Annotated in this window: 37 protein-coding genes (1 of these 37 cut by a window edge); 7 read left to right on the top strand and 30 right to left on the bottom strand. The window is 46.2% G+C overall.

All coding sequences use genetic code 11. From position 1 onward, the window contains the following. The 21 genes from OXH39_03540 to OXH39_03440 form a co-directional block, all read right to left on the bottom strand. Window positions 1-2757: sigma-70 family RNA polymerase sigma factor (locus OXH39_03540; protein ID MCY3549510.1), on the bottom strand; the 2757-nt coding region annotated here is incomplete at its 3' end. 466 nt (window positions 2758-3223) lie between these two features. After that, entirely contained in the window at window positions 3224-6178 is a 2955-nt protein-coding gene (locus OXH39_03535; protein ID MCY3549509.1) for a sigma-70 family RNA polymerase sigma factor, read from the bottom strand. 332 nt (window positions 6179-6510) lie between these two features. Further along, a complete protein-coding gene (locus tag OXH39_03530; GenBank protein MCY3549508.1) occupies window positions 6511-9513 on the bottom strand; it encodes a sigma-70 family RNA polymerase sigma factor in 3003 nt (1000 codons plus the stop codon). A 770-nt stretch (window positions 9514-10283) separates the two neighbouring features. Then, a complete protein-coding gene (locus tag OXH39_03525; protein MCY3549507.1) occupies window positions 10284-11636 on the bottom strand; it encodes a hypothetical protein in 1353 nt (450 codons plus the stop codon). A gap of 64 nt (window positions 11637-11700) precedes the next feature. After that, on the bottom strand, window positions 11701-14751 hold the full coding sequence (locus tag OXH39_03520; GenBank protein MCY3549506.1) for a sigma-70 family RNA polymerase sigma factor: 3051 nt from the start codon (window positions 14749-14751) through the stop codon (window positions 11701-11703). A 495-nt stretch (window positions 14752-15246) separates the two neighbouring features. Beyond that, window positions 15247-16518 carry a hypothetical protein gene (locus OXH39_03515; protein MCY3549505.1) on the bottom strand — a complete coding sequence of 424 codons (1272 nt, stop codon included), beginning with the start codon at window positions 16516-16518 and terminating at the stop codon, window positions 15247-15249. Between the two features lie 466 nt (window positions 16519-16984). After that, window positions 16985-20347 (bottom strand): RNA polymerase sigma factor, encoded by a 3363-nt coding sequence (locus OXH39_03510; protein ID MCY3549504.1) that lies wholly within the window; start codon window positions 20345-20347, stop codon window positions 16985-16987. Window positions 20348-20785: 438 nt separating this feature from the next. Continuing rightward, window positions 20786-22639 carry a hypothetical protein gene (locus OXH39_03505; GenBank protein MCY3549503.1) on the bottom strand — a complete coding sequence of 618 codons (1854 nt, stop codon included), beginning with the start codon at window positions 22637-22639 and terminating at the stop codon, window positions 20786-20788. 159 nt (window positions 22640-22798) lie between these two features. Then, a complete protein-coding gene (locus tag OXH39_03500) occupies window positions 22799-25825 on the bottom strand; it encodes a sigma-70 family RNA polymerase sigma factor (GenBank protein ID MCY3549502.1) in 3027 nt (1008 codons plus the stop codon). Between the two features lie 616 nt (window positions 25826-26441). Continuing rightward, window positions 26442-27770, bottom strand: a complete 1329-nt coding sequence (locus OXH39_03495) for an RNA polymerase sigma factor (protein MCY3549501.1) — start codon at window positions 27768-27770, stop codon at window positions 26442-26444. Beyond that, a complete protein-coding gene (locus OXH39_03490; protein ID MCY3549500.1) occupies window positions 27751-27957 on the bottom strand; it encodes a hypothetical protein in 207 nt (68 codons plus the stop codon). Before OXH39_03490 ends, OXH39_03495 begins: the two co-directional genes overlap by 20 nt. 68 nt (window positions 27958-28025) lie before the next feature. After that, on the bottom strand, window positions 28026-28538 hold the full coding sequence (locus OXH39_03485) for a hypothetical protein (GenBank protein MCY3549499.1): 513 nt from the start codon (window positions 28536-28538) through the stop codon (window positions 28026-28028). A gap of 372 nt (window positions 28539-28910) precedes the next feature. Next, on the bottom strand, window positions 28911-30053 hold the full coding sequence (locus OXH39_03480) for a hypothetical protein (protein MCY3549498.1): 1143 nt from the start codon (window positions 30051-30053) through the stop codon (window positions 28911-28913). Window positions 30054-30068: 15 nt separating this feature from the next. Further along, window positions 30069-30908 carry a hypothetical protein gene (locus tag OXH39_03475; protein MCY3549497.1) on the bottom strand — a complete coding sequence of 280 codons (840 nt, stop codon included), beginning with the start codon at window positions 30906-30908 and terminating at the stop codon, window positions 30069-30071. Between the two features lie 22 nt (window positions 30909-30930). Continuing rightward, complete coding sequence (locus OXH39_03470) at window positions 30931-31977, bottom strand: hypothetical protein (GenBank protein ID MCY3549496.1); 1047 nt, start codon at window positions 31975-31977, stop codon at window positions 30931-30933. A gap of 234 nt (window positions 31978-32211) precedes the next feature. Further along, on the bottom strand, window positions 32212-33003 hold the full coding sequence (locus OXH39_03465) for a hypothetical protein (GenBank protein ID MCY3549495.1): 792 nt from the start codon (window positions 33001-33003) through the stop codon (window positions 32212-32214). A gap of 57 nt (window positions 33004-33060) precedes the next feature. Then, window positions 33061-33906, bottom strand: coding sequence for a hypothetical protein (locus OXH39_03460; GenBank protein ID MCY3549494.1), 846 nt, complete (start codon window positions 33904-33906; stop codon window positions 33061-33063). 302 nt (window positions 33907-34208) lie between these two features. Next, window positions 34209-34925, bottom strand: a complete 717-nt coding sequence (locus OXH39_03455) for a hypothetical protein (GenBank protein ID MCY3549493.1) — start codon at window positions 34923-34925, stop codon at window positions 34209-34211. 21 nt (window positions 34926-34946) lie between these two features. After that, window positions 34947-35750, bottom strand: coding sequence for a hypothetical protein (locus OXH39_03450; protein MCY3549492.1), 804 nt, complete (start codon window positions 35748-35750; stop codon window positions 34947-34949). Between the two features lie 21 nt (window positions 35751-35771). Then, window positions 35772-36599 (bottom strand): hypothetical protein, encoded by an 828-nt coding sequence (locus OXH39_03445; GenBank protein ID MCY3549491.1) that lies wholly within the window; start codon window positions 36597-36599, stop codon window positions 35772-35774. 15 nt (window positions 36600-36614) lie between these two features. Further along, window positions 36615-37394: a hypothetical protein gene (locus tag OXH39_03440; protein ID MCY3549490.1), complete on the bottom strand. Its 780-nt coding sequence runs from the start codon at window positions 37392-37394 to the stop codon at window positions 36615-36617. A gap of 427 nt (window positions 37395-37821) precedes the next feature. Between OXH39_03440 and OXH39_03435 the strand changes: the two genes are divergently transcribed. Beyond that, window positions 37822-39168 (top strand): glycoside hydrolase family 32 protein, encoded by a 1347-nt coding sequence (locus tag OXH39_03435; GenBank protein MCY3549489.1) that lies wholly within the window; start codon window positions 37822-37824, stop codon window positions 39166-39168. A 136-nt stretch (window positions 39169-39304) separates the two neighbouring features. Here OXH39_03435 and OXH39_03430 read toward each other — a convergent pair whose 3' ends face one another. Both OXH39_03430 and OXH39_03425 read right to left on the bottom strand, forming a co-directional pair. Then, complete coding sequence (locus tag OXH39_03430) at window positions 39305-39634, bottom strand: iron-sulfur cluster assembly accessory protein (protein MCY3549488.1); 330 nt, start codon at window positions 39632-39634, stop codon at window positions 39305-39307. Next, window positions 39631-40011 (bottom strand): iron-sulfur cluster assembly scaffold protein, encoded by a 381-nt coding sequence (locus tag OXH39_03425; GenBank protein MCY3549487.1) that lies wholly within the window; start codon window positions 40009-40011, stop codon window positions 39631-39633. Before OXH39_03425 ends, OXH39_03430 begins: the two co-directional genes overlap by 4 nt. A 311-nt stretch (window positions 40012-40322) precedes the next feature. Here OXH39_03425 and OXH39_03420 point away from each other — a divergent pair, with 311 nt between their 5' ends. Beyond that, on the top strand, window positions 40323-41021 hold the full coding sequence (locus tag OXH39_03420; GenBank protein ID MCY3549486.1) for a hypothetical protein: 699 nt from the start codon (window positions 40323-40325) through the stop codon (window positions 41019-41021). 42 nt (window positions 41022-41063) lie between these two features. After that, window positions 41064-41756, top strand: a complete 693-nt coding sequence (locus OXH39_03415; GenBank protein MCY3549485.1) for a hypothetical protein — start codon at window positions 41064-41066, stop codon at window positions 41754-41756. On the opposite strand, the gene OXH39_03410 is transcribed toward OXH39_03415, so the two are convergent. Genes OXH39_03410 through mqnE form a run of 3 tightly spaced genes read right to left on the bottom strand, consistent with a single transcriptional unit; the run spans window position 41746 to window position 44213 of the window. Continuing rightward, entirely contained in the window at window positions 41746-42246 is a 501-nt protein-coding gene (locus OXH39_03410) for a Fur family transcriptional regulator (protein MCY3549484.1), read from the bottom strand. The two genes, OXH39_03415 and OXH39_03410, sit on opposite strands and share 11 nt — an antisense overlap. A gap of 12 nt (window positions 42247-42258) precedes the next feature. Beyond that, a complete protein-coding gene (locus OXH39_03405) occupies window positions 42259-43098 on the bottom strand; it encodes a menaquinone biosynthesis protein (protein MCY3549483.1) in 840 nt (279 codons plus the stop codon). Then, window positions 43077-44213 carry an aminofutalosine synthase MqnE gene (mqnE, locus tag OXH39_03400; GenBank protein ID MCY3549482.1) on the bottom strand — a complete coding sequence of 379 codons (1137 nt, stop codon included), beginning with the start codon at window positions 44211-44213 and terminating at the stop codon, window positions 43077-43079. The genes OXH39_03405 and mqnE overlap by 22 nt, the downstream gene beginning before the upstream one ends. 249 nt (window positions 44214-44462) lie before the next feature. On the opposite strand from mqnE, the gene OXH39_03395 reads away from it, so the two are divergent. The 4 genes from OXH39_03395 (at window position 44463) to OXH39_03380 (ending at window position 48487) form a co-directional block, all read left to right on the top strand. Then, window positions 44463-45263: a sugar phosphate isomerase/epimerase gene (locus tag OXH39_03395; GenBank protein ID MCY3549481.1), complete on the top strand. Its 801-nt coding sequence runs from the start codon at window positions 44463-44465 to the stop codon at window positions 45261-45263. Between the two features lie 4 nt (window positions 45264-45267). Beyond that, on the top strand, window positions 45268-46098 hold the full coding sequence (locus OXH39_03390) for an SAM-dependent chlorinase/fluorinase (GenBank protein MCY3549480.1): 831 nt from the start codon (window positions 45268-45270) through the stop codon (window positions 46096-46098). A gap of 58 nt (window positions 46099-46156) precedes the next feature. Further along, complete coding sequence (gene trpS / locus OXH39_03385; GenBank protein MCY3549479.1) at window positions 46157-47152, top strand: tryptophan--tRNA ligase; 996 nt, start codon at window positions 46157-46159, stop codon at window positions 47150-47152. A gap of 558 nt (window positions 47153-47710) precedes the next feature. Then, window positions 47711-48487, top strand: coding sequence for a LamG domain-containing protein (locus tag OXH39_03380; protein ID MCY3549478.1), 777 nt, complete (start codon window positions 47711-47713; stop codon window positions 48485-48487). A gap of 253 nt (window positions 48488-48740) precedes the next feature. On the opposite strand, the gene OXH39_03375 is transcribed toward OXH39_03380, so the two are convergent. From OXH39_03375 to OXH39_03360, 4 genes are all read right to left on the bottom strand, one after another. Continuing rightward, window positions 48741-49031, bottom strand: a complete 291-nt coding sequence (locus OXH39_03375) for an RNA-binding protein (GenBank protein MCY3549477.1) — start codon at window positions 49029-49031, stop codon at window positions 48741-48743. Window positions 49032-49448: 417 nt separating this feature from the next. Continuing rightward, window positions 49449-52334, bottom strand: a complete 2886-nt coding sequence (polA, locus tag OXH39_03370) for a DNA polymerase I (GenBank protein ID MCY3549476.1) — start codon at window positions 52332-52334, stop codon at window positions 49449-49451. Between the two features lie 18 nt (window positions 52335-52352). Then, window positions 52353-53423, bottom strand: a complete 1071-nt coding sequence (locus OXH39_03365; GenBank protein MCY3549475.1) for an NAD(P)/FAD-dependent oxidoreductase — start codon at window positions 53421-53423, stop codon at window positions 52353-52355. Window positions 53424-53490: 67 nt separating this feature from the next. After that, a protein-coding gene (locus OXH39_03360) for a menaquinone biosynthesis decarboxylase (protein ID MCY3549474.1) crosses the window boundary here: on the bottom strand, window positions 53491-54323 show its 3' portion. The gene runs 613 nt beyond the window's last position; the window shows 833 of its 1446 coding nt (coding positions 614-1446); its start codon lies off the right edge, out of view; it ends in the stop codon at window positions 53491-53493.

The raw sequence follows: 54323 nt of genomic DNA, 5'->3' as shown, positions 1-54323 counted from the left end.
AGGAGAAAACACCAACGGTGTAGGGTAATTACGAAATGTCACTCTACCTCGTTTATACACAGCACTAACCGAGAAAAGTTTATGACCAGTATTCACATCCCATAAATGGATTTGACTATGTGTCCCGACAGCAAGTAAGGTGCCATCGGGAGAAAATGCCAACGCAACAATCTGCCCCAGATTTTTTTGCGCCGTCGGTTCTTCAAAAGCAGCTAAGGCTCCGCCAGTCACAACGTCCCACATCTGGATTTTCCCCTGGTGCGTTCCACTGACGAGCCTCGCGCCATTCGGAGAAAATGCCAACGCACCAACCCTCGGTATATTACTGAAAACATCAGTTTTCGCATCAGCGAGAGGGATCTCTTGTTCGACACCGGTTTCCGTATTCCACAAGCGAATTTCACCATAACCACTAAACGCCACCGTTTTGCCATCAGGAGAAAAGGTGAGTTTATCGGTGCCTTTACTGTGCGGCAGCGTTGCTAATTCACGTCCGGTACCGACATCAGTCAAACGAATTAGATGATCTGGCTGCCCGCTGCTGGAAAGAGAGATACCGTGACCTCCGTGAAAAATTATAGTGCTGTCTGTACCAACGTTGGCGAGTTTCGTACCATTAGGTGAAAACGCCAAGGTTGAGAACCAATCCCGATACCCTGCATCTTCAATAGCGGACTTCTGCGATGTTTCTACATCCCAAAAGGTAATTACACCATTAAACGCCGCACTCACAAGTGTAGAACCCCCTTGAAAGAAAGTCGCCGCCTTCATAGACTGTGTGTGTCCGGTGATAAGGTTATCTAACGGAGCTCCAGTCTCCGTCTGCCAGAACCGGACCGTGCCGTCCGTGCTGCTACTGACAAGCGTTTTACCATCGGGTGAAAACGCTAATGCAGTAATACCGTTGATATGTCCAGTGAGCATCGCGAGCAGTTCACCGGTGGTAGTATCCCACAATTGGACTGTTTTATCGGTACTCCCGCTGGCAAGCACCTCTCCGTTTGGAGAAAACGCTAATACGTTTGTCCAACCTGTATGTCCCCGAAGTGTGATCCATTCGTCCTTGCTGGTGAGATCCCATAATCGCACTGTCTTATCTATGCTTCCACTGGCAAGGCGCGTGCCATCAGGCGAAAACGCCACTGCTGAAACCTTCGGTAGAAACCATGATCTGCGCCGCCGGGCTTTATCAAAGGCTTTAAGTGACAAATCAAGCGGTTTAAGTGATAAATTTGCATGTCCTCTGAGAGTGGATAATTTCTTGCGGGTGGCTACGTCCCACAATTGAATCTTCCCGTCCGCCTTTCCAATCGCAATTTTATCCTGTGTGATCGCGTAAACCCCATTAAAATCCTCTGAACTAAACAGACCGATGCCGAACAGTCCAGTTTTGAGATGCTTTGTTTTCCCTCTGCCAGTCTCAACATTCAATCTGGTGATTGAATTTCCTGAACTACCTAAACTGATAAGCGTTTTTCCATCTGAAGAGAACTGTAACGCCGAGGCAGAATCATACCGATCAATGAGCGACATTTCACGTCCAGTCGCTACCTCCCACACTTGAATTTCCGTCCTTCCAGAAGATCCACCGCTACTGGCAAAAAACCGCCCATCAGGCGAAAAAGTAAGGCATAGAGATTTATTAGCAAACAGAGTCCTTTCTTTACCTGTCTCTACATCGTAGAGCCACACACCGATATTACTACCGACTGCGAGTTGCGCGCCATCGGGTGAAAACTGAATTACGTTAGTGCCGCCTTTTCCCAAACGCGCTTTCGCCTTTTCAGGCAGCTCCCACTGCGTCCAATCTTTGACGGTTTCATCCGATTCCGCAGCGGCAAATCGCACGGGTACTTCACCAGTTCCCTTTTCGGAGACACTATTCTTATTCGATGTAGGGACGGAACTTCCAAGTTGCGTCCGAACATCCGGTTTAGATTCAAGATTCAGCACAACGGGTGCCTCAATCAGTTCCACTGTCATTTCCGAGGCAGCATCGAAACTGTAAGGCTTTTGGAACCGCGATAAGTATCGGTTGCCTACACCTAACATCAAAAATACCACTGCCAACGTAGACGCAGCGATCGCCCACGGCATGAGCGGTTTACTGCCAGATGGCGCAACCGGTTTCAGACGTGAGATTTCTTGCATAATATTTTCCGTGAGATTCGGTGTAATTTGGAAGTTGCCTAAAGCTTCTCGAATCATGGGTTCCTCCTTCTTTAAACGGCGACGCGCTCGGTAAAGACGATTCCGAATCGTCGCTTCCGATACGCCTAAAAAGTTGCTAATCTCCTCGTAAGTCATTCCCCCGAGGTAATAGAGCGTGATGACTGTTCGATCACTCTCTTGTAATTTCGCAAGCAATTTTTTGACGACTTCGCGTTGTGTTTCCTCTGTCACTCGCTCGTTCTCCTCAATGATATACCCAGAATAGGTCGCTTTCTCTACCTGGGCACTGCTTGTGTTTTCCAACGATTGCACCCACGACTGTTTCTTACGGAGCCATGCTTTGCACTGATTTGCGGTTATGACATATAGCCAACTCGCGAAAGACTGTGGCTCCTTTAGCGTAGACAGCTTCTGATACGCCTTCAGGAACGTATCTTGTGTAATATCCTCGGCGATGTGGAAATCTCCAATCTTCCGCCACGCAAGCGCATGAACGGATCTCTGATATTTTTTCACGAGTGTGGAGAATGCAGTATCATCACCCTCAAGGACGCGTTGGATAAGCTGAACATCGTCATTTTTCATCGGACACCTCTAAAAAGGGAATGTTCATTGTTTCATATCAACATATAGTGACGCGATAAGAGGAAAAATAATCTCACAATTCTGCAAACTTTTATTTCCCAAGTTCCGCAGGAGAATTACAGGTTCATGAAAAGAGGTTTGAGATTCCATTCTGGTGATAACGAGAGGTAAAGAAAACTTTTAGGCATTCGATTTGCTTCTGCTGCTATCTGTTAGTGGCATTATAGCATAAATCTGGCTAAAAGAATATAGATTGGGAAAAGCAGATTTTCAGGAGAGATGCGGTTGGAGGTAAGTTCAGTAGACTTCGTTAGTATGGAAACTTGAATACCGTCTGGAGATGACAGTAGCGTGGAGATTTAACGTGAGGTATGTGAGGTTAATTGGGGGTTTGAATGGGACAAGGATAAGGCGGCAATCACGTGCAATCCGCAGGTGGTTACCGCCTCTGCAATCTGTTTCATTATTATTCACTTTTGGGTGAATCCGCGAGGACTTCATCCCAATCCCACAAGAGGATTGTACCATCCATGGCTGTGCTAACGAGTGTTCTCCCATCAGGAGAAAATTTCAACGTCTCCACTCCTTGCGTATGCCCATCAAGTGCAGCGATTTGATTGCCAGTCGTAACGTCCCACAATTGAATTGCGCCGTTGTCAAGTCCGTTAACGAGAATCGTTCCATCTGGCGAAAAAACCAACGGTTCAGGATTGCCATAGAATCTTGCATTACCTCGCTTATGTTCGGTGCTAACCGAGAAAAGTTTATTAGGGGGATCCACCTCCCATAAATGGATGTGATTATGTGTGCCAACGGCAAGCAAGGTTCTGTCTGGCGAAAATGCCAACGCAGAAATACCCCCGGGATCCTCTCGCGTCGTCGGATCTGCAAAGGCGACCAAGGCTTCACTGGTCGTAACGTCCCACATCTGGGTTTTTCCGCCTTGAGTTCCACTGACGAGCCATCTACCATCTGGCGAAAACGCCAATGCTGAAACTGTTGGTATATTGTGAGGAACACCAGCTTTCAGATCAGCCAGAGGAATCGCCTGTTCATCACCGGTTTCCGTGTTCCACAAGCGAATTTCACCAAAACCGCTAAACGCCACCGTTTTGCCATCAGGTGAAAAGGTCAGTTCGTTGGTGCTACCGTGCGGTAGTGTTGCTAATTCACGCCCTGTCTTTACATCTGTCAGACGAATCAGATGATCCAGCCGCCAAGAGGCTGTAGTCCCTTCTGCCCCTACACTAACGAGTTTCGTGCCATCCGGTGAAAATGCTAAAGTTGGAAACAAATCCCGATGTCCTGTAGCTTGGATTGTGGACTTTTGCAATGTTTTCACATCCCAAAAGGTGATTACACCATTAAACGCCACACTCACCAGTAGGGGGTTTTTGCTTGGGTGTTTCTTCAAGGTGACCTCGCCCCTACGATCCTCAAAGAAAGTCGCCGCTTTCACCAACTGCGTGTGTTCAGTGATACGATCCGGTAATGGAGCACCAGTTCCTGTATTCCAGAACCGGATGGTGCCATCTGCACTCCCACTCGCAAGCGTACTGCCATCGGGCGAAAACGCTAACGTAGTAATACCGTTGATATGCCCAGTGAGCGTCGCGAGCGGTTCTCCAGTGGCGGTATCCCACAATTGCACCGTTTTATCGGTACTCCCACTGGCAAGCACCTCTCCGTCTGGGGAGAACGCTAACGCGTTTATCCAACCCGTATGTTTTTGGAGTGTAATCCACTCATCCTCGCGGGTAAGATCCCATAATCGCACCGTTTTGTCCTTACTTCCGCTGGCGAGACGCGTGCCATCAGGCGAAAAGGCCAACGCTAAAACCTGATTTTTTCGGTTCGGTATAAACGATCGTCTACGGGGAGAGGACTTACCCAGCGGTTGAAGCGACAAATCTGTATGTCCTCTAAGGGTGGATAACGCTTTGTGGGTTGTTGTGTCCCATAACTGAATCTTCCCATCCATCTGTCCAATAGCCACCTTACCACGTGTGATTGCGTACACTTCATTTCCCCCTTTAAACTCGCCAAAGGGGTTACTCTTGAAAGGTCTTGCAAACGCCCTTCCACTTTCAACATCCAAACTGATAATTGAATCCCCCGAACCACTCACACTGACAACCATCTTCCCATCTGAAGAGAACCGTAATACTGAAGCAGAATCATACGCATCAGCGAGCAACACTTCACGTCCGGTAGCTATCTCCCACAATTCGACTTTCGGCACATCAGAATATCCACCGCCATTGGCAAGGAAACGACCATCCGGCGAAAATGCGAGGGATCGACACCCGCCCATAAACAGGGACTTCTCTTCACCTGTCTCCGCATCGTACAACCACACACCGATGTTCGTTCCCACAGCGAGTTGCGTGCCATCCGGTGAAAACGCAATCATATTAATGCCGCCTTTTCCTAAACGCGCTTTCGCTTCTTTGGGCAGCTCCCATTGCGTATAATTTTCAGAGGTTTCATCCGATTCAGCAGCGGCAAATACAACTGGTCCCTTATCAGGTTGCTGCGCAAACACAACGCTTTTACCCGAAGTAGTGGGACTTCCAAGTTGAGTCCGATCATCTGGTTCGGATTCAAGATTCAGCACAATGGGTGCTTCAATGAGTTCGACTGTCATTTCTGAAGTCGCCTCAAAACTATATGGCTTTTGGAAACGCGACAAGTATTGATTGCCGACACCTAACATCAAAAACGCGACGACTAACACCGAACCACCTATTGCCCATGGAATTAACGGCTTACTGCCTGACGGGGTAACGGGTTTCAGACGCGAAATTTCTTGCATAATGTTTTCAGTGAGATGTGGTATGATTTGGAAATTGCCTAAAGCCTCTCTTACCATGGGTTCCTCCTCCTTTAAGCGGCGACGTGCTCGGTAAAGCCGGTTCTTAATCGCAGCTACCGAGACCCCTAAAAACTCGCTTATCTCTTCGTAAGTCATTCCCCCGAGGTAGTAGAGCGTGATGACAGTCCGATCGCTTTCCTTTAGCTTCGCAAGCAACTTCTTGACGACTTCGCGCTGCGCTTCTGCCGTTGTCCGCTCGTTCTCCTCAATGACATGCCCAGAGTACGTCGCTTTTTCAAACTGCGCGCTGTTTGTGTCTTCCAACGACTGTGTCCACAGACGTTTCTTACGCAGCCATGTGCTGCAATGGTTCGCTGCTATCACATAGAGCCAACTTGCGAAACGCTGCGGTTTCTTCAGCGTAGAGAGTCTCTGATACGCTTTCAGGAACGTATCCTGCGTGATGTCCTCAGCGATATGGAAATCTCCGATCTTCCGCCACGCAAGCGCGTGAACAGATCTCTGATATTTTTTCACAAGTGTAGAGAACGCGGTATCGTCGCCATCAAGGACGCGTTGGATGAGTTGAGTATCGTCATTTTTCATCGGACACCTCTGAAAAGGGAATGTTCATCATTTCACATCAACACTTAGTGACGCTACTTGAGATAAAAAAGTCTCATAATTCTGAAAAAATCGGAATAGGTTCATGAAAAGAAGGTTAAGATTCTATTTTCTTGGTAACGAGGGCAAGAAGTGATTGTAGTTGCCAGACCTGTTTCCACTTTTTTTGCAAGTAGAATTATACCACGAATCTATCGACAGGTGTGTATGATCTGGAAAGAAGGGAGTTGGATAAGAAATTGGAGGGTTGGATAGATGGAAATAGGGAGGCATCACATTGGTAGGGTCAGCTGATTACCTCCCTGAAATCTGTCTTACTTTTCGCTGAGGTTGAAGTACAACAGTCCGCGACTTTCTGTGCCGACGTACAACACATCTCCATCAACAGCGAGTGAAGTCACATCATCTTGTATTTCTGGTGCGACTTGATCCCACGAGTCACTATCACTTGCCAACCGATAGACCCCTGCTTTAGAAACGCCATAAACGTCTGTACCATCGACTGCTAATTGCTCCATGATCAGAGGTGTTCCGGCTGTATCAGTTAAAACGCGCCAGTTGTTTCCCTTACTTGACGTAATAACACTCTTGTCTGTTGCCACGTACACCGTGGAACCAACAAACATTATTTTTTTGAAAACTTTGACAGAAAACGGTAAGATTGGTGTTAGCTCAATCCAATCATTACCTCTATCAAACGACACGACGAGATCTCCATCCCGTTTGCCGACATAGACGGTATCCCCTGAAACAGCGAGTTTGAATCCGTCCATTAACGTCCTTTCGGAGAGCTCCGCAGTTTCTTCAATACCGGTGTCAAACCATTCCGACTCACCGTGCCTCCATCGGAAGAGTTTAAAGTTGTATTCCATATAGAACGTATCATCGCTGACAGCAAACGCGCCACGCAAACCTCCCTCAATGAATATGCCTGGCCACAAGCGGCGGTCCTGTACCACTTGTTTGAAAAACTGTGTCGCGCCCGAAGAATCTTTTTGCAACTGTTCAATGAACGACTTAGCATGCAAGCCAAGCTCCTCATCTGGCATATCCTGCCACTTAAAAGAGAGTGTACTTAATGCTCGTGAGTTAAAGATCGGCATCCCTTGAATCGGCATCAGTGTATCGTCATCCACAGATATACGATACAGACATGTTTCTTCGGCTGGAGCCCTACCTTTAGCATAAATTACACCATCAGATGAAACTATCTTGGAAATCCGAGGCGGTTCATCTCTATAAGCCGCTGTCATTGGTACTTCCATTTGAACCCCTTTCCAAGAGTACCCGCCATCAATGGTTTTCGCGATCTCCCCTCCGATTCTCGTATAGAGAATGGCAGGGGTATTTCGTCCTTTATTAATCTCTCTAAAGGTGACCAAGTTATCCACTCGGCTATCACGACCTATACTTACCAGATTCCATGACCTACCACCATCAGTACTACGATAGGCACCGCTATTTCCACCGACATAGATGGTACCCCCATTTGCCACGACAGCGGGGGAGATGTTAACCAATGAAGGTGAAGTTCCAGGTTCTTGCGGATCCATCCACGTATTTCCACCATCAAGTGAACGTACCATTCCGTTCTCCATTGCCAAAAGTGTCTCACCGTCAGCAATAAGTTTGATATGCGGTGGAAAACCTTTTACGGGCCAAGCGTTTGTCGGCGTTATATCTTCCCACGAATCTCCTAAGTTCATTGAGCGAAACATCCACCACGTCCGCTGCTGTCCGCGGGAAACTTGCCGAGGATCTTGCATGTTCCTATCTAATTCGACAACGACATATAGGCGATCCTTAGTGCCAGCGATCGAAATAATCTCCTTTATATCGGGAACTGGGAATTTTAAGCGTTCCCAGTCGTTGGCATCAAAACGGTAAAGGCCTGTGTCTGTTCCAGCAAAAAGTGTGTTTTGGATCATCACCAGAGAACTGATATACCCCATCGCTTCATCGGCTATTATCTTCCATGTCTTACCAGCATCCTCAGAACGAAAGATACCGTTATCAAACGCAAGATAAAAAGCCTGATCCGTCAGCACCAATCCAATGGGGTACCCATACTCTATGGGCCATGAGTAGACTAAATCCCAAGTCTCACCATCATTCGTTGAAACGAAAAATTCATTGGATGGCACAAGATAAAGCGTATCGTTCCACTTCGCGATAGGTGACTGACCTCCGAAAGCGGTATTCAGTGAAGTCAGGTTGAGGATGTGCCGCCATATCTTCCCCCCGACCGATAATTTGTAAATACTCCCTGCTCCATTAATGACGTAAAGTTCGCCTTCAGGTGTCGCAAATATAGTATGTGCTGAGGTGCCTCTGGCAGGCTCAGCCTGTATCCACTGTTGTGTTGGAACGGAATTCTCTATTTCAACTACTTGTGCAGCTGCAAATCGCACTGGAGGATTGTTAGGTTGCTGACCGGCACCTTCGTTCTTATTGGGCGCGGCAGCACTTCCAAGTTGCGTCCGAACATCCGGTTTGGATTCAAGGTTTAGTACAACGGGTGCCTCAATCAATTCTACCGTCATTTCCGATGCAGCATCAAAACTATACGGCTTCTGAAAATGCACTAAATATTGACTCCCTATACCTAACATTAAAAACACAACTGCTACCGTAGATGCAGCAATTGCCCACGGTACTAAAGGTTTACCATTAGATGGCACAACTGGCTTCATACGTGAAATCTCTCGCATGATATTCTCTGTCAGATTCGGCGTAATCTGAAAATTGCCTAAAGCTTCTCGAATCATGGGTTCCTCCTTTTTTAAGCGGTCGCGCGCACGGCTGAGACGGCTTTTAACCGCACCCACCGACACACCCAGAAACCTGCTTATTTCCTCACACGTCATTTCCCCAAAGTAGTGGAGTATCATGACAGTCCGCTCACTTTCCTGTAACTTCGCGAGCAACTTCTTGACGACTTCGCGTTGTGCCGCTATCGCCGTCCGCTCGTTTTCCGCAACGACATATCCAGAATACGTCGCTTTTTCAAATTGCACACTACTTGTTGTCTCCAGCGACTGCATCCATAAACGCTTCTTACGGAGCCACGCAATGCAACGTCGTGTCGCTATCACATAGAGCCAACTCACAAAACTTTGCGGCTCTTTCAGCGTCGCCAGTTTCTGATAGGCTTTCAGGAAAGTGTCTTGTGTAATTTCCTCAGCGATGTGAAAATCTCCAACTTTCCGCCACGCAAGCGCGTGAACCGGTTTTTGGTACTTCTTCACAAGTTCAGCAAAAGCAGTATCATCACCCGCGAGGACGCGTTGGATTAATTTGGCATCGTTATTTCTCATCAGACATCTCCAATAAAGGGGTGTTTCAGCATTTCACATTAACACCTTGTGACGCGACTTAGGGGGAAAACGGTTGCAGAATTCTGCAAAAAATAGGAGAAAGAAGGTTAAAATCCCATTTTGCTGATAATGAAAGGTAAGGAGGGTTTACAATTATCCGATTCGCTTCTGTTTCTTCTTGCCCGTAGAATTATACCACAGATCCAGTTAAAAATATACATCCCTATGAAAAAATGGGTGTGTAAATGTTTTGGCGGCGGGTTGTCAGCGGGAGGGTTTTAGCATAATGAAAATATGAGGAACAAACTAACAGTTTATGCTACAAGGGTGCACTTCTCATACGTGCGTGTCAAAAACTTTACACACGATAGGTGTCAATTTTGGAAAAAACAACTTCATAACATCGTAGGTTGGGTTGAACGGATGCCACCAAAACATTGAAAAAAAATAGAAAAATCAACCTGCTTCATAGAGGTCACCTCAAACAAAAACCGAGTGAAACCCAACATTTTTGTGGTTACCAAAACGCTGACGGTGTGAAGTTGGGTTTCACTGGGTTCTTGATTAGATACGGCGAGAGGCTGTATTTGAGAGGTATTTGGAGAACACACCAGTCTTCTGAGTTCCGTTCAACCCAACCTACGGAAACCCTAAATTGACACTTATGGTGCGTGTCAAAAACTTTACACACCTATGAAAAAATTGGAGGACGCAGCAGGAAATCAATAGGAAGGGTCTTGGCAATACAGTGCGTTAGCAAGCGCGATGATTCATCTTTGTGAATCTTCCGGATCGGATAACACATACACATAATGTTCACCTTCACCGATCGCCAGACTTATCGGGCGGCCCGCCAGAAACGGTAAAAATAGACGTATCTCTCCATTACTCAATTTACGCCATTTATCTTTCATGCTCTCTTCTCTATTATAGTATAATTGCTGATATCTATAGTGTGAGTCCTGATAACGATCGCCGATAATCGGTATAATAGAAAAGAACCCGTTTGCGGTGACGATGTAAAGCCGACCCCCGGAAATTTGAAAATCTGTGACAGGTCCTATTAATTGTTTTAATCGTTTGTCTTCAACGTCCATCGTCTCGTTCGATGGCTCTGGGAGGATTTCCTGCATCTTTCCATTTGCGACTGCATACGCACGTGCGGGAATGCTGCGAGTGAGGGTCTTTTGCCCAGTCGCGGCGAGATACAGGCGAAAATCCAACGCCAGGTTATAGTAGCCTATAATTTCGCTTGTCCTGAGGGGATCATCAACACTGCGGTGTGTATCAAAACTGAACAGATCGTAAGTTGGATCTCTCAACCACTCCACTACGAGAAAAATAGACGATGCGCGGACTTTCTCCTGTTTGCTGCTGAGGAGTTTTAAAAACTGGCGTTCAGACGGGAGTGGGTCCCCAATTTCTGTGGGAAAAGTGCTTGAAGTCGGGAGTGGGATCTGTTCCACTTCAGGACTGCCGGGTTTCAGACCTAGCAGCCACCAGCGTTTCTCCAGTTCAATAGTTTTGATGAGTCGCGCTTGTCCGAGATCTATGGAAAAAACATATAGGGTGTCATTGGCACCCAGAACATAGAGGTGAGATTCCCTAACATCAAAGTCCTTGATGGTGTTCCGATCGGGTAAAGGCAAGGTAGATTCAAGCACGGGGTGCAAGGGTTGCTCTATATTAACGAGATACAACCGTTTTTTTCCTGAGACAATCACATAGTGTCCAGCGACCAGCACCTTACCTATCACATTGCCGAACGGGAGGGATGTCAGGTAGGACGGACGTTGCGGAATAGAAACATCAATGACGTGCAGGTGCCTTTCGGTCGTCAGGTATGCGTGTTTTTCTGTGAGGCAGACCGTGTTGTTTGGGCGGGCACGATAGGGGAGGTGAATAGAAACCGGGTGTGTCGGGTGTTCGACATCTTCGATCTTTATCACGCTGAAAATGCTCGTCTCTTTGGGTTTTACAGAGGTGTCAGTCTTTTGATTCTGCTCTGTGGCGTTTTTTTCAAGCTGCTCAAGGTTCTTTGAACTGCACCCAATGTTAACAATAGAAAGTAGTAGCATCACCGCCATAAACGAGAAGGTTGATTTGGCAAAAATTTTTAGCATTGTTTTCTCCTATAGGGAAGCATCGAATTCGCAATACAAGGTGATTGCTGCCCTGAAATCTGTCTCACTCTTCATTGACGGTGAAGTGAAGCATACCGCTGCTTTGTGTCCCGACGTACAGTACATCACCATCAACAGCCAGAGAAGTCACGCTGTCAGAGACCTCTGGTGTAATCTGTTTCCATACGCTATCATCACTTTCCAACCGATAGATACGCTTCTCTGAAACACCATAAACATTTGTGCCATCAACAGCCAATCGTTCCATGATAAGATGCGTTCCCGCTGCATCGGTGATAGCACGCCACTGTTTTCCGTCGCTTGACGTAGCAACACCTGCATCTGTTGCTACATAAACGGTGGAACCGGCAAACACGATCTCTTTGAAAACCTTAACAGGAAATGGCAAGATCGGAGTGACATCAATCCAATTATTTCCCCTATCAAACGAGACGACGAGGTGCCCATCCCGTTTTCCGACGTAGACAGTGTTCCCTGAAGCAGTAAGTTTGAACCCTTCCATTATCTTATGCCATACATCAACGTCAAGCTCAGCGGTTTCCTCCAGTTCGGTGTCGTACCATTCTGTATCACCTGGCTCCCATCGGAAGAGTTTAAAGTTGTATTCCATGTAGAACGTGTCGTCGCTGACAGCAAACGCGCCACGCAAACCTCCACGGACAAGTCGATCAGTTTGTCTCGGATCCGCTGCCAGTTGTTTGAAGAACTGGGTTGCCCCGGGAAAACTTTTTTGTAAGTGTTCAACTAACGACCCACCTTGTAAATCAAGACGACCCATTTCTCTTAGTATATCAAAACGGCCCATTTTTCTTAGAGACAATTCATTCCTCAACATCGACGAGTTAAAGCGCGGTATTTCTTGAACCGGCACAAGCCTATTACCATCCACAGACACGCGATACAGGTGTATAGCATCAGGCGAGCTACCCTTTGCATAAAGCACGCCACCAGATCTGGTTACGTGTACTATCGGTGGATGTGGATTTCTGACAGGCACTTTCATCGGTATCTCCGCATGAACGGCTTTCCAAGAGTGCCCAAAGTCAGTGGTTTTCATTATCTCTTCTTCGACTCTTCCATAGAGAGTCACAGGCGTATCGTGTCCTTTACCGGTTTCTTTAAAGGCGACCAGGTCAAACATTCGTCCATGACGACCGATATTGACAAGGTCCCACGATTCACCGCCATTAGTGGTACGATAGAGGCCAGTATTTCCGGCAACATAAATGGTATTTTCAGCCACTGTGGCAGCGGCGTATATAGGAGAAAAAGAAAAAGAAGTCCCGGGTGGTTGCGGAGCCAGCCATGTATCTCCACCATCAGTAGAACGCACGATACCTCCGTACATCTCGCTCGCCAAAAGCGTTTCACCGACAGCAACAAGTTGGATCCAAGGTGCCCGCCCTTTTATGGGCCAAGCGTTGGTTGGCGTTATATCTTCCCATGAATTCCCAAAGTCAGTCGAGCGGAACATCCACCACGTCCGCTGCTGTTCGCGGTCTGCTTTTTGAAGATCTATTTGATCCCAATCCAACTCCACCGAAACATAGAGTCGTTTTTCAGCCACAGCAACTGAACGAATGACTTTGGCTGGCACGGGAAGTTCCAAGTGTTGCCAACCTCCCCCCTCGAGCCGGTAAAGTCCACCTTCCGTTCCAGCAAACACTGGCAATGTTCCCAAATGCACTGTATTCTGGATCACCACCAAGGATACTATTTTGCCTGCCGCCAATCCATCGTTCATCGCCTCCCAGGTCTTACCGCCATCTTCAGAACGAAAAATACCGTTCTCAAAAGCGAGATAAAACGCTTGATCCGTTAGCACCAACTCAACCGGATTCCAATACTTCTTTTCTTCCTGCCAGGAGTAGCGTAAATCCCATGTCACGCCACTATCTGTTGAAGCAAAAAGTTGGTCAGATGGAACAACATAGAAGGTATCGTTCCACTTTGAGACAAATGATCTTGCTGCCCAATTGGTATCCAATGGCCCCATGTCGGAGATATGCTGCCATTTCTTTCCATCGGCTGATAATTTGTGCATATCCAGGTCATCATCAACCACATAAAGTTCGTCTTTAGGTGTCGAAAATATCGTAGTCAACCAGGTGCCTCTGGCAGGCTCCGCCTGCATCCACTGTTGTTTCGAGAGAGAAATATCTTCACCTTCCGTCTGCGCGCCAGCAAATAAAATCTCATCAGGTTGCTGGACGGACCCTTTGTTCCTATTCGGCGCATTGACATTGCCAAGTTGCGTCCGATCATCTGGTTCGGATTCAAGATTCAGTACAACGGGGGCATCAATCAGCTCAACCTTCATCTCTGACGCAGCGTTGAAACTGTAAGGTTTTTGGAAGCGCGATAAGTATTGCGTCCCGACACCTAACATCAAAAACACGACGACTAACGCCGAAACACCTATTGCCCATGGAACTAACGGTTTGCTACTTGACGGTGCAGCGGGTTTCAGACGCGAAATCTCGCGCATGACATTTCCAGTGAGATGTGGTGTGATTTGGAAATTCTCTAAAGCCTCTCGTATCATCGGTTCCTCCTTCTTCAGACGTTGCCGAGCGCGATAAATGCGGGTTTTAACCGTCCCTACCGATACGCCTAAAAACCTGCTAATTTCCTCATAATTCATTTCCCCGAGGTAGTAGAGCGTGATAACTGTGCGTTCACTCTCTTGTAATTTCGCAAGTAGTTTCTTGACGACCTCGCGCTTCGTTTCCATCGCAACCCGCTCGTTTTCCGCAATGAGGTATCCAGAATACGTTGTTCTTTCCAATGCCGCGCTGCTTGTGTTTTCCAACGACTGTGTCCATAAGCGTTTCTTACGGTGCCACGTACTGCAGTGGTTTGCCGCTATCACATAGAGCCAACTCGCGAAGGACTGTGGTTCCTTAAGCGTAGAGAGTTTCTGATACGCTTTTAGGAACGTCTCTTGTGTAATATCCTCGGCGATATGGAAATCTCCAATCTTCCGCCATGCCAGCGCGTGAACGGATTTCTGATATTTTCTCACAAGCACGGTGAATGCTGTATCATCGCCATCAAGGACGCGTTGGATAAGTTGAGCATCATCGTTTTTCATCGGATACCTCTGGAAAGGGAATGTTCAGTATTTATTTCAACACATAGTGACGCTATTTGCGATGAAAAAGTCACACAATTCTGCAAACGAAAAAGCAGATTCATGTAAAGGAGGTTTGAGATGCTATTACGGCAGGTGAGGAGTGATTGTAATTGTTCTGCCTGTCTTGTCTTTTCCTATTAGTGGAATTATAGCACAAGTTCAACTATAGTAAAGCAAGTTGCCACTTTTTCATTTTTATAGCACTCTTACGGGGTAGGCACAAGACCTACCCCTACGGGGAAAATCTATGTTTAAACATCCGAAACTTATTAGGTAGCAACTTGGGTATAGTAAAGCATACAACTACGGGTGCGTCAGGGCTATTTAGTTTTCGGATAAAAAGGAGAAAAAGTCCTGATAAGGGGATTTAGGGGTTAAAAACGAAAAATCATGCACGCCATGCAAAAACTGGCGAGATTACAAATCTCACCAACGAAGAAAGATTTATCATTTTTAATCTTCCGGTGTGGCTAATACGAAGGCGTAGCCTTCCGCAACTGCCAGACTTATCGGGCGACTTGCCTGAAGCGGTATGACAGATAAAAATTGGTCGTACCTATAGTTATCTCGTTCAGGTTTATGAAGGCGTTTTACAGAAAAAAATCCTTTTGCGTTGACGACGTAAAGCAGACCTCCTGAAATTTGAAAATCTGTGACAGGTCCGATTAATTGCCTATCCTCAATATTTATCACCTCGCTCGACGGATCTTGGGCGATTTGCTGCATCTTTCCGGCATCAATGATATATGTAATTGTCGGTTTTCCGCGAGTAAGCGTCTTTTCTCCTATCGCGGAGAGATGGTCACGACATTCCCGCTCTACGTTATGGTAACCCTTCCGCTGCGATATTTGATGATCATTAATTCTGTGTGCATCGAAAGTGAACAGATCATACGTCGGATCCTTCAAACTCTCGACTACCAGAATTTCAGATGATGCGCGGACTTTCTCTCCTCTGCTGCTGAGTTGTAAAAATCCGCGTTGTGACAGGAGCGGGTTCAAGAGATCTCCCGTGATGCGGGGTGAAGTCGAGAGCGGAATCTGTTTCACCTCAGGACCGCCGGCTTCCGGACTTAGCAACCACCAGCGTTTCTCCAATTCAAGCGATTTGACGAGCCGCGCTTGTCCGAAAACGAGGGAAAAGACGTACAGGTAGTCATTTGCGCCGATAACATAGAGATAAGTGTCAAGAACATCGATGTCTTTGATCGCGTCTCGCTGGGGTAAAGGTGTGGTAGATTGCAGTACAGGGTGCGATGGTTGTGAAACATTGACGAGATGAAATTTCTTTCGATTTGCGACAACGAGATAGTCTCCAGAAGCAAGGACTTTGCCGATTCTATCAGGGAACTCAAGAGATGTTAGATAGGAAGGACGTTGTGGGATAGAAACATCAATGACGTGCAGGTGGCGTTCAGTCGTGAGGTATGCGTGTTTTTCTGAGAGGATGACAGTGTTGTTTGGACGAACACGAAAGGGTAATTGGATAGAAGCCGAGAGTGTTGGATATTCCAAATCCTCGAGCTCTATAACGGTGAAAATGCTCATCTCTTCCGGTTTTATGGAGGGAACCGTCTTTTGATGCTGTTCAGGTGCGTTTTTTTCAGGCTGCTCAAGAATATTTTGCTGACTTTGATCAAGACTCTTTGAACTGCACCCTATGTTAATAATAGAAAGTAGTAGTGCCAGAAACGAAAAGATTGATTTGGCAAACACTTTCGGCATCGTTTTCTCCGATTCTGTTAACATGAGTTAAATAATATAACGCAAATTTATAGACATAGCACTCCTAATGAAGATTAAGAATTTAATCGGGTAATTCTGGGGCGTGTGATAACAAGCAGATCGGTTCGTAGTAGTGCGATTCATCGCACGTTGCGTGGTTTCCACAATTACCCAATTTATTTATTAAACCTCATACGGAGTGCGGTCGCGTAAATACACCGTTTCTATTCTCACTGCGAAGCAATAACACCCCTACGGGGTGGGGAAAGAGACGAAAATCTTTGTGAAATGTGCAAAACCTGTTAGTAGCAACTTGGGTTAATTTTAATCAGTTGGGTCAGGTGTGATTTCCCACAATAGCAGGGTGCCATCTCTACCACCACTCACCAGCATTTTACTGAAGGCGAGGCACTTGTGCCTCGCCTAACAACAAATCATCGCTATTCTCGGATTCAGTGTTATTCCACTATTCTCTGGAAATGCCGATGCCGTTTTGTTTCATGAGGTCGTGAAATTCACCGCCTGACTCGAAAGCTGAGTCATCATTGGTGAGTCGATTATAACGATGACCCAAATTAGAGATAATCCAAATGAGTTTACGTGATTCCTCATAGACTTGACCCCTTAGCAGAGAGAGGTCCGGATCTTTCGCGTGAAATTCGGCAAGCTCCTCAACCAATTTTAACATGTCAAGACGGAGATTAAGAGTTCGCGGAATTTCTTGACGCAAAAATGCGATTTTTTCCGCTGTTGGCGCATCAGGTTCTGGCTTTAAACCCAAAACATGCGCATCGGAGGGTAAGTCTAAACGGAGTAACCCAGCGACATCCGTGTTTAATTGACATCGCTTCGTGTGTACCACAGTCTTTAGAATGACTTGATTCTTGCGTTGCGGATCCGGATCTGTTATCTGGGCATAGTACCGTTCAATTTTCTTAGGAAACCAGACACCCGGCAGGTATTCGTGGTGATCTATTTTCCGTTTCTCTACATAGATATCACCGACTTTGAAGTGCTCCCATTCCACTGAACCCATCGGATTCTTAGCGATAAATGCTCTTTCCAATTGAACCAACCGGAAACCTTTGTTGTGAGAAACCCAGAGTTTAAGGGACTGCTTAGGTAAATTCAGTCGGATAACAGAAGTTTCTTCGCCGTTCAGTGATTCACTACCGAGAAGTTTACTTTCATGCTTTTCAAGGAGTTGCCAAAGCGGTTCGGTGAGATAAGCACTTGCATCTTCACTTCGGTAAGTAAGCCAATATCTCGGATCAAAGTCGGAAAGGATATTCTTCTGGTACCAAACACCATATTCGAGATGATGGAGATCATAAACCTTCAGAGTTGTATCTGCTTCCCATAAGATAAAATAGGATTTACCTGTCTGGTTCTCAATAAGCGTGTAACTATCCGGCTGTTCACTTGCGACGATGCGAACATCACCAGCAAGTTCAATACTTTGTTGCTTGAACGCCTGTCGAATTGCCTTGATGCCTGTCTTTTCTTCGTCAGGTGTAATCTCAACACTAAAGAGCAGCTTTTTGTATTTATATATCTCCCATTGCCGTTCTCCGTCGTAAATCTTTACCAGCGGCAACAGCTTTTTTATCAGCGGCAAATCCTTATCTAAGGTAGGAAAATCCCTTTTTTGTTCTACCCGGATTTTCTTCCCCTCAAACGTCAATGCATATTGCGTTTTCGCGATCCCTGAACCTATATGGTGCTCAATGACGAAGTCACCACTTGCTGACAGGATAGCACTATCATAGTGCTTCATCTTAGCGATGACCGTTTGTAGATCATGCGGCGCGGGATCATAGACTTGCTCATCAGATTCATATTGCGTCAGGATATCCGGTTTGGGCTTAGGGTTTAGCACACCACCTGCTGAACTCGGTTGACCCTCCCCATAATCGAAAACAGGTGTATCAGGAGGTAAACTCAGACTCAGGAACGCTGTAACACCAGTGTTTAACTGACACTGCTTCGTAAGAAGAACACTTTTGTAAATGAAATCCGCTTCATTTTGTTGTTCCGGTGATGCCTTTGGAACAGTAGACGACTCAATTTTCTTAGGAAACCAGACATCCGGCAGGTATTCGTGATGTTCAATTGTTCGGGTCCTGATATAAGTTACACCCTGTTTGAAGGGGCTCCATTCCGTCGGATTCTCTACGGTAAACGCTCGTTCTGACTTAACCAGTCGAAAACCTTTATCATGAGAAATCCAGAGTTTATAGGACTCAGCAGCTTTTTTAAAGTTTTCCGTGGACCAAGCAGGTATATTTAGACGAATAACGGATGTCTTTTCACCGTTTAATACCTCGCTCCCAATAATTTCACACTCATATTTTTCAAGCAAATGCCATAACGGTTCAGATAGATAGGAATTGTTTGAACCGAGGCTTGGAAAGGTAAGCCAAAATCTCGGATCATAGTTAGAAGGAACCAACCACTGAGGACGAACACTATATTCGAGATGATAATCATAAACTAACAGTGTCGTCTCTCCCTCCAACCAGAAAAAGTAAGTTGTTCCTGTCTCATTCTCAACAAGTGTAAAACTCTCTGGCTCGTCACCATCAATGAGGCTTACATCGTCTGCGAGGTCAATACCGTTATGCTTGAATGCTTGTCGAATCGACTCAAGCTCAGTTTTCTTCTTGCCGGGGACAATTTCAAATTCAAAAATCATCCTTCTGTTTTTTGCTCCCTCCCAGGAGCGTTCTCCATCCCAATACCCTATGATAGGCCATCCCTCTTCCTGCTCCATTTGGACTTTCTCACCTTCAAACATCAGTGTATATTCCTTTTTTCCAATTCCCGAATCTTGATGATGTTCCATGACGAAATGACCGGTTACGGAGATGACGGAATTATCGTAGTGCTTCATCTTCGTGATAATTGTCTCTATGTCAAGCGGAGCGGCGTTATTGACTTGCTGGTCAGATCCATTGTTTTTACCCTGCGCGTTGGCATTTCCAAATTGCGTTCGGTCATCCGGTTCGGATTCAAGATTCAGCACAACGGGGGCATCAATCAGTTCAACCTTCATCTCTGATGCAGCACTGAAACTGTAAGGTTTCTGGAAACGCGCTAAATATCGACTGCTTACACCCAACATCAACACCACCACCGCTAACGTGGAAACAGCAATCGCCCACGGCACGAGCGGCTTACTGCCAGAAGGTCCGGCAGGTTTCAGATGTGCGACTTCTCGCATGATATTATCGGTTAGGTTCGGGGATATCTGAAAATGGTCGAGTGCTTCTCTAATCATTGTCTCCTCCTTTTGTAAACGTTGTCTGGCACGTCTGAGACGACTTTTAATTGTGCTTGCCGACACGCCTAAAAATTGGCTGATCTCTTCAACCGTCATCTCACCAAGGTAGTGAAGTGCCATCACTGTGCGTTCGCTCTCTTTCAACTTCGCGAGCAGCTTCTTGACCACTTCGCGTTGTGATTCAGCTGCGGTGTTTGTCCGCTCTTCTACGACGTGTCGGGAATAAGCGTCTCTTTGTGGCATTGTTCTCTCTGCGTCCTCCAAAGGTTGTGTTTGTATCCGTTTTTTGCGGAGCCACGTGGCACATAAATTTGCCGTAATCACATAGAGCCACCCAGAAAACTGTTTCGGATGTTTCAGCGTCCGAAGTCCTTGGTACACTTTCAGGAAGACCTCTTGGGTAATGTCCTCGGCGATATGGAAATCTCCAATTTTTCGCCACGCCAATGTGTGAACCGGCTTTTGGTATCTTTTCACAAGTTCAGCAAAAGCGATTTCATCACCAGCGAGAATTCGCCGAATAAGTGCAACATCGTCATTTTTCATCAGGCACCTCCAGAAAGCGATAGTTTGATTCAGAACATATCAAACTATAGTGACGCAATTTAGGGGCAAAACGGTTGCTTAATTCTGAAAAAAGATAGAATTTTTGCGGAAAGGAGGAGAATAGGGGTAGGAAGGGCGATGCTTATCCTCCGATCACCTATAGTGACGCGACTTAGAAGTGAAACTGGTGCATAATTCTGCAAAAAACACAAACATTAGTGGATTTTAGAATTATAGTAAAACCTACAATTAATTAGACATTGTAGAAGGGCGAGGTTACAAACCTCGCCAGCGGTGGTGAGGTGTTTTGTGTTTTCCAAAGTGCCCTCTTATTTTCGGGTTTTACTATAATTGGACAAACTAAAGAGGCGAGGTTGGGAAACCTCGCCTACCGATAATTCTCACTGCGAAGCAAACTAATCTGGATTTTTTTCCAACTTATTGCATCTCTTGCATCTGGACCATTTGACCCATCATCGTCATCATTTGTATAAGCTGTTTGAAATCACCGAGATTAATGAACAGTTTCGCACCAATGCTGCTACTGTCCCGTTTTTTGGCAGAAAGACCGATACTGTAGTTCTCCGGCAGACTCATGAAGAGTCCCGCAATAAGTTGCATCCCCGCATTGTCTGGGTCCATACCGCCTAATATCGACGCAGAATTTTTAGCAGCGATAGTTGGGGAGATCGCAACGAAAATGTTGTTATCAGTCCCCAAATTCTCAACGAGTTTCTGATAACTCGGATGATCAGAAAACCTTTCCTCGTTTCCGAATCTTCTATCAAGTGCCATTTGAATTGATTCTGGACCCGTACCCGCTGAGAAAAGCAGCTGCCCCTCAGTGAACGCGTAAGACCAGTGCCATTCGGTCGGGATCAAACCAGAAATTTCTTCTGGCAACTCCACTGGAAGTGGCTCTTTGAGACTGGGAAAGACGTAACTTTTAATCTCAACGCGGTTATGCATTATTGATTTACCTGCATGAATGCCTTGATCATTGAGTTGTTCCAGAAATATCTCATCCATATAAACTTTAGCAGCGTGTTCATCTTTCAGTTCATAAATGAACAGATAATCCGGTGAAATGTTATCTCCAAAAGCGGCAGAAACACTGCATTGATCCACGAGAGATTCATGAAAATCTTTCACGTGTTCGAGGAGTGACTCCTGTTGCGCCTGCTGTTCTGGAGTTCTGTTTGGTAAAATAGGGAACCAGAGCCTACCCAATTCGCTCAGCAACCGTGGACAACCTTGAACGGCACCATTCGTAGCTGCGCGATTTGGGAGCTCATCGAGGAAAGCCAATTCATCAGACCTCTCTTCCAAGATTTCCAAAAATTCACTATCGCTTCCGAATCTTAGGAACGGCTTGATTTGAAGATTGGTTCCCTCTATTTCAATTCTGGTGCTTATAGACAGCAACTGCTCAATGAATTCTACTTGCTCTACGGGTAGATCATCGAGGAAGGATGCAACTGTCTTGGATGCGTCGTCTCCTTCCTTGAGGGTATCCGTGATGGATTCCAATGCTTCCCCAAGCGGAAGATCAAGGGTGGCAGTAAGGTTAGCAATATCAAAGCAGACTCCCACCTGATCGTCCTCTGCCAGAATGTCGGCAAGGAAAGTGCTGTAATTTGGGTTCTGTGTGATAGCCTGTCGCGCCCCATTATAGGTATCAATAACGTTTTCACAAGCCCCAGAGGGCATTGAAAAAACGAGGGTATCCCCTAAAATAGCAAAACTTTGGTTCCCTTTCGTGGTGTTCCAATAGGTTACGCTTTTATATTTCATGGGTGTGCTTCCTTCCGCTTCAAGTGCCCGTTTCATTACCCCAGGATCTGTCAGACGCATGAGTGCGGAGAGATGCAGTGGCTGCAAACTGGTAATAAAAATTGCGAAGTCTTGATTTAGATCCAATCCGATTTTTTCAAAATCGGTTAAACCTTCAAATTTATCCACGAAAATATCCGTCAAAAGTTCCGCCGGGAAGATATGCGCCAAGGCTTTCGCCGGTATCTCGAGTGCCTCGGATTCAGGGGCAAGTTCTGTTATCAGTGCGTTAATCCTATTATCCGCTTCCAGTATGTTGGGGCAGTAGACAATCCCCAAAGTCTCTTTCGGAATTAGGTTCAGGATACTGTTGTTCGGAACAACCGGTGTGTTTTCAAATTTTTGCGGCGGCGTATCTGTGGGTGTCTGTTCGGATTCTGCCACATTAAAACCGGCAAATAGAAGCGTTGTCAGAAGCACAAACGCGATGAAGGATGCGTGTAAACATTGCTTTTTCATTGTTTTCTCCTTAGGAGGGTGAGGTTTGTAAACACCTCCGCTCCATGTTTGGATGTTAAGTTTGGATGTTAATTTTTTGAGTAGGACTTACGCACTCCATGAGGGTAACTGTCTTATCCCATAGCAAGAGACGCGTTCCGGCTCAATTTCGCGTAAGTCCTATTGCGTTAATAAATCATTTTCTGTTTCGAGCGAGACGTGAAACATCCCGCGCTGTTCGGTAGCTACATAAAGTCTCTTACCATTGATAACAAGAGCAACAACACCATCTGGAACTTCCGGCGAGATTTTTTCCCATCTATTCCGACTGTTCAACCGGTAGACCCCAGCATCGCCAGCACCATAAACCTCCGTGCCTGCCACAGCCAAGCGATCTATGACAATGTGCGTTCCCACCTTATCGGTTATCGCGCGCCAATCTTCTCCAGTTTGCGATGCCAAAACACCTGCGTCCGTGGCGACATACACCGTTGAATTCGCGAAGACTATCTCATTGAAACGTATAAAACGGAGCGGTAAATTTGGAGTTAAGTCTCTCCATGTATCCCCGCCATCGAGTGATCGAAAAAGATGACCGTCGCGTTTCCCTACGTAGATCGTCTTCCCAGAAACCGCTAATTGGAATCCTCTGTCAAGTTCGTCATCATTCTGTTCACTGGCATCTATTAACCCCGTATGCACCCATTCTGGTTCGCCCGGTTTCCATTTGAAAAGTCCTCGTTTATATTCGAGGTAAAATGTATCTCCACTGACAGCAAATCCACCAGCCTCCGCCAATTCCTGATCTTCCTTCTCCTCTTGTAGTGCTTCAAGGAGATCGCTGAACATACCAGTTACCTTACCTGCTTTTTCGATGGTATTAGCGGTGTCATCTGCCATAACTTCTTCATACGCTTCGTCCTGCTCTGCCTCTTGTACATTTCTGGAAACATCTTTTCCCAAAACGGGCATGCCTGCAATTGAAGTTAGTGTGTAGCCGTCAACAGACATACGGAAAACGCGCAGTTTGCTTTTTTCCGGTGTAACAATGTAAAACACACCATCGGCAACCGCTAACTTTGGATGATGGACTCGATCTGTGAGGTTTTTCTTCTCTATCGGTTCAAGTGCAGAGACACTAAAATCAACAAAAACACGTTTCCAGGACTCCCCACCGTCAAACGATTTGACAACAGTTCTGCCGGTATTGGCGTAGAGACCATTTTTAAATTCCACTAAATCCAGTATTCTGGTCCCCACCGTATTTGCCATAAAGCGATGCCATGACGCGCCACCATCAATTGAACGTGTAGCACCGAAAGGGTCCACCTTGAAAAAGGTATTTTCGTTTACGGCCACAGCTGGAAATATACCTAATGTCATTGAATTCTCATTAAAGGCGAACTCTGTCCACGTTTGTCCGCGGTCGGTTGAACGAAATCCACCCATCCCAAGTGCCAAGAGCGTATCACCGACAGCCACGACTCTGATACCCAGTGATATTATTCTGGTAATAGATCTTTTTGTGGGCGTTATCTCAGTCCACGAATCTCCCAAATCAGTTGAGTGGAAAATCTCGTATGCCCCTTTATTGTTGATGAACATTTGTCCCAATATCTGTCCCATTGCCACGGGATCAATATCTTCATTGAATTCATAAAGATCCGGTCCTGTCCCTATATAGAGATTGTTTCCAGAAACCGCCAAGGACTGAACGGATTTGGTAGTCTCTACCGATAGTTTTTCCCACACGCCTGAACTGAGGCGATAGAGCCCTCGGTTCGTGCCAACAAATACAGTATCCTCAAGCGCAGTCAGTGCGAACATTTTTCCATCCAATGCCCCATCAGTTAGAGAAGTCCACTGCTTATCAGTATCCGTGTACCTGAAAACCCCTTTCTCTCGAAGCCCAAGATACAATGCCTTATCCGTCACCACTAAACCGACAGCAGATCCCTTCGGACGCACACCAACGGACTTCCATGTTTCGCCTCTATCGGTCGAGGCAAATACCTTATCAATGGAGACAAGATAGAGGACATCACCTCGCTCTGCCATCGGTATCAAGCCAGAAGGTTCAGAATTTGATGGATCGGTCGTCGGCACGGTGGTGTTAACAAGCGTCCACGCCTGAGCATCTGGACTCAACCTATAGATACCAATGGATGAGGCAGCATAGACATCTCCGCTGGAACTTGCCAGCAAACCCGATATCGCACCGCCTTCCGGTCCGCTTGCTTGTATCCACTGATGTTTCGTTGACGGTCGTACTTCTTTTTCTACCTGCGCTGCGCCAAGTGTAGCAGGTTCCGAAAGTTGCCGACCAGCACCGACATTCTTGCCAATGGTATCAAAACGCCCCGCTTGGTTCCGTAAATCGGGCTTTGCCTGTGTGTCAAGGACGATGGGCGCGTCAATAATTTCAATGGTGGTTTCCGATTCTGCGTCCACATTGTAGGGTCTCTGAAAGCGGGCGAGATATTCAGACCCTACTCCCATCATGAGGAAAATAACAATGGCTGTTGCAGCGGAGATTGCCCACGGCATTAACGGTTTACCACCAGACGGTGCAGCTGGTTTCATACGTGAAACCTCTCGCATGATGTTCTCCGTTAGATGTGGTGTGATTTTGAAATTTTCCAACGCCTCTCTTATGAGTGGTTCCTCTTTCCTTAAACGCTGCCTGGCACGCTGAAGACGACTCTTAATCGTATTTACGGATACACCTAAAAATTCACCGATTTCTGCAGCCGACATTTCGCTGAAATAATGCAGGGTCATTACTGTGCGTTCACTCTCTTGGAGTTTCGCAAGTAACTTTTTCACGACTTCACGCTGCACTTCCGCCGTTGTCCGCTCGTTTTCCTCAACAACATATCCCGAATATGTCGCTTTTTCTAACTGTGAGACACTCGTTTCCTCTAATGACTGCATCCGCAAACGCTTTTTCCGCAGCCAGGTACTACAGTTATTCGCGGCTATGACATAAAGCCAACCCGCAAAACGCTGCGGCTTCTTCAATGTCGCAAGTCTCTGGTACGCTTTCAGGAACGTATCTTGGGTAATCTCCTCAGCGGTGTGGAAATCACCAAGTTTCCGCCACACAAGTGCGTGAACCGGCTTTTCATATTTTTTCACAAGTTCACTGAAAGCATTATCATCACCATCAAGAATCTGCTGAATGAGTTGAACATCATTGTTTTTCATTTTTTTAATTTCCTTGCGGTTCGTTCAGGCAGGTATGATGAAATCGTTCCACGCCGTATACAGACCCGCCGCTTCATTCTAAGAATCACCTTCAATCACCCTATAGTGACGCTGCTTAGGAATGGAAAGGGTGCATAATTCTGAAAATATATTATACCACAGGCAGAATGTGAATTTCCGAATCAGTAAATCGGAACATAATTCTGACCCGACTACCCTACAGTGACGATGTTTAGGAATAAAAAGGGTGCATAATTCTGAAAAAAAATGGATAAATGGAATGCCTTTATAGTAAAATCCAAAAATATGTTTACAATTCGTCAGGGAACAAACACCTCACCGCCGCTGGTGAGGGTATTTTTGCTGGGGTGTTTCTTCGTAGTCTTTTCGCCTTTCTGCAATGTCTAATTAATTGTAGATTTTACGATATTTTCATAGTTTACCATAAATAAGGCAGGATGTACAGGAAAGTTTACCTTTTGGTGAGATCAGTGGAGAGAAAATGGTGGGACAAAAAAACTGATAATTGGGTAGATTAATTTGCAATAAATCTAATGAGAGATTCGGTAACGGGTGTAAGAGACCATTTACAATTTTCGTCATTTTTCTATCTTTTTTACTCAGCGTCCACAGAGATTTTTGCGAGAAAAGAATTGACCTTTTCTTCTCCACTGAACGAATTACCGGTAGCACCTAACTTAAAGCGTGTGCCTCCGTCAAAACGGTGCGTGATCCTCCCCGCTTTACCGGGGATGATCCCTGATGCCGAGGTGAGTACAACTTCAGGCATACCGTCCGTGGAAAATTCGATGTCGCTCGCGAACAGAATAAACGCACCAGCAGCCTCTGCGCTCCCAATCCAAAGATCAATCGTGAGTACACCACCATCTTTAAACGCTGTCGCGTCGATTTCAACGACGGTGTAATCTTGCGTGCCTGCCGCCGGTGTTCGCAAAATGCTCAAGACCTGCTGCGAAGGCTCTTCATCGTTGAGGACAACCTCCTTCGCCTGTGCTGAAAGAAACCTTGGCACATATTCCGGTTGATCTGTGTTCGGGGCAAGTCCACTGCTTTTACTGGGGGTTTCCATAGACTTCCCGAGTTGCGTCCGCACATCCGGTTTCGACGTGAGATCCAAGACAATAGGTGTGTCGATGAGTTCTATCGTCATCTCCGATGGCGCATCAAAATTGTAAGGCTGTTGGAAACGTGTTAGGTACTGATTGCTGGCTCCAAATGCCATCACAACGAGGACAAGCGTTGAAGCCGCAATCGCCCACGGTATAAATGGTTTACCAAAAGAAGGCGGTGTAGGATTCATACGGGAAATCTCTTGCATGATATTTTCGGTGAGATTCGCCCTAATTTGGAACCCTTCCAGTGCCTCTCGGATCATGGGTTCCGATTTCTTTAAGCGGTGTCGCGCGCGACGGAGCCGACTTTTAATCGTACTCGCCGACACACCTAAAAACTGACTAATCTCTTCAACGGTCATTTCTCCGAAGTAGTGGAGTGTGACGACGGTACGTTCACTCTCCCGTAGCCGGGCGAGCAATCTTTGGACGATGTCGCGCTGCGCGTCGGTCGCAGCTTTTTCCTGCTCCTCGGCGATATATTGAGAGTAGGTCATCTTTTCTATCAGTTCGGGGTCTGTGTCTTCAAACGATTGGGTCTGCATCCGTTTCTTTCTCAGCCACGCCTGGCATTGGCGTGAAGCAATTCTATAAAGCCACCCCGCAAAACGATGCGGATCCTTTAGTGTTGCCAGTTTTTTATAGACTTGCAAAAAGGTGTCCTGTGTAACCTCTTCAGCGATGTGGAAATCGCCTATCTTCCGCCACGCAAGCGCGTGGACATGCTTTTGGTATTTCCTTACCAAAGTAGCAAACGCGTTTTCATCGCCTATGAGACTGTCCTGAATCAGTTCAACATCGTCGTTCTTCATCTATGTGTTCTTTCTTATAGGCTTCAACAGCCTTGCCAATCGTAACCAAATTTTGTGTGCAGATTTCAATGTTTTTCTGGCTCTGTGCCTCGGTGAGATCTTCACTTGGCTTTTCCACCGGTGTATCTGCATTCGCAGAAGCCATTAGTAAACTCAGGATCATCGCCACAGTCAAAATTACTTTCATTTCAGTATTCTCCTTTTCAAATTTCTTATGAGATAGTATTGAGCGTTCCCCGCATCTACGGGACTTGACTATTCACGCGCTTCCAAAAATAGTTTCTGAAATTTAGCAACGACACCGCTTGCCACGTTTCCTAAATCATTCTTAGGAAATAGGTGCAAACCTGCTTGAGAATGTTCAATCAGGTTTACTGTGAGATCGTTAACGCGTTGCCAATTTGACACAGCAACATCCGGTTTGAGAATACTGTTATCAAAATAATCAATATACTGAACACAGGCAACAATATTACCGGTTTTTCGCCGATCTTCTCCAACTCGTGCTTCAACGAGAACGATGGATACCACATAGGATACACCTTTTTCAATCTCCAAAACAACACTTATATTTTCGGCTCTACTAAAGGCTTGAAGAAAATGTTCCTCTACTAAAGGTTTAAGTTCTTCGTCCCCTGCAATGTCAAGAAAGATTTTGATGTTCCCGGAATGTTCTGGAAATTCTTGGACAGGTATGCTTTCTAATGAGATTGCTATGAAACTTAGCATTACGCTAACTGCCAGAAAAAGTATCAAAAACCGTTTCATTTTGTTCCCCTTTGTCAATTTCGGCTATTCATTCGCGGTCTTATCCTTGAGTGCTTCTATTACAAGTCGTTCTAACTTCATCCCTCTGGCTTCGCGTGAGATGAGTGTGCCATCTCTATCAATAAGCCACGGTGCGGGAATGGAACGAATATGATACTGTTGGACGAGAGGACTTTTCCATTTTTGTCCGCTGAAAATTTGCCGCCAGTGGATGTCATTTTCCTTGAGGTAGTTGCGCAGTCTCGTTTACCTCCGAAGAATTAAACTTGGAGAATCCCTAAGAATGATAGTGGATCTGCAAGGTTGGACGAAAATCCATAGACCTTACGTCCAACCTGCTTATACATATCGTTCCACGCACCGCAATTTAAATCACTTGGCATCATAAATGAGCCAGATACCCTCTACTTTTCGCATCTTAACAGATACTTCTGGCGGATTTGAACCAGGCACTCTCAATCGGAAGTGAAATTCATCACCCACATATTCGCTGCTCAAAATCTCCATGTGACGCAATATTTGACTGAACTGAGTACGCATATCCTCTGTCAGGTTTTCAGTATCCATGTCAAATTCTTCTCTGGCATCCCCTGTTAGCATTGAGTTTATTATCTCCGAATCAAGATTCTTAAATGCTTCCACGAAAGTGTTCATCACATCTTCCGCAGATTGCTCTGAACGCGCCGATGACACTTTTTTCGGTTCTGGTTTCTGATCCGGTTCAACAGAGATTTTTGCCAAAAAAGCGTTGATACTCCCTTCTTCACTGAACCAACTGCCAGTACCGCCCAACTTAAAAACTTTCCCCCGGTTGAAACGATACTTGATTGTTCCCGTTTCACCGGAAGGCACATCCCATGCAGAGGCAAGCGCCCCGTGAGGCATACCTTCTGTGGGGAGTTCAGTATCACCAGCATAAAGATCAAATGACCCCGCAGGTTCAGCACTCCCTACTGATATATCAATCGTAAGCACACCACCATCTTTAAACGCTGTCGTATCAATTTCAACGACAGTATAATCTTGATAACCTCGTTTTGGGGTCCGAAAAATGCTGAGGCTTTCCTGTTCAAGCTTCTGGGGGGTGAGTACAACATTCAAACCACCAATAGGAACAGCATCTGAGTTATGGGACCCACCACTACCCGTTGATTGTGGTTCCGGGGTCTCCTCCGCGAATCCTGCAAGTTTTCCTGCTAACGATTCCTTGAGAAATGTAAGGTAGCCCCCTGCCCAGTCTCCAGAAAGCTCATTGACGGGCTGTCTGCCCATCAACTCAAGATCCGGTGAGAGAATCAAAGAATCCGAGGGTGAATGCTTCTTCCAACCTTTCATAATTGCCTGTGCTAAAGGATGCGTTTTGTCAAACGGCTTGAATCCTTGCTGCCGTCTCAGTGCCATGAATTCCTGCTTAAAAGGTGTGCGCTCTAATTCGACATTCGACACCCAAGTATTGATGAAATTTTCGTTCAAGAATTTGATGATACGGTCGTTTGAGAGGACAACTGCCCTCATAGTTTTGCCGCTCCCTCAGCAGGATTCATCCATCAAGGGTCCGTCTATAGAAATAGCGTGAATCGGTTTCTGTTGTGCTTGCACGATTTCCAAGACCTCGTCCGGCGGCACCCAATTAATTTCCTGCGATTTGTAGAAGCGCAGTGCTAAAGTATGTTCAGCAGCTTCTTGGGTAATAGATGTTCCAAATTCAACATTTTCCAGCGTATCTTGCAATCCAGAACGGAGTTCCACTTGCGAACAAAAGCCCGCACCTGCTGTGCGTCCATGGGATGTTGTCCGATTAAAATCAAAGTTTACCGGACCATCTGGGACACGCATCACGAAAAATGCGACGCTTTCTTTAACGCGATTGATCACAAGATGCCCGGCAAACTGGGAGGGTGTGAACCAGCCATCCTTAAAGACAAATTCTGCATGGATGCGAAACACAATATCGGCAAATTCATCATTGTAAGCACGTAAACATGCCCACAGCCCATAAGAATCTCCAACGTTAATATGCATATTTAAACTTGGATTAGGGTGCAGCTGCCGCAGCAACTCCAGTGCCCCATCTTGCTCGACCTTCCAGATTTCACCAACTGAAACCGGTTTATCTGGCAGGAAAGCATGAAAGACCAATACCGGATATTGCTTTTCCGGTTCAACAACTCGCATATTTGTCAAGGCATCCCAGTTCTTACCAGAATTGGAAACGGCATCTCCGATCGGGGCAATGAACCCTTTGACAGACACCTCTGAAGTGCCATCAAGACTAAGTGTAATTTTTTTGTTAGCTGCCGAATGGTCATCAGCATTCAGTTGTCCACCGATCACTACCAGAATGAGCAGTCCAATTGTTAAGATTTTCATTTTTAATCTCCTTATAGTTATCTTAATCTGCTTTGATTTCTCCCCACATCGTCGTTGATAATTGTACCGAAGGTGAAACGCTTAATGTTGGATTAAACCAATCTGGACTTGAATTACTGCCTTCGTGTGTCAGTTGCGTTGGGGTACCGCCGTTCAGGTCCGTTTTGAAGAGTTGTGAAAAAACGCCCACCCGAGCGTTGTAAATGAGTTCGTTGCCATCTGGAGACCAAGTAGGGTTATAGGAGGAATGTTCATCGGTAATCTGATGAAGTCCTTTGTCATCGCTATCCACAGTGTAGATTGTCCCCTTCCTAGACACAAGAAAACCCTGTTCATTAAACGCCGCTCCATCAGGTTTCGTAAAGACAATCTTGTCGCCTTGTGGGGACCAGCTTGGATGGAATATCCACGGCATCTCTTTTAAAGGGAGTATCTTTCGGGTGCGTCTCTGTAGATCAAAAATACCCAATGGTGTGCTTTCACGCCCACCCACCACAAAGGCTATCTCGCGCCCATCAGGAGACCAACTTGGCGTAAATCCATCTGTCAATTCTTCAACAGAGTCTCCGTTTAAATGCGCGACGCAGAGCGTGAGGTCAGCCGCAGGGACAAATCGCATCCCAGCTTGTAATTTTGCCTTTCCTGGATCTCCTTGGGCATAGGCAATTCGTTTGCCATCGGGTGCCCAAGCAGGCTCCCATCTATATTTGCTGCTTGCGAACACCTTCCGCACATTTGTGCCATCGGCATCCATAAGATACAAATCGAAGATTCCGTCTCGATCTGAACTGAATAGAATCTGTTTCCCGTTTGGCGACCACGCTGGATGATAATCGGCTGCGGGATGCTGGGTCAAATTGACTTGGTCACTCCCATCAGGGTTCATTATATAGATTTCGGGATTACCATCCCGCTTTGACATGAACGCGACTTTCGCTGTTGTTGGGGCTTCCGCCCATACGATAGCACTGCTACTGAACACAAGTAACACAGTGACAGCGTAACTTAATATTGTAAACTTGGTATAACCCCAATTCATTGAAGAAAGAAAAATAGACTTGCGCGTCATAGGATACTCCCGACTATGGATAAATTTTGATCTTTTATTTTCCCTATACTGAATTATAGAAAATACTTTACGTAAACATCCGTCTACAGAGAGCTCTGTTCGCTTAGATTCTGACCTTAATATAGTGACGCGGGTGGCAGACAAAACGGTTGCCTAATTTCACGAAAGAAAATGTAGCATAGAGAAAGAACGCGGTTAAAAGTAGGGTTGTATTGAATATACAAAACCTGTGTGTCAATTTGATCCTTTTTTTCCAACCTCAGCTTCTACTGAAATTGTAGCTAGAAAAGCGTTGGTACTCCCTTCCTCACTGGACCAACTGCCAGTCCCCCCTAACTTAAAAACCTTGCCGCGGTCGAAACGATACTTAATTGTTCCTCTTTTATCGGGAGGCACATCCCATGCAGAGGCAAGCACCCCGTGAGGCATACCTTCTGTGGGAAGTTCAGCATCACCATCATAAAGATCAAACGACCCCGCAGGTTCAGCACTTCCTACTGATATATCAATAACAAGCAGACCACCCTCTTCAAACGCTGTCGTGTCAATTTCAATAACAGTATAATCTTGATAACCTCGTTTTGGGGTCCGAAAAATATTCAGAACTTCCCGCTTAGGTTTTTCACTCGTGAGTATAACTTTCAAATCTTTTGACATAGCAGCATCTAATTCAGAAAAAGCCTTTGAATCAGGTTCTGATAAAGGTTGGGAAGAGTCTTCACTGAACCCAGGGAGCTTTCCTGCTAAGGAATCTTGGAGAAATGCCAAGTAATTCTGTACGATATCACCACTCGAAAAAAGTTCATTGAGAGGTTGCTTACCCATCAGTTTAAGCTCCGGTGAAATAACCAAAATATCCACCGGTGAACGTTTCTTCCACCCTTTCATGATTGCCTGTGCCAACGGGTGCGTTTTGTCAAACGGCTTAAACCCGTGCTGACGGCGCATTGCCATGAAGGCTTGCTTATTCGGCGTGCGCTCTAATTCCACATTTGATACCCAGGTATTGATGAAATTTTCATTCAAGAATGCTATGTTTCGATTGTCGGAGAGGACAACTGCCCTCAGAGTTTTCCCGCTTCCTCAGCACGACTCATCGGTCAAAGGTCCATCTATGGAGATAACATGAATCGGCTTCTGCTGTGCTTGCACCATTCCCAACACCTGATCCGGGGGCACCCAATTGATTTGCTGCGCTTTGTAAAAGTTTCGTATCAGTGCGTCTTCGGCAGCTTCTTGGGTAATGGATTCCGTGAATTTAACGTTTCCGAGCAAATCTTGCGTCCCAGCACGGAGTTCCATTTGCGAGCAAAAACCAGCTGCTGTTATCCTGCGCTCGCCAAACCTTTTCCAATTGACATCATAATTTACCGGACCTTCGGGGACGTGCATCTTGAAAAATGCAACGCTTTCTTTAACTTGATCAATAATCAGATGTCCAGCAAACTGAGAAGGTGTGAACCAACCATCTTCTAAGACAAACTCTGCATGGATACGAAATACAATGTCGGCAAATTCATCGTTGTAAGCGCGTAGGCATGCCCACAGACCACGAGAATCTCCCATATTGATGTGCATGTCCAGGCTTGGATTGGGGTGCAGCTGCTTCAGCAATTTCAATGCACCCTCCTTATCAATCTGCCAGAGGTCACCGACTGAAACCGATTTATCTGGAAGAAAAGCACGAAAAATCGATGTCGGGTACCTTTTCTCTGGTTCAGCAACCCGCAGGTTCATCAAATTGTTCCATTCCTTAAAGAAAGAATCGGACATCGTATCTCCGATCGGAGCAATGAAGCCTTTGACAGACACCTCTGAAGTGTCATCAAGTTTCAGTGTTATTTTGTTGTTTGTTGTTGAGGGGTCGTCGGCGTTTAGTTGTCCACTCATTATTACCAGAATGACCAGTCCAATCGTTAAGATTTTCATTTTCAAATCTCCTTACAATAAAAATTTATTGGAATACACTTTGCAAACATCTTCTCTACAAAAAGTTGCTGCTCGCGTAGGTTCTCATCTTGATATATAGTGACGCGGGTGACAGACAAAACGGTTGCCTAATTTTCAAAAAATCGGAGAAATCGGACACAAAATTACCAATTTGGTATGTACTTTGTGGGTTTGAGAATAAAAACGGAGGTAAATGTTGAAAATCAACGTCGAACTCATGCTTGTTTAATAGAACGTGGATAGGCAGTCCGACGTTGACAGGTAGGCTAAGACAATATATTCTATTTTTCAAATGGAGGGACGATAGAAACACGCGCCAGAAAAGCATTGGTGCAGTTTGTCTGATTGTCCGAACCCGTAGCGACCAACTTAAAACGCCGACCCCTGCTAAAATCATGGAAGATATGTCCTATACCACCGGGCGAAACGTCCCATGCACCTTCCAGTGCTTTATCCGCATCGTTTGATGTAGGAATTTCGGTATCGGCATCAAACAACTCAAACGTCCCTGCTGCCTCACCTGTTCCGACTTGTATCTCAATGTGGAGTATCCCGCCGCGTTCAAATGGTGTCGTATCAATTTCAACGACCGTGTAATCCGGAGTATCGGTGCCAGAAGCGCGAAAAACCTGCAGCACCTCCATCAATTCTGTACCCAAACTGATTGGATTTCCATCTAATTTTGACCCTTGCCCAACACGAATACGTCTCCCTTCAAACACATCTGCAGCATGCTGTAACACCGATAGATACGCTTGCGCCTGATTCTTGTAAGGCAGTGCCATCTCCGGCTGATGCATGATAACTTCCGCATCGGGAGTCAGGACCAGAATATCCACAGAGTCCGTGTAGTGACGTTTCATCTCTTTAGCGACAAGGCTGACCGCCTCCCCTTTCGCACCGCCTATCAGTTCCGGTAATTCTCGGAGGAGTACCCACGTATTGACAAACTTTTCGTTGAGCGTTCTTATCACCTCTGGATCAGAGAGCGGACCCACCCTCAAATACTTGCCGTTCGCTCAGCACGATTCATTGTCTAAGCACCCCCAGACATGAATCGCATGGATCGGACGATTGGTTTCTTTCGCCTGTGTAACTGCCGCATCAATCGGCAACCAGTTAATCTCCGAGAATTTGTAGAATTTCAATTCCAAGGCGCGGTGTGCCTCTTCCATTGTGATAGCAGCGTCCCACGCGATTCCGTTCTGATCCGTCTCGTCCGTAGTGAGGAGTTCCATACGCGGCACAAATACCATGTCAATACCACCGAAGGCACTGATGATAACGTTACTATTGCGTGGAGGGAGATGGAGCGAAAATGTCCGAACCGTCCCTTTTTTCAGATTGATTAACAACCGTCCAACAAAATGAGAAGGGACAAAACGGGATTTATTATCATCGTCCTCCGACGAGTTTTTGTCTTGCCACGCCTTATAGGCAGCACTCTCCAGCGTGAAATCAGCATGAATTCGGAAAGCGACCTCAGCGTAATCCGATGAAAACGCACGTAAGCATGCGAACGCCCCTTCCGCTCCGTGATATACGGCTGTGGTTGCATCAAGATGAAACTGATGAAGGAAGGAAATAAGCCTGTTCGGATCAAGTTCCCAGACATCTCCTACCGCTACAGTTGATGGTGGAAGGAACGCATTGAAAACATCTATCCCGTATTCCTTGACAGGCTGATTTGGAGACAGGTCAAATAACTCAGTGAGTTCTGGTGAGTCTTTGTGCATATTAAACGTAGAATCCGCAATAGGATCCCAATGCGCGTGTACCTGTAGGCTCGCCGAACTATTTAGTACATTACAAAGGTTTATCACTCTTTACCTCCATATCCACAGCTATTCCGTTTCAGATTTCACGGAAACTTTAGCGAGAAAAGCGTTGATACTCCCCTTCTCACTGAACCAATCACCAGTAGCACCCAACTTAAAGAACCCACCTCGCTCGAAAGGATACCTGATAATTCCCTTTTTACAGGGCGGAATACCCCATGCCGAACCGAGTGCGTCCTGAGGCACACCTTCTGTGGGTAATTCGCTATCCCCACTGTATAAATCAAACGACCCCGCAGGTTCAGCACCTCCTACTGATATATCAATAATGAGCATGCCGCCATCTTTAAATGCCGTTGTATCAATTTCAATGACAGTATAATCTTGATAGCCAGATTCTGGTGTCCGGAAAATGTTCAATACCTCTTGTTCAGGACGCTCATGGGTGAGTGCAATTTTCAAACTGTTCACAACAGTCCCTGAATTGAAAAAAACATTCCAATCAGTTGTTGGCTGAGGCTCCAAAGTGCTACCATCCAATCCGGGCTGTTTCCCTGCTAACGACGCTTCAAGAAAGAAAAGATACGCCTCCTCGTCCCCAAGTCGTTCCAATTCAGTATCGAAGAAGTCGTTAACAGGCATGCTGCCCATCAACTCAAGTTCCGGCGAGAGAATCAAACAATCTACGGGTGAATGCTCATTCCACCCCTTCATGATAGCCTGTGCCAAGGGATAGCTTCTGTCAAAAGTCTTGGATTCATCTTGAAACCGCCGTGTCATGAAGGCTTGCTTCCTTGGGGTCCGCCTTAATTCAACATTCGATACCCAAGTGTTGATAAAATTCTCGTTCAAGAACGCTATATTCTGTTCATCAGAGAGAGCAACTGCTCTCAAGCCTTTTCCGCTCCCTCAGCACGACTCATCTGCCAAGGGTCCATCTATGGATATAGCATGAATTGGCTTCTGTTGTGCTTGTGCCATCTCTAACACCTGAGTCGGTGGCACCCAGTTAATCCGCGCGAATTCGTAGAAACGCAGTATTAAGGAGTGCTTCGCTGCCTCATAGGTGATGGCTTCTGTGAATTCAATCTCTCGAATAATATCCTGTGTCCCAGCACGGAGTTCCATCTGCGAGCAGAAGCCAGCATCAGCACTCGTCCAGTTGAGATCGAAATTCACAGTGCCTTTAGGAACATACATCTCAAAAAACATAACACGTTGTTCAATCCGATCAATAACGAAAGTACCCGTAAACTGCGACGGTGTAAACCAACCCCCTTCTAACTTGAACTCCGCATGAATCCGAAAAACGATCTCGGCAAACTGATCGTTGTAAGCGCGCAGACATGCCCACAATCCACAAGAATCCCCGGAATTGATATGCATATCCAAATTCGGATTGGGATGAAGTTGCTGGAGCAATTCAAGGACGCTGGCTTCTTCTATCTGCCAAAGGTCGCCTACCGAAACAGGCTTGTTCGGAAGAAATGCTCGAAAAACAGATACTGGATAGCGTTTTTCTGGTTCAGTGACGCGTAGATTCGCTAACGCCTCCCACTCGACATGAAAATTGGATAGGGTGTTCTCAATCGGAGCGATGAAACCTTTCACAGACACTTCTGCGTCGCCATCAAGATTGAGGGCGATTTTTTTAGTTGTTGATTCTTTATAGGTATTAAGAGTTTCCATTTTTCAATTCCCTCACTAACATTTGAGTCCTTACCTCAATATATAATGACGCGTATTTCGGTCAAAACGGTTGCGTAATTTTGCCTAAAACGCTCAATTTAGCATGCATTTACAGAAAATTGCTGAATAAACAGGAGTATCCTGTTTTACCGTTTATACACATTTTCGGATGCACCTTCGCCAACAGGATAACAAACTCCGCAGTAGGAGGGAATTCCGATTCCCGACTGCTGACTGGTTGCTGTCTTTCTGTAGGAGCGACCCCTCACTTAAAATGTCTAAAAACTGAAAACGAAATAGCCTTAAAGAATAAAAGCGCAACCTTGACAAAATAAAAAATCTACATAGAATAGTCAGCAAAATAGAAGCAATAGCGTGTATCTCTTTGCAACGCTTAAAATCGATAAAATCGAAAGGAAACAGTTTAATGATTCAAACGGCTTATCAGGAATCATACCGCCCACAGTTCCACTTTACGCCGAAAACCAATTGGACGAATGACCCAAACGGCTTAATCCATTACAAAGGCGAGTTTCATCTCTTCTTTCAACACAATCCATCGGGCATCAATTGGGGCAACATGACTTGGGGACACGCTGTCAGCACAGACCTCGTCCACTGGAAGCAACTTCCACACGCCATCCATCCAGATGAACTCGGCACCATCTTCTCCGGTTCAGGTGTCGTGGACTGGAAAAACACCGGTGGTTTCCAGACCAGTGACGAGTCGGTACTCGTCAACTTCTACACATCTGCTGGCAGCCATGCACCGGAGCAGGTGCCGTTTACGCAAAGCATTGCCTACAGCAACGACCGTGGACGGAGTTGGATAAAATACGAGGGGAACCCTGTGATTGAGCATATCGTCGGGAGTAACCGCGATCCCAAGGTTATCTGGCATGAACCTACGCAGAAATGGGTGATGGCTCTCTATCTCGACCAAAATGACTATGCGCTATTCGGTTCAACAAACCTTAAGGAATGGACAAGGTTATCCGACCTACAGATTCCAGACACCGAATGCCCTGACATCTTTGAGCTTCCCGTTAACGATGATCCCGACAATACCAAATGGGTTTTCTGGGGCGCGGCGGGAAAATATTACGTCGGTAACTTTGATGGAACGACCTTTACGCCGGAGGGGGACGCACAACAAGCTGACTACGGTGCCAACTTCTATGCAGCGCAAACATGGAGTGATGTACCAGAATTCGATGGAAGACGTATTCAAATCGCTTGGATGAGCGGCAGTAACCCACCGGACATGCCCTTTAACCAACAGATGAGTTTCCCGTGCAAGCTAACCCTTCGGACAACTTCGGAAGGCATCCGTCTACATCGAGAACCGGTCGCAGAAATCGAAAACATCCACGCGTACACGCATGCGTGGAGCGACCTGCCGCTTGAACCAGATGAAGATCCGCTTGCAGGATTGACAGGTGAGTTGTTTGATATACGAGCTGAAATAGCCCTGAATGATGCTGCCGCTGTTGGTTTCAAGATTCGTGGGCAGGATATCCGTTACGATGTCGCATCGCAACAATTGACATTCTTAGAAAGAAGTGGACCCCTGGCGCCACAAGATGGGAAAATCCGTTTGCAAATTCTGGTTGACCGTATCTCTATTGAGGCATTCGGTAACGACGGGGAACTCTCTATGACTTCTTATTTCCTCCCAGATTTGGACAATGCGGACATCGGAATCTACGCGGAGGGAAGCGCAGCGACTTTAGTATCACTGAAAGTACACGAGTTAAAATCTTCGTGGGTGTAGTATCCAACGAAAGGAAACCCAATTCACCAAAAAGCGCGCCTCACTGGGCGCGCTTATATAAAACTCTATGTTTTAAAACGGTTATCTTTTTTACAGAGGTGCTTGCAAAGTGAGCGTACCGAACAGACGGAAATTGTTAAACGCTAAACGACTCACCACAACCGCACGTGTTTGTAGCATTCGGGTTTGTTATTTTAAAACCTGAATCCATCAACCCGTCGTTATAGTCGAGTACGGAACCTGCAAGATAGAGCGTACTGCGCGGATCAATGAAAACCTTTAAGCCGTGAAAATCAAACACTTTGTCGGTATCCTTCGCGGCACCAAATTCGAGGTTATATTGGAACCCGGAGCATCCACCGCCGACAACCTGCATCCGCAAGCCGAGTTCGGATTCAGCTGAGGTTTCACTATTACTAATAAGTGTAATTGCTTTTTGTGCGGCAGATTCTGTGACATTAATCATGGTGCTTGCATCTCCTTCTTAGACAGAAAATCAGCAATTGCCGTTTTTAGGACTTTTTCAGCAGCGTTGGCGTAACGCTGTTTATCTTGCGGCAGCCCTCCTAACGCTTCAGAGAGTTGTGCCGCTGTAATTTCTTCTGCTTCCGGGATATATATTCCCGTAACCAATTCAGTGAGGACAGATGCGCTCGCGATAGCGGTAGGGCATCCGAATGCTCGAAACTTCGCCGCAACAATCGTGTCGTCGGCTATCTTGAGTGTTAGTTTAAGCATCTCGCCACTGGCAGGAGAACCGACAGTGGCAGAGCCATCAGCATCTACGATAGACCCGACATTGCGCGGATTTTCATAATGTTCGGTTACCTGTGGTGTATACATCCGACGTTTCCCACATTGCAGAAGAAAACCTATTTTTGCAATTATACAATATTTCCAAACGATTGTCAAGTTTTTAAGTTTACAATTTTAACCGAATTCGTTTAAACTATGGTAAATTATCAAAATATGCAGACATCTCGGTGAACCACGAGTTGTTTTTAAGATAGATGAAGTTTCCGAGTTTGTAGTGGGGCAGTTCACCTTTCATCCGCGTCTACCCCTATCAAGATTAGGAAACTTTGCCACTTCTATAGTGTCCAAGTAATTGCAAAACCTGCTATAGTTCAAACTAAGGCGAAGGAGAATTCACAATGCTTCAGAGAGTTCAATTAACGCTCAGTTTAGCCCTTGGTCTTCTACTGGTCCAACCGTTTACAGGCTTTGCCGTGGAAGAATTCAAAGTCTCGGAAAACGGAAAAGGTGAACAAATTTGGTTTGAGGCAGAAGCCTTTGATGAGAGGGATTCCGAGGATGTTTATAAATTGGGCAAAGGCGAAAAGGCTGTAGACCCTGCCGACGGTGCGTTTGGGGATATCATCACCAACGCCGGTGCTGGGAAAAAAGGTTGGATACTTTACAGGTTCGACATCAGTCGTGCTGGCGGGAAAGCCGGAGAATGGCGTTTTATCGGGCGCGTTATTAATCCAAGCAACCATTCGGATTGGCTATGGGTTTTGGGCGACGATGGTGATAAGATCCCAGATGCGGAACCTGCCTTTGCTCGTCCTGCTGATATTATCTTTGAAGAAAATGTTCCCGAATGGACATGGAAGAAAACAGGAGATTTCGGACAGGATGCTGGCACGATTAATGAACTACAAGACGGTGAGAACGTTATGATGATATGGACACGGCAAAGTTCTCTTCAGGTACAGTACGACGTTTTCTGCTGGTCCAGTGACTTAGAGTATCAACCTACCGATGAAGACTACGAGAAAGCGGAGGAAAAAACCTTACCGGTGCATCCGGATGGTTTGCTAACCACAACGTGGAGTCGGCTTAAGCAGTAACTGCTTCAAAATAGCAGAAAAATACGATGAAGGAGAATTATTATGCTTCAAAGATGTCAATTAACCTTCGGCTTCGTTTTCTGTTTCCTATTGATACAACCGTTTACGGGCTTTGCCGTAGAAGACTTTAGAGTTTCTAAATACGGGAGTGGCGAACAAATTTGGTTTGAGGCAGAAGCCTTTGATGAAAGGGACTCCGAGGATGTCTATAAATTAGGCAAGGGTGAAGGTGCACTTGATCCCACGGAAGGTGCCTTCGGAGATATCATCACCAACGCCGGTGGACAAGGTTGGATACTCTACAGGTTCGACATCAGTGCCGCTGATGGAAAAGCAGGGGACTGGCGGTTTATCGTGCGCGTCATTAATCCGAGCAACCACTCGGATTGGTTGTGGGTTTTGGGCGATGATGGTGATGAAATTCCAACGGACAAACCCGCTTTTGTTCGTCCTGATCACATCATCATGGAAGAGAACGCCCCTGAATGGACATGGTTACGGACGGGTGATTTCGGAAGTGACGGTGGCACGGTCAACAAATTACAAGACGGTGAAAACGTCATGATGATATGGACACGGCAGAGCTCAAACCAGGTCCAGTTAGACGTTATCTGCTGGTCAAGCGACTTAGATTATGAGCCTACAAACGAAGACTACGAAAATGCTTCCAGCGGACTTACGGACGTTAATCCCGAAGGGCTGCTTACCACAACGTGGGCACGGCTTAAACAGTAGTTTCGTCCTTTTCATCAGGTGTTTTTGGTTCTAATTCTGCTTGGCACTCAGCACAATAACCGATGATCTCATTACGGAAGCGCACGGCTTTAAAGTCGTGTGCTTCACACACCGCCTTTTGTAAGGCATCAATCCCCGGCTCTTTAAACTCAACAATCTGATTACACCGTAGACAGATGAGATGTGCATGTTCTCGGAGCGAATGGATACTCTCGTAGCGAGTGTTCTTCTGTGCATCAATAAATTCTGTCAATAACCCACTTCTCACCAGCAGCGGCAAGGTCCGATAGATCGTCGGGCGGGACACGCGGTAACCGTTGCGGCGCATCTGAACCAAAAGGTCTTCCGTTTGAAAATGACCCGGATAATCGAAAACTTGGTCTAAGACATCCAATCGTTTTTGGGTCAGACGAAGTCCACAACTTTTGAGATAGTCCTCAAACTGTTTTACAAATTCAGTACCGTTAGTGGATTTTTCAACGGTTTCCATTTCCCGCCTCTTTCAACTGGATGCAAAAGTTAATGAACGGCATGTCGGCGCGAGGTTATTCTTCACAGCATACTTATAAAAGAGTTCAATGCCAGCGATTGCAGGTTCGTCAAGATCATATTTGATCCGATTTTGCAAATAGTCGAGGCAGAGCGTTTCAGGTAGACCGAGTTTCTGTGCCTCAATTTGCGCGATTTCCGGGATTTGTGCGATACCACACGTTTTCGATTGAAGGAGTACTTGCGGTAAGTTGCCAAGATGTGCTTCTTTTCTTGCTACCCAACACGCATAAACGAACGGCAATCCTGTTAACTTATACCACGCCTCGCCGAGGTCAACACTATATTCTGTTGAACCGAGGTGCCTGAGGGCTGGATCCCCAATCAGGAGGACCGCCTCAAAAGGCGGATACTGACGGTTTTGAAGTGCTGTGCTTGGAATTACTGTCGGCGCGCACGTTGTAAACGCTGGTGAAACCCCATATTTTTCAGCGAGTAAGATTTTTAGTAAGGCAACGGAGGTACGGGAACTCGTATCAAGTGCGATGCGTCGAATTTCGCGAATCGGTACGCGACTGAACAGTTGGATACTTTTGACACTTCCGTGCGATGCAATTGATATATTTGGTAGAATGCAGAAATTCGTACCCGAAGGCTTCGCACGAAAATATTCGATAATCGGGATTAACCCGACATCAAGTTTACCTTCACTTAAGCATGTTGCGACGCGGCTTGGTACATCAACACTGAGCGCAATATCCGTCTCGATTTCTTCGTTCAAAAGGGGATAAATAAGCGGTTTGGTATTCAAAAATGAGACCGCACCAACCCTTAAGCGGCTTTTCTGTACCACCGGTCCCCCTCTCGAACAATTTCATTGTAAAGCGTATCGCGCTCAACAGGCACGAAACCGGCTTCCTCAATGAGGTGCGTCAGTGATGAAACAGAAACTGCCTCTGGTGTGTCCGCACCCGCCATGTGTGTGATTTTTTCCTCGGTTACAGTCCCATCAATATCATCGGCTCCGAAACGAAGTGCGACCTGTGCAGTTTTCAAGCCCGTCATAATCCAGTAAACTTTAATATGTGGCAGGTTATCAAGTATCAGGCGTGCGACGGCAATGTTCCGAAGATCGGTCAAGCCCGTCGTTGATGGCAGATACGCCATGCGGGTGTTCGCAGGATGAAACGCAAGCGGAATGAACGTCACGAAACCGCCGGATTTATCCTGTTGTTCCCGCAACCGAATCAGATGGTCTACCCTATCCTCGTTTGTTTCAAGATGTCCATAAAGCATTGTTGCGTTTGTGGAAATACCGAGGCGATGCGCAATATCGTGAACCTCTAACCAACCTTCTGCACTCAATTTTCCTGGGCAAATCTTTTCACGTGTTTCTTCCGCAAATATCTCAGCACCACCGCCCGGCAACGAATCCAAACCCGCCTCCCGCAATGCTATTAGAACTTCCTCTATTGACATTTTAAAGATACGTGAGAAGTGGTGAATCTCAACAGCAGTGAAGAATTTGAGGTGTACCTGTGGCATCCGTTCTTTGAGTCCACGAATGATGTCCAAGTAATAATCGAAAGGTAGTTTAGGGTGCAAGCCACCGACACTATGAATCTCAGTACATCCGTTCTCTATAGAATACATCGCCTTGTCTAAAAATTCATCAACACTCATCTCCCACGCGCCTTCCGTTTGCATGTTTTTTCGGGCAAACGCACAAAAGTGGCACCGGGCGTGCAGAATACAGACATTCGAGTAATCAATATGTTGGTTGATGTTATAGTAGGCAACGTTCCCATTTAAACGTTCACGGGCATGATTTGCAATAAACCCAACACCGGTAATGTCCGGGCTTTCGTAAAGCGCGATGCCCTCTTCAAAGGAAAGCCGTTGTTCTGCTTTGACTTTTTCATAAATGGCGGGCAATTTCGGATCCGTAAAGCGACTATAATTCTCCATTATCCCTTTATCCTGATTCGGTTCTCAATTTTTCTGCGAAGTTTGTAAGTTAAGAACTTGCTATAGTAAAGTGAAAAAATGCTTGACACTTGTTTTACAACAAAGGTATTATAGCACAACAACTTTTAAAGATGCAAGTCTTTTTAATATCGGCAGATGCGTATGGTTTTCCAGTAGGAGGGATCCCCGAATTCTGACTTCTGACTTACTCACTGCTGATGGCCGACTGCCAAAGGAAAGATAAAATCTATGTCTAAACTTGGATTGATTCATTACAATTACGCAAGTAAATCGCTTGACGATTTTCTAAAATTTACAAGTGAAACGGGGTTCCGCTACGTTGAACTCCAGATCGGCGATGTGTGGAACTCGGAAACCACTAATCCCGAACAAAACGCGGAAGCCGTGAGAACACAGGTAGAAGGTTACGGGCTGCAAGTCTCCGCACTCGCCGCAGGAAACGATTTCGTCGTGCTGGAAGAGGAAGCTATCCAATCCCAAGTTGCACGGATGGAGCGCATCGCAGGACTTGCCAAACTGCTCGGCACCTCAGTTCTTCGCACGGAGGGTGGTGCTGCAAAGGACGCTGTCCCCGAAAGCCGATGGGTGGAAGCGATGGCTGGCTGCCTAAAACGATGCCTTGAATTTGCCGAACGCGACGAAGTCTACTTGGCAGTGGACAACCACGGCATCGTTACAAACGACGGTGATTTGCAGGTAGAACTCTTTGAACGGGTCGGTTCCAAATATGTCGGTGCGAATATGGACACCATGAACTACCGATGGGCAGGACACGATTTAGAAACAGTTGGCAGATACTATGAAATCGTCGCGCCCTATACATTGCACACACATCTGAAAGACGGTAGAGGATCACGTGGAGATTACCGAGGCGAAGCACTTGGCGAAGGCGAAATAGATCTCGCAAAGGCAATCCGATGTCTGAGAGAAGCAGGCTATGACGGGGTCTGGTGCTGTGAATACGAGGGTAGAGAAAACGACGGCACAGGACAACGGAAAAGTTTTGCTTGGATGCAGGCAAACCTGTAATCAAATGAGCGAATCATCCCGTATCATCACGCTAACAACGGATTTCGGTATACGCGATACTTATGTCGGGATCATGAAGGGAGTCATCCTCGGCATCAATCCGAATGTGCAAGTGGTTGATCTCACGCACGCTATCCCACCACAAGATATCTACGAAGCCGCTTTCTCAATTTATGCTGCCCACAGTTACTTTCCAAGAGGAACGATTCATGTTATCGTAGTTGATCCGGGTGTCGGGAGTGATCGACGTGCGATAGTCTGCCAAACGGACAACGCATTTTTCGTCTGTCCCGATAATGGCGTGCTGAGTTACCTATTGCAAAGCACTGAGAACGAAGCACGCCCACCAGTAAATGCAGTAGAGATTCAGAACAAAGCGTACTATCTGCCAGAAGTGAGTAACACATTCCACGGCAGGGATATTTTCGCACCTATCGCCGCACACCTCTCCTTGGGTATTCCGCTTGAGGACATCGGTCCACCGGTGCAAACGCTTGTTCAACTACCGATTCAAGCACCGGAGCTATCCGGTAATACACTGACAGGGCAAATTGTCAAAATTGATAGATTTGGGAATGCGATAACCAATATCTCAGAAAGCGCAATTGCCGGTTTGGAAAGCGCGTCTACCGGAGAAATTTCCGCTTATGAAATCAGAATTGGAAGTATAAGACTTAACCGATTCAACCGTGTTTACGCAGAATCTGGAGTCGGTAAGCCTCTGGCAATTATTGGAAGTTCTGGGTTATTAGAAATTGCCATAAACAGTGGGAACGCCAAAGAAAGTTTGGGATTAAAGTGGGGAGATCCCGTTGTAATTCGGAAGTTCAATTGACATACCGACCTCAGATGGGTATAATAAAATCAGGACACAAAAAGGAGGATGGAAAAAATTGAAACAGATTGCTTTAACTGGGCTTAAACCGTCAGGATCGCCGCATATCGGCAACTATCTCGGCATGCTTAAGCCCTCGTTGGAACTCGCTGAAAAATTTCAAGCACTTTATTTCATACCGGATTATCACGCCCTCACAACAGTCAGAGACCGAAAACAGTTGGCGGATCTCACCTACCAAGCAGCAGCAACGTGGTTGGCGCTTGGGTTAAATCCAGACGACGGGATTATCTATCGCCAATCCGATATTCCAGAGGTGTTCGAGTTGGCGTGGGCGTTGTCCTGTTTCACAACAAAAGGTTTACTTAACCGCTCGCACGCCTACAAAGCGATCGTTGACGACAACATTGCAGCCGGACGTGAAGAGGATAAGAACATTAATGTAGGACTCTTTACCTATCCCGTTTTGATGGCGGCAGATATTTTACTCTTCGGAACACATTTTGTGCCGGTTGGGCTTGACCAACAACAACATCTTGAAATTACACGAGATGTCGCGCTTACCTTCAACAAAAATTATGGCGATGTCTTGACGATTCCAGAAGCCGTAATTCGGAAAGAAGTGATGACGATTCCTGGAATTGATGGTAGAAAGATGAGCAAAAGTTATAACAATGTCATCCCAATCTTCGCACCACCGGACCAAGTCCTTAAACCCGTCAAGCGTATTGTAACCGATTCCAAGCGACCCGAAGAGCCGAAAGACCCCGATGAGTGCAACATCTTCGCAATATACCGTCATCTCGCGGATGCAGATGCCGTTGATGCAAAGCGGAAACTCTATCTTGAGGGTGGACTTGCCTACGGGGCAATGAAAGAGGAACTGTTTGAGTTACTGGAGGCAACTTTTTCCGACAAGCGAGACAGATATAATGCCTTGATGGACAATCTTGATGAATTGGATAAAATACTCGAAACAGGTGCGGAAAAAGCACGCGACATCGCCAGACCGATTTTGGCGAAGGTACGTAAAGCCGTTGGCGTAAACCTCTAAGCGGAAGGTGAGGCATCGATGCCTTGCCCCTCGTTTTTTTCAATCAACTAATCCGATGAATCCCGACTCAGACAATTAATTAATAGGAGCATTTCCCAATTAAATTCACAATCTTCATTTAACCTCGCCCTCACAATGTCCAAGTAACTGCAGATTTCATTACAAAACTTCGTATCTCTTACATCAAATTCACGTTATAATTGTATCCTGTGGCACCCACAAAAAAGCACCGTAGGTCTTATGCCGTATAAGTATATCTTAAAGGTGGAATGATATCAATTTTCTCAGGGGATGGATATAATTGCGTTTGACACTCCAGAATTAATTTGATTTAAAAATCACTACGGATATATACTATAATAATAAAATAGCAGTGCCAGAAAAAAAATTTGCATTTTAATGCAAAATATGTCATAATGTTTTTATCTCCTATTCTGACATTGCGAGGAACATCGCGCGAGGAACATGTGCTGATAGTTTTACAGATAGCGGAGTAAGCCCATGAAATAGTCCCGCGTTGCAGCGCGGCAAATCTTTAAAGAAAGTGAGAGGATTCAAATGAAATTTAATGCTTTAACAATTATCCTGTTCGGTCTTGGATTGATGGCAATCAGTCTCGTTGCTGTGAACACCAGTAGTGCCGCAATTGACCAGAGTAGTGTTGTCGGTATTTGGTTGTTCGACGATGGCGGCGGAACCACAGCGATGGACTCTTCAGGAAACAATAACCATGGAACGATTGTCAACGCACCTATTTGGGTCGATGGACGATTCGGCGGTGCCTTAGGATTTGATGGCACAGGCAACTGTGTGAATACAAATCAAAAACTTCTCAACGGCGTACGTGAATTCACAGTCGTTGCTTGGGTAAAGCCGGGGAATATTACCTCTAATCGCGTCGGGTTGATAGGACAGAACGATTCACCGGAATTCGGTTTTATTAATCCCACTACCGTTGCACTATGGACACCCACAGCGGGTAGTAATAACAATGCATACGAACACCCAGCGGGTGAGTGGCACCACGTCGCTGCTGTTGCGACCCGACAATTCACGAAGGTTTACATTGATGGAAATGCTACAACGGTAAATGGAAACTGGCCCAACCACGGCAGATCTGATTTCAACGTGAATATCGGTGGATGCGGTGTTTGGGATGGTAGCGGCAATTGGTTCACAGGGGCAATGGACGAAGTGGCTCTCTTCCACGCTCCTTTGACAGATAACGATATTGCTGACGTTATGAATAACGGTCTGACTGCCTTAGGTGTCGCGGTAGAACCTGCTGGGAAAATCGCAGTAACTTGGGGAGCACTCAAACGGAAAGACTATTAGGCCATTTCAGTACATAACGGAAGTCTTGGGGATACGGCACAGATTGCGGTATCCCCAGTCTGTTTTCTATCAATTTAAATAAGTAAACCCCGGTTCAAGACCCGTTTAAATAAAACAGATCCCAAAACCGGGGTAAAACTTGTTAGCCGCAGCAGAACAAAAAGTAATATGTGTTATCCTATCGCGGCATTCCTCAATCCGACTTCCAGCAGTTCATGTAGATCGAACAACATTGAAGCCGATAGGAAATAGGCTAAATTCCCGCGTCATCGTCGTCATAGCGACGTGGCTCGCGGCGTTCTGTGCGAGGACGCGCAGGATTGACTTTCAGCGGACGTCCCATCATTTCTTGGCCATCCAACGCCTCTATCGCTCGCTCGCCATCCTCTTGGTTTTCCATCTCAACGAAGCCAAACCCTTTGGAGCGACCATCGTATCGGTCACGGATAATGGTAGCGGTAGCAACCGGACCATACTCACCAAAGAGTTCTTCGAGGTCGGTTTCCGTGGCCGCATAAGGCACGTTGCCAACGTAGATATTCATCTCGTTTCTCCTTTTGGAAATTATATACATTCCAATCCAGTATCATGAAGCCAACCGGTACATCTACACGAACCGGTAACCCTTCAAAAGACCAGAATATGGAATAAAAATACGGGAAAATGAGAAAACTGAGCACTGTCAGCATTTTCAAAGGCAGAAATTTGGCAGCAAGCGTAGGCGGACATTGCACGCAATGCCCATATTGCAAAGATTGGCAAAAATCAACTCTCATCAATCTCTGGTTGGAAGACGCATCACACTTCATAAATAGAGCGTTTCAGGTCCCAAACCGTAGAACTGTCAAAACACTACTCGTAACTTTGCCAGCGGACGCTATCACATTTCCCTTAAAATTTACAATAAATTATATCACAACTTTTGTTGTTTGTCAATTTTAATTTTCTGTATAGAAAAATTTTACTTTGCAACCATCCAATTATCACCGATTCCTGCCTCTGTCCGAAGCGGTACTTGAAGCGACATCGCATTCTCCATCTCTTCACAGACAATGGCGGCGTGCACCTCCGCAAGTGCCTCTGGCGTTTCAAGCACCAGTTCGTCATGAATCTGTAACAGCATTTTTAGGGGTAATCTGTCCGCATCAATTCGGTGCTGCACACGTACCATCGCCGCTTTCATCAGGTCTGCAGCAGAACCTTGCACTACAGTATTGATTGCCAACCGTTCGCCCAGACTGCGCCGACTTCGGTTGGTGGCATATATTTCGGGAATCGCACGCTGTCTGCCAGTGAGCGTACTCACATACCCGTGATCCGATGCCTGTTGGACACACTCTTGCAGAAAACGATCTATCCCTGGAAAACGTGTTTTATAATCATCAATAAGAGCAGCCGCTTCCTTTACACTCATCCCTTTAATCCGACGTGAAAGCCCTGTTGGGGATACCCCGTAAATGATGCCAAAATTAATAGTCTTTGCCTTATCCCGAAGTTCACGAGTAACCGATGCCGTCGGCATTTCAAACACCTGCGAAGCGACTGCCGTGTGGATGTCCAAATCCTGCGCGAAGGTTTCGATTAGTTGCGCATCTTCGCTAAAGTGGGCAAGAATACGCAGCTCAATTTGTGAATAATCCGCGCAGATTAACTTATGCCCCTCCGGTGCTCTGAATGCACACCGCAATTGCCTCCCAATCTCAGTTCGGACGGGAATGTTCTGTAGATTCGGACCGTCGGATTTCAAACGACCTGTCGCTGTTGTTAATTGATAAAGATGTGTGTGGATACGCTCCGTCTCTGGGTCGATAGCACTCTGAAGTTGTGCCAGATAGGTGCTTTGTAACTTACGGAACTGACGGTATTCAATTATTAAGCGCGGCACGCTCGTCTTTGGGTCGTTGATATCCTCCCTCAGAGAGAGTGCCTCCAACACGGTCACATCCGTCGAAACGTTGCCACCTCGCGTCCGTTTCACTGGTTTAAAACCAAGATCCTCAAACAATACTTGCGCGAGTTGCTTTGGAGAATCAATGTTACACGGATAACCAACGATTCCGTGAATCTGTTTTTGCCGAGCATCAACGAGTTCACTAATCACACTGCTTTGACGGTTGAGCTCCGACTTATCGCAAACAATGCCATTATACTCCATCTCAGCGAGAATAGGTGCGAGCGGCGATTCTATATCGCGCACCAATGCCGTAATACCCATCTCATCCAATTTCGGCACAAGAAAATGATAGAGTCGTAGCGCGACATCGGCATCTTCTGCAGCGTAAACTGTAGCCTGTTCCAAGGGAACTTCGTCAATTGTTTTCTGTCCTGCCGTATCAAATAGCCCGCCGAGATCTTCAACTTCTTTATCGGTGTCATCCACATCGGTTGCACTGTCGGGGAACGATGTGAGTTCCTCAAAAGAGATCATCTTGTGGTTCAAATGGAGCAATGCAAGCGTATCAAGATTGTGGGAGGGGGTTCGTGCGTCAACTAACTGGCTTGCGAGCAGCGTATCAAAAACGACTCCTTGGAGTTTAACCCCATTCCGGATGAGAATACCCGCATCAAACTTCAGGTTATGTCCACATTTCGGTAGATTGGGATCTTCCAGAATCGGTTTGAGTGCTGAAAGCACAGTCTCCGTATCCAAATGATCTTCAGGATGAGGTGAACGAACTGGCACATAAACACCATGGTTCGGTTTCCACGAAAAACTTAATCCGCAAAGTGTAGACTCGCGTTCCAAACCATCCGTTTCCGTATCAAAACTGATAATCTCCTGTGCCGAAAGGGTGTCAACGAGCTCTGTCAGTTGGGAGGTCGTAACAACTGCCGAATAGTCACCAGTTTCAGCTGTCTCATAGTCTCCCTTGTCCAAAATTGAGTCTGTTTTCTGCGCCAATTCTGCAACTCGCTCTTTGCGTGTTGTCGGTGTTGGTGCGGCGGAGGCAGAATCTCCATCCGCGAGTTCCGTTACAACCTGTTCATAACGCTTGAGTTCTAATTCTCGAAACAGCGGAAGGATTTTCTGGAGATCCAGCGGTTTGACACGTGCCTGCTCTATAGAGAAATCCGGGACAGCATCCCGCTTTAAGGTTACAAGCTGCTGTGCGAGTGCCAGTTGCGAACGCGCCTTTTCGAGATTCTCGCGACGCTTCCCTTTAATCTCATCAATATTCTCAAAAATACCATCAATGGAACCGTACTGCTGAATCAATTGCGCTGCCGTTTTCAAGCCGATTTTTTCAACACCGGGTACATTGTCTGAAGTATCACCCATCAACGCAAGCACATCAACGACCTGAGAGGGTTCTATGCCCTTCGTTTCGTTCAACGATCGCTCATCAATAATTTTGTCATTATGAAGGTCAAGCATCGTTACGCGATCACCAAGCAGCAGCTGCTCAAGGTCTTTGTCCCTTGAAATGATAGTGACATCGACATCTTGTGTCTCTGAATTGTCAAGTATTGCCTGTGTAACAGAGGCGATGATATCGTCCGCTTCCAATTCAGGTTTACCGAGCGTCAAGATACCGAATGCCTCAAGCAACTGTAAAATGCGATGAATTTGCGTCACCAAATCGTCAGGTGCCGGAGCTCGATTCGCCTTGTATTCCGAATAAAGTTCATTGCGAAATGTATCGCCCGGCGTATCAATCGCAGCGACGACATACTTTGCCTGAAGTTCGGTTAAAATTCTAATCAGTGTCCCGGCAAACCCGAACACAGCATGTGTCGCTTCGCCGGTGATACTGCTTGTCAAACCACTACGAATCGCGTAATACGCCCGAAATATCTCAGCGTGTGTATCAATAATGTAGACAGTGTCTTTTTGTCCGTTCTGCATTATCTCTATGTATCCCTCCTAATCCGGAAAGTGCCACCGACGCAAGGAGTCTGATGCCGACAAACCCGCTTCCTGTCCAAGTGCGAACGCCGTTGCGATCAGGTTCCGCTCACCTGATATGATGTCTCCTGCAGCAAACAGTCCAGGAATCGGATCCCCGTTGCTGTCGAGCATCTGCATATCCTCGTTTGCGACAATCAAGCCTTCCTCATCTTTTTGGTAGTCCCATCCGTCAAGAAACTTCGTATTTGGGATTAACCCTTCATCAACAAGGAAACCGTGGAAAAACAACTCGCTTCCATCAACCATCTCAAATCCTAAAAGGTCTGTTTTTTCACCAATGTGCCGTTTAATCTTTGTCTCAATGATATTAATTTTACGTGCCTTCACCTGTTCCAATATAGGTGGGGACATACCGTGCGGTCTACCGTTCGTTAGGATTGTAATTTTATCTGTAAAGTCTTGCGCACCGATCGCTGCCTCATAGATATAGTCACCGACACCAAGAAGTGCTAAATGTTCATTCACATGCAGATGTCCATCGCAACGGATACAGACGTGCCATCCTTTTTTGTTACCCGCATAGCGAAAGACCGTAGCATACTGCTTATAGAGCCGTTCCTCACCGGGATCAAACTCAATATCGGGCCACTTGTCGTCAAATCCAGCTGCAACCACAACGGTACGTGATTTAAAATGTGCTATCTCTAAAGACGTATTTTGTTTAAGTGTTTTTGTAGACGCTTCGAGTTCAAAGTAGTCGCCATTTCGCGTGAGTTTTTGTACCAAGCCATCGCGTATGTCAATTCCGGTTTTCCGTTTCTCCGATCCGAGCATGAAATCAACAACGGGACGACTTTCCATCCATTTCATGAGTTCTTTTGCAAAATGGGGTCCGATGATACCCGGAAAGACCGGAGCATCCTCAATTTCCACCGACTTCGACCAATACGCGCGCCCTCGACTAAAACTCACCTTTCCAGAATGTAGCACAAGCACATGCCGCATTTGATGGCTTGCTGAGACCGCGGCTTGCGTGCCAGCAGGTCCCGCACCAATGACTGCGACATCGTAAATCGTTTCTGCCATCGTTTTTCTCCTAACTTCTCATTGTGGGACGGGTTTGTAACCCTGATACCTATCTAAGTTCTATCTCTCAAAAGCCGTACTTTTTCCATTTCTCATCAACCAACGCAACGACCTCATCAGACATCTGAATTTCCTGAGGCCACTCGCGTTCGTATCCTTCCTCTGCCCACTTCGTCGTCGCATCAATGCCCATCTTAGAACCGGCACCCATAAGCGGGGAAGCATGATCCAACACATCCACAGGTCCCTCAACAATCGTCACATCCCGTTTCGGATCGACATTGCTTCCGACGTAGAAAAGCACCTCTTCGACGTTCTGAACATCAACGTCTTTATCAACAACGATGATGATTTTGCTGAACATCAGCTGCCCGAGTCCCCAGAAACTGTGCATAATCTTTTTGGCATGATACGGATAGCGTTTGTCAATAGAAATCAAGGCAAAATTGTGGAATACGCCGAACAGCGGTAGATTCATATCCACAAGTTCTGGCAGCTGCGTCTTAATCAGCGGCATAAAAATTCGCTCAGTCGCCTTGCCCATGTAGCAATCCTCCATCGGCGGTTTGCCAACGATGATCGTCTGGTAGATGGGGTTCTTACGGTGCGTAATCGCCGTAATGTGAAGAAGTGGGTATTCATCCGCCAAGGAATAAAAACCTGTATGATCGCCGAAGGGTCCCTCAATGCAGGTCTCATCCGGTTCAATATATCCTTCAATCACGATATCCGCATCTGCAGGCACAAGCATGTCAATAGTTTTGGCAGGGACCATCTCCACATTGGATTTGCGGAGAAATCCTGCAAATAGGAGTTCATCAATGCCGGAGGGCAGCGGTGCCGTACCAATGTAAGACATCGCTGGATCGCCGCCGAGTGCTATTGCCACAGGCATCTGTT

The sequence above is a fragment of the Candidatus Poribacteria bacterium genome, assembly GCA_026702755.1.
In the GTDB taxonomy this organism is placed as follows: Bacteria; Poribacteria; WGA-4E; order WGA-4E; family WGA-3G; genus WGA-3G.
This window is presented reverse-complemented; position numbering and strand designations above follow the sequence as displayed.

What these genes read in the sequence shown, in the direction of transcription:
- OXH39_03535 (MCY3549509.1), bottom strand. Translation starts at nt 6,178, where the DNA reads ATGAAAAATGACGATACTCAACTCATCCAACGCGTCCTTGATGGCGAC.
- OXH39_03530 (MCY3549508.1), bottom strand. Translation starts at nt 9,513, where the DNA reads ATGAGAAATAACGATGCCAAATTAATCCAACGCGTCCTCGCGGGTGAT.
- OXH39_03525 (MCY3549507.1), bottom strand. Translation starts at nt 11,636, where the DNA reads ATGCTAAAAATTTTTGCCAAATCAACCTTCTCGTTTATGGCGGTGATG.
- OXH39_03520 (MCY3549506.1), bottom strand. Translation starts at nt 14,751, where the DNA reads ATGAAAAACGATGATGCTCAACTTATCCAACGCGTCCTTGATGGCGAT.
- OXH39_03515 (MCY3549505.1), bottom strand. Translation starts at nt 16,518, where the DNA reads ATGCCGAAAGTGTTTGCCAAATCAATCTTTTCGTTTCTGGCACTACTA.
- OXH39_03510 (MCY3549504.1), bottom strand. Translation starts at nt 20,347, where the DNA reads ATGAAAAATGACGATGTTGCACTTATTCGGCGAATTCTCGCTGGTGAT.
- OXH39_03505 (MCY3549503.1), bottom strand. Translation starts at nt 22,639, where the DNA reads ATGAAAAAGCAATGTTTACACGCATCCTTCATCGCGTTTGTGCTTCTG.
- OXH39_03500 (MCY3549502.1), bottom strand. Translation starts at nt 25,825, where the DNA reads ATGAAAAACAATGATGTTCAACTCATTCAGCAGATTCTTGATGGTGAT.
- OXH39_03495 (MCY3549501.1), bottom strand. Translation starts at nt 27,770, where the DNA reads ATGAAGAACGACGATGTTGAACTGATTCAGGACAGTCTCATAGGCGAT.
- OXH39_03490 (MCY3549500.1), bottom strand. Translation starts at nt 27,957, where the DNA reads ATGAAAGTAATTTTGACTGTGGCGATGATCCTGAGTTTACTAATGGCT.
- OXH39_03485 (MCY3549499.1), bottom strand. Translation starts at nt 28,538, where the DNA reads ATGAAACGGTTTTTGATACTTTTTCTGGCAGTTAGCGTAATGCTAAGT.
- OXH39_03480 (MCY3549498.1), bottom strand. Translation starts at nt 30,053, where the DNA reads ATGAGGGCAGTTGTCCTCTCAAACGACCGTATCATCAAATTCTTGAAC.
- OXH39_03475 (MCY3549497.1), bottom strand. Translation starts at nt 30,908, where the DNA reads ATGAAAATCTTAACAATTGGACTGCTCATTCTGGTAGTGATCGGTGGA.
- OXH39_03470 (MCY3549496.1), bottom strand. Translation starts at nt 31,977, where the DNA reads ATGACGCGCAAGTCTATTTTTCTTTCTTCAATGAATTGGGGTTATACC.
- OXH39_03460 (MCY3549494.1), bottom strand. Translation starts at nt 33,906, where the DNA reads ATGAAAATCTTAACGATTGGACTGGTCATTCTGGTAATAATGAGTGGA.
- OXH39_03440 (MCY3549490.1), bottom strand. Translation starts at nt 37,394, where the DNA reads ATGGAAACTCTTAATACCTATAAAGAATCAACAACTAAAAAAATCGCC.
- OXH39_03435 (MCY3549489.1), top strand. Translation starts at nt 37,822, where the DNA reads ATGATTCAAACGGCTTATCAGGAATCATACCGCCCACAGTTCCACTTT.
- OXH39_03430 (MCY3549488.1), bottom strand. Translation starts at nt 39,634, where the DNA reads ATGATTAATGTCACAGAATCTGCCGCACAAAAAGCAATTACACTTATT.
- OXH39_03425 (MCY3549487.1), bottom strand. Translation starts at nt 40,011, where the DNA reads ATGTATACACCACAGGTAACCGAACATTATGAAAATCCGCGCAATGTC.
- OXH39_03420 (MCY3549486.1), top strand. Translation starts at nt 40,323, where the DNA reads ATGCTTCAGAGAGTTCAATTAACGCTCAGTTTAGCCCTTGGTCTTCTA.
- OXH39_03415 (MCY3549485.1), top strand. Translation starts at nt 41,064, where the DNA reads ATGCTTCAAAGATGTCAATTAACCTTCGGCTTCGTTTTCTGTTTCCTA.
- OXH39_03410 (MCY3549484.1), bottom strand. Translation starts at nt 42,246, where the DNA reads ATGGAAACCGTTGAAAAATCCACTAACGGTACTGAATTTGTAAAACAG.
- mqnE (MCY3549482.1), bottom strand. Translation starts at nt 44,213, where the DNA reads ATGGAGAATTATAGTCGCTTTACGGATCCGAAATTGCCCGCCATTTAT.
- OXH39_03395 (MCY3549481.1), top strand. Translation starts at nt 44,463, where the DNA reads ATGTCTAAACTTGGATTGATTCATTACAATTACGCAAGTAAATCGCTT.
- OXH39_03390 (MCY3549480.1), top strand. Translation starts at nt 45,268, where the DNA reads ATGAGCGAATCATCCCGTATCATCACGCTAACAACGGATTTCGGTATA.
- OXH39_03380 (MCY3549478.1), top strand. Translation starts at nt 47,711, where the DNA reads ATGAAATTTAATGCTTTAACAATTATCCTGTTCGGTCTTGGATTGATG.
- OXH39_03375 (MCY3549477.1), bottom strand. Translation starts at nt 49,031, where the DNA reads ATGAATATCTACGTTGGCAACGTGCCTTATGCGGCCACGGAAACCGAC.
- polA (MCY3549476.1), bottom strand. Translation starts at nt 52,334, where the DNA reads ATGCAGAACGGACAAAAAGACACTGTCTACATTATTGATACACACGCT.
- OXH39_03365 (MCY3549475.1), bottom strand. Translation starts at nt 53,423, where the DNA reads ATGGCAGAAACGATTTACGATGTCGCAGTCATTGGTGCGGGACCTGCT.